The 48,784-nt window shown below is 34.9% G+C and carries 38 protein-coding genes; 18 read left to right on the top strand and 20 right to left on the bottom strand.

Features of this window, described 5'->3' with window-relative positions; genetic code table 11:
• Positions 1–219: 219 nt before the first annotated feature.
• The 5 genes from VKJ25_RS02355 to speE all read right to left on the bottom strand — a co-directional run bounded on the left by VKJ25_RS02355 (position 220) and on the right by speE (position 8,067).
• On the bottom strand, positions 220–1,569 hold the full coding sequence (locus VKJ25_RS02355; RefSeq protein WP_324235019.1) for a BAR domain-containing protein: 1,350 nt from the start codon (positions 1,567–1,569) through the stop codon (positions 220–222).
• 656 nt (positions 1,570–2,225) lie between these two features.
• Positions 2,226–3,434, bottom strand: coding sequence for a pre-peptidase C-terminal domain-containing protein (locus VKJ25_RS02360; protein WP_324235020.1), 1,209 nt, complete (start codon positions 3,432–3,434; stop codon positions 2,226–2,228).
• Between the two features lie 1,301 nt (positions 3,435–4,735).
• The gene (locus VKJ25_RS02365) at positions 4,736–5,803 is read right to left on the bottom strand and encodes a branched-chain amino acid aminotransferase (protein ID WP_324235021.1); all 1,068 of its coding nucleotides are present in this window, start codon (positions 5,801–5,803) and stop codon (positions 4,736–4,738) included.
• Between the two features lie 906 nt (positions 5,804–6,709).
• The gene (locus tag VKJ25_RS02370; RefSeq protein WP_324235022.1) at positions 6,710–6,874 is read right to left on the bottom strand and encodes a YqaE/Pmp3 family membrane protein; all 165 of its coding nucleotides are present in this window, start codon (positions 6,872–6,874) and stop codon (positions 6,710–6,712) included.
• A gap of 248 nt (positions 6,875–7,122) precedes the next feature.
• The gene (speE, locus tag VKJ25_RS02375; protein WP_324235023.1) at positions 7,123–8,067 is read right to left on the bottom strand and encodes a polyamine aminopropyltransferase; all 945 of its coding nucleotides are present in this window, start codon (positions 8,065–8,067) and stop codon (positions 7,123–7,125) included.
• Positions 8,068–9,318: 1,251 nt separating this feature from the next.
• Between speE and VKJ25_RS02380 the strand changes: the two genes are divergently transcribed.
• Complete coding sequence (locus VKJ25_RS02380; RefSeq protein ID WP_324235024.1) at positions 9,319–10,122, top strand: class I SAM-dependent methyltransferase; 804 nt, start codon at positions 9,319–9,321, stop codon at positions 10,120–10,122.
• A gap of 195 nt (positions 10,123–10,317) precedes the next feature.
• Here the strand turns inward: VKJ25_RS02380 and VKJ25_RS02385 are convergent, their stop codons facing one another.
• Positions 10,318–11,232: a glycosyltransferase family 2 protein gene (locus VKJ25_RS02385; protein ID WP_324235025.1), complete on the bottom strand. Its 915-nt coding sequence runs from the start codon at positions 11,230–11,232 to the stop codon at positions 10,318–10,320.
• 578 nt (positions 11,233–11,810) lie between these two features.
• On the opposite strand from VKJ25_RS02385, the gene VKJ25_RS02390 reads away from it, so the two are divergent.
• Positions 11,811–13,013 carry an argininosuccinate synthase gene (locus tag VKJ25_RS02390; protein WP_324235026.1) on the top strand — a complete coding sequence of 401 codons (1,203 nt, stop codon included), beginning with the start codon at positions 11,811–11,813 and terminating at the stop codon, positions 13,011–13,013.
• A 294-nt stretch (positions 13,014–13,307) separates the two neighbouring features.
• Here the strand turns inward: VKJ25_RS02390 and VKJ25_RS02395 are convergent, their stop codons facing one another.
• From VKJ25_RS02395 to VKJ25_RS02410, 4 genes are all read right to left on the bottom strand, one after another.
• Positions 13,308–13,526, bottom strand: coding sequence for a hypothetical protein (locus VKJ25_RS02395; protein ID WP_324235027.1), 219 nt, complete (start codon positions 13,524–13,526; stop codon positions 13,308–13,310).
• A gap of 230 nt (positions 13,527–13,756) precedes the next feature.
• Positions 13,757–14,611: a M15 family metallopeptidase gene (locus VKJ25_RS02400; protein WP_324235028.1), complete on the bottom strand. Its 855-nt coding sequence runs from the start codon at positions 14,609–14,611 to the stop codon at positions 13,757–13,759.
• Between the two features lie 181 nt (positions 14,612–14,792).
• The gene (locus tag VKJ25_RS02405) at positions 14,793–15,122 is read right to left on the bottom strand and encodes a helix-turn-helix domain-containing protein (RefSeq protein ID WP_324235029.1); all 330 of its coding nucleotides are present in this window, start codon (positions 15,120–15,122) and stop codon (positions 14,793–14,795) included.
• A 556-nt stretch (positions 15,123–15,678) separates the two neighbouring features.
• Positions 15,679–16,092 carry a SufE family protein gene (locus VKJ25_RS02410; RefSeq protein WP_324235030.1) on the bottom strand — a complete coding sequence of 138 codons (414 nt, stop codon included), beginning with the start codon at positions 16,090–16,092 and terminating at the stop codon, positions 15,679–15,681.
• A gap of 574 nt (positions 16,093–16,666) precedes the next feature.
• Between VKJ25_RS02410 and typA the strand changes: the two genes are divergently transcribed.
• The 5 genes from typA (at position 16,667) to VKJ25_RS02435 (ending at position 22,971) form a co-directional block, all read left to right on the top strand.
• The gene (gene typA, locus VKJ25_RS02415; protein ID WP_324235031.1) at positions 16,667–18,457 is read left to right on the top strand and encodes a translational GTPase TypA; all 1,791 of its coding nucleotides are present in this window, start codon (positions 16,667–16,669) and stop codon (positions 18,455–18,457) included.
• A gap of 1,064 nt (positions 18,458–19,521) precedes the next feature.
• A complete protein-coding gene (locus tag VKJ25_RS02420; protein WP_324235032.1) occupies positions 19,522–19,728 on the top strand; it encodes a hypothetical protein in 207 nt (68 codons plus the stop codon).
• A 111-nt stretch (positions 19,729–19,839) separates the two neighbouring features.
• A complete protein-coding gene (locus VKJ25_RS02425) occupies positions 19,840–20,160 on the top strand; it encodes a hypothetical protein (RefSeq protein ID WP_324235033.1) in 321 nt (106 codons plus the stop codon).
• 495 nt (positions 20,161–20,655) lie between these two features.
• On the top strand, positions 20,656–21,831 hold the full coding sequence (locus tag VKJ25_RS02430; RefSeq protein ID WP_324235034.1) for a tetratricopeptide repeat protein: 1,176 nt from the start codon (positions 20,656–20,658) through the stop codon (positions 21,829–21,831).
• Between the two features lie 192 nt (positions 21,832–22,023).
• Positions 22,024–22,971, top strand: coding sequence for an RpnC/YadD family protein (locus tag VKJ25_RS02435; protein ID WP_324235035.1), 948 nt, complete (start codon positions 22,024–22,026; stop codon positions 22,969–22,971).
• A gap of 143 nt (positions 22,972–23,114) precedes the next feature.
• Here the strand turns inward: VKJ25_RS02435 and cobM are convergent, their stop codons facing one another.
• A complete protein-coding gene (gene cobM / locus VKJ25_RS02440; RefSeq protein WP_324235036.1) occupies positions 23,115–23,912 on the bottom strand; it encodes a precorrin-4 C(11)-methyltransferase in 798 nt (265 codons plus the stop codon).
• Between the two features lie 431 nt (positions 23,913–24,343).
• Complete coding sequence (gene lgt / locus VKJ25_RS02445; protein ID WP_324235037.1) at positions 24,344–25,210, bottom strand: prolipoprotein diacylglyceryl transferase; 867 nt, start codon at positions 25,208–25,210, stop codon at positions 24,344–24,346.
• A gap of 650 nt (positions 25,211–25,860) precedes the next feature.
• Between lgt and VKJ25_RS02450 the strand changes: the two genes are divergently transcribed.
• The gene (locus VKJ25_RS02450) at positions 25,861–26,247 is read left to right on the top strand and encodes a hypothetical protein (RefSeq protein ID WP_324235038.1); all 387 of its coding nucleotides are present in this window, start codon (positions 25,861–25,863) and stop codon (positions 26,245–26,247) included.
• A 266-nt stretch (positions 26,248–26,513) separates the two neighbouring features.
• Here the strand turns inward: VKJ25_RS02450 and cobT are convergent, their stop codons facing one another.
• Together cobT and VKJ25_RS02460 are read right to left on the bottom strand one after the other, a co-directional pair.
• Complete coding sequence (cobT, locus tag VKJ25_RS02455; protein WP_324235039.1) at positions 26,514–27,629, bottom strand: nicotinate mononucleotide-dependent phosphoribosyltransferase CobT; 1,116 nt, start codon at positions 27,627–27,629, stop codon at positions 26,514–26,516.
• Positions 27,630–27,942: 313 nt separating this feature from the next.
• A complete protein-coding gene (locus tag VKJ25_RS02460; RefSeq protein WP_324235040.1) occupies positions 27,943–29,448 on the bottom strand; it encodes a phytoene desaturase family protein in 1,506 nt (501 codons plus the stop codon).
• Positions 29,449–30,119: 671 nt separating this feature from the next.
• On the opposite strand from VKJ25_RS02460, the gene VKJ25_RS02465 reads away from it, so the two are divergent.
• The 3 genes from VKJ25_RS02465 (at position 30,120) to arsB (ending at position 34,557) form a co-directional block, all read left to right on the top strand.
• Positions 30,120–31,964, top strand: a complete 1,845-nt coding sequence (locus VKJ25_RS02465) for a hypothetical protein (protein ID WP_324235041.1) — start codon at positions 30,120–30,122, stop codon at positions 31,962–31,964.
• A gap of 189 nt (positions 31,965–32,153) precedes the next feature.
• Positions 32,154–33,149 (top strand): pentapeptide repeat-containing protein, encoded by a 996-nt coding sequence (locus VKJ25_RS02470; protein ID WP_324235042.1) that lies wholly within the window; start codon positions 32,154–32,156, stop codon positions 33,147–33,149.
• Between the two features lie 247 nt (positions 33,150–33,396).
• A complete protein-coding gene (gene arsB, locus VKJ25_RS02475) occupies positions 33,397–34,557 on the top strand; it encodes an ACR3 family arsenite efflux transporter (RefSeq protein WP_324235043.1) in 1,161 nt (386 codons plus the stop codon).
• 29 nt (positions 34,558–34,586) lie between these two features.
• On the opposite strand, the gene VKJ25_RS02480 is transcribed toward arsB, so the two are convergent.
• Entirely contained in the window at positions 34,587–34,901 is a 315-nt protein-coding gene (locus VKJ25_RS02480; protein ID WP_324235044.1) for a hypothetical protein, read from the bottom strand.
• A 359-nt stretch (positions 34,902–35,260) separates the two neighbouring features.
• On the opposite strand from VKJ25_RS02480, the gene VKJ25_RS02485 reads away from it, so the two are divergent.
• From VKJ25_RS02485 to VKJ25_RS02510, 6 genes are all read left to right on the top strand, one after another.
• A complete protein-coding gene (locus tag VKJ25_RS02485) occupies positions 35,261–35,722 on the top strand; it encodes a protein-tyrosine phosphatase family protein (protein WP_324235045.1) in 462 nt (153 codons plus the stop codon).
• 622 nt (positions 35,723–36,344) lie between these two features.
• Positions 36,345–37,358, top strand: a complete 1,014-nt coding sequence (locus tag VKJ25_RS02490) for an ArsJ-associated glyceraldehyde-3-phosphate dehydrogenase (protein ID WP_324235046.1) — start codon at positions 36,345–36,347, stop codon at positions 37,356–37,358.
• A 275-nt stretch (positions 37,359–37,633) separates the two neighbouring features.
• Positions 37,634–37,942: a hypothetical protein gene (locus VKJ25_RS02495; RefSeq protein WP_324235047.1), complete on the top strand. Its 309-nt coding sequence runs from the start codon at positions 37,634–37,636 to the stop codon at positions 37,940–37,942.
• On the top strand, positions 37,942–38,352 hold the full coding sequence (locus tag VKJ25_RS02500; RefSeq protein WP_324235048.1) for a PIN domain-containing protein: 411 nt from the start codon (positions 37,942–37,944) through the stop codon (positions 38,350–38,352). Before VKJ25_RS02495 ends, VKJ25_RS02500 begins: the two co-directional genes overlap by 1 nt.
• 129 nt (positions 38,353–38,481) lie before the next feature.
• Positions 38,482–39,738, top strand: coding sequence for an organoarsenical effux MFS transporter ArsJ (gene arsJ / locus VKJ25_RS02505; RefSeq protein ID WP_324235049.1), 1,257 nt, complete (start codon positions 38,482–38,484; stop codon positions 39,736–39,738).
• 457 nt (positions 39,739–40,195) lie between these two features.
• Entirely contained in the window at positions 40,196–40,777 is a 582-nt protein-coding gene (locus VKJ25_RS02510) for an REP-associated tyrosine transposase (RefSeq protein WP_324235050.1), read from the top strand.
• A gap of 221 nt (positions 40,778–40,998) precedes the next feature.
• On the opposite strand, the gene cydB is transcribed toward VKJ25_RS02510, so the two are convergent.
• The 5 genes from cydB to VKJ25_RS02535 all read right to left on the bottom strand — a co-directional run bounded on the left by cydB (position 40,999) and on the right by VKJ25_RS02535 (position 47,046).
• The gene (gene cydB / locus VKJ25_RS02515; protein WP_324235051.1) at positions 40,999–42,009 is read right to left on the bottom strand and encodes a cytochrome d ubiquinol oxidase subunit II; all 1,011 of its coding nucleotides are present in this window, start codon (positions 42,007–42,009) and stop codon (positions 40,999–41,001) included.
• A 260-nt stretch (positions 42,010–42,269) separates the two neighbouring features.
• On the bottom strand, positions 42,270–43,712 hold the full coding sequence (locus VKJ25_RS02520; RefSeq protein ID WP_324235052.1) for a cytochrome ubiquinol oxidase subunit I: 1,443 nt from the start codon (positions 43,710–43,712) through the stop codon (positions 42,270–42,272).
• A 353-nt stretch (positions 43,713–44,065) separates the two neighbouring features.
• Positions 44,066–45,262: a bifunctional phosphopantothenoylcysteine decarboxylase/phosphopantothenate--cysteine ligase CoaBC gene (gene coaBC, locus VKJ25_RS02525; RefSeq protein ID WP_324235053.1), complete on the bottom strand. Its 1,197-nt coding sequence runs from the start codon at positions 45,260–45,262 to the stop codon at positions 44,066–44,068.
• Between the two features lie 794 nt (positions 45,263–46,056).
• Positions 46,057–46,269, bottom strand: a complete 213-nt coding sequence (isiD, locus tag VKJ25_RS02530) for a protein IsiD (protein WP_324235054.1) — start codon at positions 46,267–46,269, stop codon at positions 46,057–46,059.
• A gap of 159 nt (positions 46,270–46,428) precedes the next feature.
• Positions 46,429–47,046, bottom strand: a complete 618-nt coding sequence (locus tag VKJ25_RS02535; RefSeq protein WP_324235055.1) for an alpha/beta hydrolase — start codon at positions 47,044–47,046, stop codon at positions 46,429–46,431.
• Positions 47,047–47,261: 215 nt separating this feature from the next.
• Here VKJ25_RS02535 and VKJ25_RS02540 point away from each other — a divergent pair, with 215 nt between their 5' ends.
• The gene (locus VKJ25_RS02540; RefSeq protein WP_324235056.1) at positions 47,262–48,218 is read left to right on the top strand and encodes a glutathione S-transferase family protein; all 957 of its coding nucleotides are present in this window, start codon (positions 47,262–47,264) and stop codon (positions 48,216–48,218) included.
• Positions 48,219–48,784 lie beyond the last annotated feature (566 nt).

A 48,784-nucleotide genomic window follows, 5' to 3' on the forward strand; every position in this document is an offset into this window, starting at 1 on the left:
TGGGTTGATTTCTAAATGGTTCAATTAAACAATCACTCAATAATATTCTATCTAACACTTGGAAATTTAAGTCATAAATAGGAAGTTTTGAAGCTGGAGAAAAATAAATATCTACTTGTCTAACTTCCCCAGTTACTTCTCAACTAATTTCGACTTTACCAAAAGGTGAAAGTAATTCTTTGAGGTATTGCTTAGAAAATTGATCGTGGGGTTGTCTTGTCATTCTTTCTGTTCCATAAAAGTTTTAATTGAATTAGCAATATACTTGTCTAAGATTGTCTGACCAATCATATTATAATGGCAGCAATCATCTCGGTAAACTATTTCTTTTTCCTTATCAAAAATCTTCACAGCATTAAATATATTAACATTGGCTTTTTCTAAGCTATTAATTTGAGAAAGTAACACTGGATAACCTTTTCTAACTCCTATGGCATAAGGATGATTTTCAATAATAAATATTTTTTCTTCTGGGCTAAATACTCTTGCTGTCTGATAATATTGATTAGGCTGAATAAAATGCAAATACAATATATTTCTTTCGGCTAAAATTTGACTCATTATTAATGATGATTCATACCAGTTTTCAGCAATTTTCTCAAAAGCAACTTCATCTTCTAATACTTCTGACATTTTCTTCAAAGATATGAGACTATTGCTACTATCAATTTTGCTAGAATTTCTGGCGACTTGTTTATCGTATTTAATAATTTCTTCTTGATAGCTATCTAATAATCCTTTAACCTGCAAACTTCTCCAACTATGACATAATACTAATTTACAATTTTCCAATTTATTAATAGCAATTGATAAATGATTTTTCAGTTCGCTAATTTTGACTATTGCCTTCATTACAGACATATCATTATTAGCTAACTGTGTTAAAGGTAGGATATGTTGTGCGCTCGGCAAAGATAATTCTACTTTTTGCTGATTATTTTGGTAAGATAGTGCCACTTCATTGAACCCATCAATATTAATAACTAAATCAAATTCTTGCCCAATAGAAAGAAAATAGTTAAGCATTAACAACTGCTGTGGTTGTTTATAACCCCCATTAGCAAAACATAAAATGATAATTTCTTGATCTTTTAATTGGGGAATTTCTTTTAAATATTGAATAAACCCTGACTCCTCCCGAACTTCATTTAAAATCGTATGTAAAGCAAAATTATTAGCAACTGAACCACCAAATACACCTATAACAAACTGATTTTTATTGCTTTTAATAAAAGGATAATCATATTTAGATACAAAGCCATAATTATTAATCCTTATTCCTGCAATTTCGTCGGTAAAAATTCCTGGTTTTACTACATAGCCGAAAAAAGGATGTAGTCGCTCCACTATTGATTCATTATTTAAGTTTTCATCCAGTCTAGTACCTGTTTTTTCCAATTCTTCTCTAACTTGAGAAATAGTATTTTTTCTAGTATAAAATAGTTCTTTTTTCTGAGAAAAATAAAATCCCAGTGAAACAGCCTCTAAACCAACAAGTGCTAAAACTAAGTTAATACTAACTAAACTTAATCCTGTTTTTATTCCTTCAATTAATTTCAAATTTTTCATAGCATTACCAAATTTTGGTGGTGGTACATAGTAATGGTATAAGAAGTGTAGAAAATTTAGGAAACGTGAAAAGTATCGAGGAAATTTTTACTCCATTTTTTGGATAAATGGTACACTTTTGTTAATATTTTATACTGACAGAACTTATACAAAGAAACCCGATTTCTTTGTTCGTCTATGTAGGGTTTGCTGATTAAATCTAAAAGTCTTTACAGATAAAACTTTTAGCATTTTTAGGTATGAAAAAATTACCTGCTTTTAGGTCTCTCCTATCATATAGAATCCGGTTAAAAGTGTATATGTTCATAATTTTCTCTACACTTCAATCTCCCCATTTCCCTATCTCCCCATCTCCCACAACTATATAACGAGTATTCAACCAGATTTTATATCAAGCACGGTTCCGGAAAAATCATTCATTCTAGGATTTTAGGTAGACCAAGGGTAGAAAAATCAAGGAAAAATTATTCCTCCTACTGTCTCTCTCTGTCTTCCCACCCTCCCCACACTCTGCTTTTTTCAGAAAGTCATGTAAAATCACCTCATCACTCCATCACGAGTCCTGTAAACATAAAAAAATTATAGGGACTTTCCGCAGAAAATCCCTATAATTTTTAGATCGAAGGTTGACAGCCTTAAATTTTGTTTCTCCCGTCCTAAACTAAACCATCTGTAGACGAAGGAAGTGCCCAAAAACCAATAAACTCATCTCGATAGTTGAGTGTGTCCAGCACTAACTCTCTATTACTTGGATCGGAGGTATAAAAGTGAGTAATATTCAGAGGATTTGCTTGTTCAGCATCCAAGTTGGTCAGTCGGTAAACAGGTATTGCCTCAGCAGGTGCATCTGCTGGTCTAGTTTCCGTTGTACCCACTGGTTTATAAGCATTAAACGCTACCCCTGTATTGACGAACTGTGGAAGAGAGAGGTCTATACCAGTCTGAAATGATAAAAAGATACTACCTGTAGCAGTATTAATGTAGCGAAAAACTGGATCGCCCTCATTGACCGGAACATCAAACTCATTACCTTCCCCCTGATAAAGGTTAGGTTGACCTGTTAAATCATCTATTTCAGTTTGATTAGATGTGAATATATGTGATTGTGATGTAAAGTTCCAGAAGCGCAATACATCTTGAGATTCACCACTAAAATTAATACCTCCAGGATTACCACTAAATTGTCCGACGGTCAATGTATACTCTGTAGAAGATTCTTGTCCATCAGGAATACTCACGCTATTATCAACAGGTGTGACTCTGAGCAAATAATTCCCTGTCGTAAGATTTTCAGTGATTAACCCGTTATTGGTTACTTCTGCTGGTACCGAGTTTACCAAATTTAAGGTGGCGTCATATAACTCTAGTTGAGCATTGTCCTGGATGGCATCTAGTATAACTGTAATCTGACTATCACTAGGGACTTCAAAGTTATACCAATCATCGGCGTCACTACTACCAACAAAACCATTAACTAATGGATTATTAAACGCATTACCAATAGAAACCGCAGTATCAGAAAAGTCGTTATTGGGATCTTCTGAGTTAACTTCTAACAAGTAAAATCCAGTAGTGCCATTAACACTTCCGACTGTAGCTGTATAGTTTATATTTGATACTATCGGATTGTAAATAATTTGTTCAGCTTCCCCGACGCCACCAGAATCACCAAAAAGTGGTAAATCTGAGGCATTTCCATCTAATATTAATTCAGTGTCAAGAGTAATTTCTCCATTTGGACTAGGACTAATTGGAAATACTGTCACAGTTAAAGGTTGATTAAAGTCAATTTCTGATGATGGTATTAATATTTGTTCTGCTCCATTAGGGGCTAAGATATCGCCAACTTGTCTAAAACCACTCATTAGTTTATACCTTTTAATTTTCTAAGTTAAAATATCAAGTAAAGCTTGAGATATATTTTCAGGAAATTAGGTTTTGGAGCAGCATATAGCTGTTCTTAATTTAAAACCTTGTTAATAGACTCTACTTGATTAATATTAGAACCAGCATACCAAGTTTATAGCTAACTTAACTAATTTAGCTAATTTCATTAACTTCGCTAATTAGGGTTTGCTGAATAAATCTAAAAGCTTTTTCTTTTAGAGGTAAAAGTTTGAGAATTTTTAGGGTGTAAAAAAGTGCCCTTGTTCCAGCCGAAAATATTCAAAATTTTAGCACTTTTTGCTTAGTATGGCAGAAAAATTAAGGAACAATTATTCCTCCAAATTTCTCTATCTTCTGACACTTCCCACTCTCCCACATTCTCGTTTTTCAGGAAATTCTAATTAGGGTTTGCACATGGAAAGTCTGATGGTTAAAGTAGGGAGGGAGTAGTAGGGACGTTGCACAGTCCGCACAGAGTGAGGAGGAATAGGAGTTATAGAGGAATTAGTTGGAATAATTGTCTCTTAATTTTTCTGTTCTAGTTAGTATCAGAAGGCTAACTTTTTTAACCTTTCTGACCTAAAAGCTGGTACTTTTTTTAGACAAACAAGTTCCTAAAAGCTTTATCTGTCAATACTTTTATACTTTTTCAGCCAGCCCTAATTAGGGTTTGCGCATGAAAAGTCTTTTTGTCAAGGTAGGGACGTTGCAGGAACACCCCTAAAGAATTAAGATTAATAAGGAGTTGTTGTATAGGAGGTACACGGTTCCCGATAAATCGGAAAAATTATCCCTTGCCCAACTCTTGCACAAATACCAAATTTTTGAGGTTTATAAGCCAAAAATCTGGTACTTTTTTTGATATAAAAAGGCTACAATATTTATCTGTGAATCGCAAGCATTCAGCTATTAGCACCTCAGCTATCAGCAATAAAAAACTCAGTTTTAAGCAAGATATTTAAACGAATCAAGAAAGTGAAAACTGAATTTTGTAGTCAGAAAAATTTCTGATTTATCACCGAGTCGTATCATAAATCTTTTTTCTCAAAATCAAATCAATAGCTGAGTCCTGAATGCTGAGTGCTGAATGCTTACTGTGAATCTTTTTAGATTTAATCAGTAAACTCTAATTATTTCAAACGAGTATAAGCAATATAGGGTTTTCCAGAGTAATAAGATACATCTATTTTTTATTTTTATCATATTTTCTGTTTTCAGTTAAGTTTTCCCTCTATTAATTCAGGAATTTATTTGGCACGACTACTTAACTTATTAAAGTTTACAACTCACAAACCCAACCATAAGATTCAGTAACTTTATCAGTTTTAATATCTTCTAATTTTTGCAAAACTTGAGAAGCATATTTACGTTCAGAAACAGGGGGTAAAATCATATCTTTACCTTGATAATTAATCATAGAAATATGAGCAATAGTAGCAGCAGTTCCCATACCAAATGCTTCCGAAAGATTCCCCTCTTCATAAGCTTTTGCTACTTCATCAATAGAAATTAATCTTTCCTCAACTCTAACATTCATATCTCTAAATAAAGTTAATACACTATCTCTAGTAATTCCGGGCAAAATAGTTCCTGTTAACTGAGGAGTAACAACCACATTATTAATAACAAAAGCCACATTCATTGTGCCACATTCTTCAATATATTTTTTCTCTTTCCCATCCAACCATAAAACATTATCATAACCCTGTTCTTTAGCTTCTTTATCTGCCAATAAACTACCACCATAATTACCAGCACATTTAGCTGCACCAGTTCCTCCTTCAGCAGCTCGAATATATTTATCAGTTACAATTAATTTTACTGGTTCAGAATAATAAGCACCTACCGGACAAGTAATAATAATAAATTTATAACTCTTTGCTGGTTTTAGACCAACCGATTCATCAGTGGCAAAATAAACAGGTCGAATATACAATACACTACCAGATTGAGTAGGAATCCAATCAGCATCCAGCTTAATTAATTCTTTTAAACCATCAATAAAAATTTCTTCAGGAATGGATGGCATACATAATCGAAAAGCTGATTCATTAATCCGTTTATAATTAGCTTGCGGGCGAAATAATAAAGGATTTCCTGTCGCACTTCTATAAGCTTTTAAACCTTCAAAAACTGCCTGACCATAATGCAGTGCAGATATAGAAGGAGCCATAGAAATATTGCCATAAGGAACAATTTTTACCTCTTGCCAAGTACCATCTAAGTATGTAGCAACTAACATATGGTCGCTAAATACTTTACCAAAAGGACTATTATTAATATCTTGTTCTTTAATTCGAGAGTGGCTAGTTTTTTCTATAGATATTTGAGAATTAACTATTTGCATTATCGTCTGGCTCCAGAATAGTAACTACAGTTTTTCTAGAATACCATTAATAATTTGATAGTTACAGCAGTTAAAGGAAAAATTAGGAATTTTGGTCAACTTTATTGTCAGCATTCTACATCGTCAGCATTTAGCGGTCAGCTATTTATTTTTGTTTGAGATAAAAGCTTTATTAGTTGAGGTAAATTGAATCTTACTATCAAAACCGACTTGAAAGCTTATATTCATTAGATATCTCCAGAAAAGAGAGAAAAATTAACGCTTAACAGGGAATAATAATTGATAATTTATGGATAATAATTGATTTTACTTTTTATTTTTGAAGATGTCTATTATAAAGCTATTTTAGTTTAGATAAGATTTGCTGTTTGCGCAGCATAACCCAGGAAATACTTACACTTTATTTATGGAATATTTCCGTTTGAACTATTCCCCAAAAAATTCAGTATCTTAATCCCGATACTTTATAGCAACCGCCTTGGCAGTTAGGACATGAACTGATGATGAATCAAAGACCAGGGAAACACTTTTTCAACTGTTTCCTGTTCCCACTTAAGTGTTCCCTGCTATAGATTTGAGGTACTTATAACTGATAACTGAATGGGGATGGATTAATTTTAATTGATGATTAACTATCATCCAAATAAAATCAAATACCCATCCCCATTTTAACTGTCTAATACAAGCATTTATCCCTCAGCTATAAGCCAGCTTCCTGGGTCGTAAATCCCCAGTTCAACTATTACTTTTAGTTTTTGATAAAAGCTTTATTATACGGTTCCCGATAAATCAGCAACTTTATTTGAAGTTTTCAAGTCTATATTTGTTGAAACCTCTTCCTTAAAATTGAGTTTTTTATTGTTGATAATTGAGAGCTGACAGCTAATATCTAAATACTTATATTGATTAATCATCATGTTTGGCAATCACCCAAATAGCATGAATAATTCCAGGAATAAAACCTAGAATTGTTAGCAGAATATTAATCCAAAAAGCACCACCTAAACCAACAGTTAAGAAAACACCTAAAGGAGGTAAAAATATAGCAGCTAGAATTCGTAGTATAGTCATTTTAGTTACTCTTGTAATTGTTCAACTATCATTTTTTTCATTGTATGGCATTAGCCACAAATTTCAGGAATTATAGAATATTTGAAACTAGAGAATATTAATAATTAACTTTCTAGTTTCTTTACCAATAGATAATTGATAAGAAAAGAGTTTTTTTAAGTCTCTAATTTTCTAGAGAACTTTACTAATACTCTAATTATCCATCATTCATTATCAATTAATAAAAATCTTCCTTCCTAAATATAACTTCAACTCTTCCTAGAGCCTTTACCGAAAAACTTAGGAGGTTCGGCTATTGTATAAACTTCCGTCTCAGTGGCGATCGCCTCCCGGAGATGTTTAGGAACTTGTAAAATTCCCAATAAAGTAACCCCATCCAGCATTCTCAACCCACCAATAGTTTTTTCTGCCAAAAGTTGATCAATTTCTTCTGTATTAGGAAAACTATTAATCATTGCTCTTGAACCCAAAACAAAGCCCCAGGGTCGGCCATAAGTAGGGACATGACTGCTATAGGACTGAACATAAGGAAATACAGCCTTCATTGTATTAACAATTCGAGCATGAAGTTTCATTTCTCCTGGAGAAACCGGACCAGCTTGGACAACAAAAAATCCTCCTGGAGTAAGTACCTGTAGAATTTTTTCAAAATAATCCTTAGTAAATAATTGAAATGATGGTCCTTCCTCAATAGGATCGGAAAGGTCAGAAATAACTACATCCCAACTCTCACTAGAATTATCTAAAAATTCTAAAGCATCACCAATAACTAATTGGAGGCGAGGGTCATTAAAAGCATTCTGGTGCATTTCTGGCAAATACTCCCTACAAGCTTCTACCACTTCTCCATCAATATCAATCATGGCCACTTTTTCGACAGTTTGCCAACGTAAGACCTCTCGAATAGTTGCTCCCTCACCACCACCAAGAACCAGGACTTTACGAGGAGAACCATGATATATCATCGGAGGATGTACTAGAGGTTCATGGTATAAAAATTCATCTCCTGTACAAGATTGCCATTTACCATCAAGAACCAGTGCTTTACCGTAAATACCTGTTTCTACAATGTACATTTCTTGATAAGTAGTTTTCTTGTAAGCAAGAACTTTAGTAAGACCATGAACATAAATATCCCAAGGTGTGATATACTCACTTACCCATAAATCTGCACCAACTTCACTATCTGCCATAAGACATACTCCTAAATGAAATATTTATCTCAGATATTGAGATAGAATGTAATTTTTAGCACAAAATGGTTTTTGATTCCAAGCAAATTAGTATACAAAGCAGATTTAACGAAGTCAGAAGTTGTTTGGAAACTGAGATGTGGAGATAGGGGACGCGGGAATTAAAGGCTTTCTTGGATCAACAGAGTGAGTAGATTGAATGGTCTATTGTTCGAGCTGTGAAGCCATTTTTACTAATTTAGACCATAATAAAGATTGAAACCTTTATCTATGAATACTTTTAGATTTAATCAGCCAGTCCTAATTACACATTTTCTTGACTTTCTATTTCTCTCTCCCTCTCTCAACTAGAAAATTGATTTGGCACGACTGCTTAAGGCTGGCTGATTAAATATAGAGGCATTGAGAGATAAAGGTTTTCAGGTTTTTAGGTATCAAAAAGTGGGAAGTTTTAGGCTAGTGAGGTACGGTTCCGGAAAAATCAAAAATTGAGCATTTTTGGCTGACTATGATAGAAGAATCACTCTTACTCTTTCTCCGGCCAACTTCTCTCTCTGTAACTCCTATCTCTCTTAATTCTGTACAGACATTCCTATGTCTCTAGGACTTCCTACTCCCTACTCCCTACTTCCTATTCCCACCATCAGACTTTTTCAGCAAGTCCTAGTTAAATATTAATTGTTATAAAAATTATCATAACCAATTTAGGATTGCTATATTATTAACTAAATCACCTAAATTTTATCCATGATGATATAGAGTAATTTTACTCAATATCTCAAGAACAAAAACGATTTTTCCTAATTAAAATTATTTAAACTTATTAGTCAAATCTTATTTTTGACTTAACCAGTTATAGCTTGTCTTCAATAGTAATTCTAAATAGTTTGTAACATTTTATTTGATTTAAACATTCAGCTATTAACCGTTAGCTATTAGCAATAATATCTAAACCTCAAGGTGAAGCTTTAAATGAATTAACCTATCAAGTCAGCTTTGATAGTAAAATTAAATTTATCTCCATTCATAAAGCTTTTATCTAAAACTAAAATAAATAGCTAATAGCTGAATGCTGAATGCTGTTTCCCCAGCATTCCGTAGGAAATGCTTACCCTTTTATCATAGGAATTTCCTCTCCAAATCCCTCCCATTTTTGCTTAGATTTGGAAACCAAATTCCTACAACTTTTTTCACGAATCATTTCGGATTGCTAAAGTATAATTTATTCAATAAGTTAGTCTTCATAGCGCTATGCAAAATAATACAACTAACAACTTTCCAGATATTTCTTACCAGGAGTGGAATACAGAACTTTACGACAGCAAACATTCCTTTGTTTCTAACTTAGCATTAGATTTATTAGAATTACTTCACCCTCAAATAGGTGAAAAAATTCTTGACCTTGGTTGTGGTACAGGTCATTTGACCTATAAAATTACTACCAGAGGAGCAAAAGTTATAGGAATTGATAATGCTCCAATTATGATTGAAGAAGCTCATCGTTATTATCCAGATATTAAGTTTTTAGTAGGAGATGGAATTAATTTTGAATTGAAAGAAACATTTGATGCAGTGTTTTCTAATGCAGCCCTTCATTGGATTAAAGAACCAAAAAAGGTTATTCATAATATTTGGCGTGTACTTAAACCAGGAGGTCGTTTTGTTACAGAATTTGGTGGAAAAGGTAATATTAAAACAATTATTAATGGTATTTATGAAGCTTTAGATGCTGCTGGTTATGGTAGAAATAAACAACTTAATCCTTGGTATTTTCCCTCTGTAGGAGAATATGCTAATCTTTTAGAATCGGAGGGGTTTTTATTGACTTTTGCTAGTTTGGTAGATAGACCAACTAAACTTGAAGATGGAGAATATGGTCTGGGAAATTGGATTAGGATGTTCGCGAGTTGTTTCTTTGTAGGAATCCCAGAAAAAAAGCAAAATATTATTATTGATGATATTAAAGATAGATTGCGTCCTCATTTATATAAGAAGGGTAAATGGATAGCTGATTATAAGAGAATTAGGATTGTCGCTTATAAAATTAATGAATAATCAAGTAAGCATTCAGCTATTAGCTCTCAGCTCTCAGCAATCTTGCTTAATAAAACTTTTATCGCCTAAATAATAGCTAATCGCTGACTGCTAAATACTTACATAATAAATAATTCATATATGGATAATTGATAATTCAGCAAACCCTAATAATTAATTAATAATTATTAATTATTAATTATTAATTATTAATTATTAATTACTAATTGCTTTATAAACAGCTTTGACATTATACCAATTTAAAAATATTCGAGAAATTTCTAATGCTAACTGCGATTTTCCTCGGTCAATTAACCATTGCAAAAAAACAGCCATTGTCTTTTCATTTAATCTTCCTCCTAATGATAAAAATCCCCATAATAATCTATGTATCCATGTCATTTGAATCATCATTTTAACTTCCCAAGTCGGATGTTTTTGATAAAACAAAACTCCCATTTCCCCCCTTTGCATTTCTCTATCAATCATTCTTGGTAATTGCTCTAAAGAAAAGGGTGGATGCCAATGATAACCTACAGCTTCTGGGCATTTAATTAATTTTAAACCTAATTTTTTTAACCTAACTCCTAATTCTAAATCTTCCCAACCATACTGTTGAAAATCTAGATCAAATAATCCGGCTTCAATTAACCAATGACGAGCGATCGCTACATTTCCTGTAGCAAAAAAGGCTGCAGAAAAATCTGTTAATTTATAAGGTTCTGAAGTTGGAAAGTCAAAATTACAAGTATTAATTACTCTGCCATAAGTAAATATACGATTTGAATTTTTTCCATATTTACTTAAAGCATTTGCGTGTGCCTGAAGAAAATTATCTGTTACTACTAAGTCACTGTCTATAAATATGATAAAATTTCCTTTGGCTGCTTCAATTCCTAAATTTCTAGCTGCTGCTGGGCCTTGGTGAGATTGACAAAAAAGTTGGAGATGGGGAAATTCTTTGGCATTTGTTTTTAGCCAAGGGATGGTATTATCTGTTGAGCCATCATCGACTACTATTACTTCATATTGGGTTATGGGTTGTTCATAAATTTGACTTTCTAAGGCGCGGAGGCATTTTTCTAAAATTGGTAGGCGATTATAGGTGGGAATAATTATGCTGAAAAACATATATCTATTTCAGTTATCAGTTATCAGTTATTAGTTATTAGTACCTCTGGTTGAATGAAGTATTGGGGTTGAAACACTGAAGTTTATTTTCTCTTGGTAGATTATTGATGCTAAAATCTTGTTATATAGCTATTTTGCTTCTGAGACTCGTAAGTTATTGAGATGAAATCTGCTTTAATATCTGCATTTTCTACCTCAAAACTATAACGTTATAGGTTGAGCTAAGATTCTCAAACAAATTTAGCTAGAAATTTCTTTTCAATTTTCCAAATCAGAAAAATTTTGAGTTTCTCCTAACTATGGAATTTTGGAAATTAAGGCAAGAAAGATAATATCTCAATCTTCTACTTCCCAAACTATAACGTTATAGTTTTCCCTAAGATTCTCAATCAAACTTAGCTAGAAATTTCTTTCCAATTTTAAAAATCAGAAAAAATTTCCGAAAAATTTTGTTTTTTTCCTCTAGTTGAATTTCTTCAGATTCTTGAGTATAACAAAAATCTTTACCTAAAATGACAATAAAACGACGCATTTAATCTGATAATAAGAGATTCAGTCCTTAATTTTTCAAGAAAAACATGAGTCGTGCCAATAAAGTTGTACTAGCATATTCCGGAGGAGTAGATACCTCCGTTTGTATCCCCTACCTAAAAAATGAGTGGGGAGTAAAAGAAGTAATTACCCTAGCAGCAGATTTAGGACAAGGAGACGAACTAGAAGCAGTTCAGAAAAAAGCCTTAAATTCTGGGGCAGTCGAATCTCTGGTCATAGATGTTGTCGAACCTCTAATCAAAGAATATGCTTTTCCTGCAATTCAAGCAAATGCCCTATATGAAAATCGTTACCCTCTCTCAACAGCATTAGCTAGACCTTTAATTGCCAAAATATTAGTAGAGGCAGCAGAAAAATATGGTGCTGATGCTATTGCCCACGGTTGTACGGGAAAAGGTAACGACCAAGTAAGATTTGACGTTGCTATTGCCGGCCTAAATCCGAAAATTAAGATTCTCGCTCCAGCACGGGAGTGGGGAATGAGTCGGGAAGAAACTATCGCTTATGGTGAAAAATATGGCATTCCTGCTCCTGTGAAAAAATCTTCCCCTTACAGTATAGATAAAAATTTATTGGGGATGGCCATCGAAGCAGGTGAGTTGGAAGATCCTTGGGTGGAACCTCCAGAGGCAGTTTATGGAATGACCAAGGCGATCGCTAATACTCCCAACGAACCAGAATATGTTGAGATTGGTTTTGAGGGGGGTATTCCTGTTAGTCTCAACGGTCAAAGAATGGATGGTATTGAGTTAATAAGTAAACTTAATCAGATAGGGGGAAATCATGGTGTTGGGAGAATAGACATGATTGAAAATCGTTTAGTGGGGATTAAGTCAAGAGAAATTTATGAGTGTCCAGCGATGTGGATTTTAATTCAAGCACACCGAGACTTAGAAAGTTTGACTTTAACTGCTGATGTGACTCGTTATAAGCGGGGTATTGAGGAAACTTACAGTCAGTTAGTTTATAACGGTTTGTGGTTTAGCCCGTTGAAGGGTGCGTTGGATGCTTTTATTCAGGAGACTCAGGAAAGGGTGACTGGTGTTGTACGAGTGAAGTTGTTTAAGGGTAATATGATGGTTGTCGGTCGTAAGTCGGATAATTCTTTGTATAGTTTTGATTTAGCGACTTATGGTGCAGAGGATGAGTTTGACCATAAAGCTGCGGAAGGATTTATTTATGTTTGGGGTTTGCCGACTCGTGTTTGGTCTGAGAAAATGAGAGGTTAGTAGAACGTCGATTTTTTGAGTTTGATTATTTCTGTAGGGATGAAATTTTGTCTCTACAGAAATAGTTTTTGTGATATAGTTAATAACCGAATAATTTATAAAAAATATTACCTAATATTGCAAGGATATCGTCTGTTGATTATATTCGTTATTTGACCCGAAAGGAGAATGGATAAAAGAGAAATTACAAGGGTATCGTTTAGACGAAAAAACGAAAGTTTATGAATTAATTACAGATGGTAGAGGTGAACCTTTAAAATTAAGGTTAAAAGTAGAGGGTAAATTAATAGGATTTTATCGAGAAGATACAGGAGAAAAATTGTTAATTTCTGAAGAATTACAAGAAGCTTTAAACCGGGAGATTTTAGTAAGACAAGAAGCAGAAAAATTAGAATCTTGATTATCTCTTGATCGCGATCGCTTTGGAGAATTAGAAAATAATGAATAATAAATAATTAGGGTTGGCTGATTTATCGGGAACCGTAAAAGTCTGATGGTGAAGGTAGGGAACACTTAACTGGGAAAAGTTTAGAGTATCTGCTACGGACAAATTTTCTGATTGTAAGTAACAAAACTCTACCATTTTGAAACGACAAAAACCAAAGACTAGGTACTTTTTTAGGACTTAAAAAAGCTCAAACTTTTAGTTTTCAATGATTTTATATTTATTCAGCAAGTCCTAATTAATAATTAATAATTCAGGTTAGAAGCCTTCTCTCACTTCTCACTCTCCCCAAACTCTCCTACTCATCAAGTGACCTTGCCTGCTCAAAAATCTTTGAACTATGACTATCTCCTACAAAACGCCAATGCCAAGGTTCATAACTAATACCTTGAGGGTTATCTCTGGGGAAAGATAACTCAAAACCATAATTACCAGCATTTTTTTCTAACCATTGAAACGCCCTAGTATTTTCAAAACTAACACTGAGATTACTCTCTGGTGATATAGCATCCCCAATATCAATAGCATAACCTGTATGATGTTCGCTATAACCAGGAGGGGCACTAACTTCAGCTCTTTGAGATGTTTCTTGTCCCCGCTCTGCTTTAACCTCAAAAAATAAATACTCTTGATCTGCCACAGTTCTGAACCCCGAAATAGGAACTAACTCAATATTTGCAGACCAAGCTGCATTTGCCATAACCTTAAACTTTTTTGCTGCATTTGAATGTAGTTTAATATTTTGTTTGCCAAATACAGGAGTTAGTTCTTGCCAAGATACTTCTTTGTAGGGCAAATGTCCTAATATATTTTCTTTCTGCTGAATGGAAGGACTAAAAGATGGGGAGGGTGAAAGCGTTTCTGTAGAAGTTGGAGATGGTTCGACTACTTTTTTGCCAATATTTTGTTTCATTTGGGCAATTGAAAAATTGTCTGGAATTTTCTGAAATTGGAAGTGCAAACCAATACTAATTATCAGAGCGATCGCTCCTATCATTAGTAGTTGCCAAACCTGCCATGTTTTCTGAGATTGAAAAGGTTGATTTTTTGTACCTTCGTATTCATCTCTTACTGCTTCAGGAATGTCATCTACTGGCAATTTTTCCTCGTCTGGTCTTTTTTTTAATAAACCTAGCTTATTCAAAATTTTCACCTAAAACTCCTCAAAAGAAAGTCAAAAGTCAAAAGTCAAAAGTCAGAATTTAAGGTGGAATAGACATCTCCAACAACTAAAAATCAAATTAATTCCCTAGATCAACTAAGAGAAAATCAACTTTAGTATTTCCAGTCTTTTACTTCAGCCAGAGGTACTGATAACTGAAATGACTGTTTCTTTAATGTCCAATTGCCGAATCTGTGGTTTCTACCTCATTTAATCCATTATTGTTGTCCATAATTTTTCTTGGTCTACCTGGTTTACGCTTGTGACGTTGACTAATAGATTTATCACTGGCTACAGCTAATTCTTCTGGAGTGCATTTTAAAATATCCAGAATTTCTAGGTACTTTTGGGGAGTCATGGTTGGTTCTGTACGCCCTGTCTCCCAGTTACGCACACTGGTTTCGCTAATGCTAAGTCGCTCTGCTACCTCAGCACGGGTAAGCCCCGCACGTTCTCTCAGGGCTTCCATGTCCATACTTTTAATGTTCTCTCCGCCAATCATTTATATTATATATAAAATTTTTTTGAAAACTAATTATATAATTCAATTAAACTATCTTATTGTAAACTTCTTCAAAGAGAATTGTCTAGTTTTTTTTAAAAAAAGACTGAATTATTTTTTTAGAAAGTAGGGAGTCGGGATTAGGGAGTAGGGAGTAGGGGAGTGAAGAGTCTTGAGAAGGAATAAAAAATATATAGACGAGGTGGCCGTCATTTCAGTTATCAGTTATCAGTAAAAATTGTCCCTTAAAATTTTTTCCCTTATTTGGCCAAAAGAACTTTTCAATCTCAACAGCCATCATTTTTTTCAAAATCAAAAAATCACTTTTGATTATACAGAATATTGCGGGAAAATGAGGTGAAAATCATGTAGTGCGGGAATCTTCCCCGTATGGATGTGTACCTAATAACAACGGAGAGTGCTGTATGTCAATATTTTTAAGAATGAATTAGCTAAAATTTTTTATCATAAATTAAAACAAAAGTCAATATTAGTGTAAATTTGTTTTTGTTTTTTTCTACTCCCTACTCCCCTACTCTCCTACTCCCCACTCCCTTCAGTTTAAGTATGAATTAGCTTGAGTTTTCATCATTTGAAAAATATTGTAAAACCCATTAGCACGGGAAGGAGTTAAGCTGGCTTTTAAACCTGTTTCTTGAATAAAATCTGGAGTTATTTCTATAATTTCTTGAGGAGTTAATCCATTCAAACCCTCAATTAAAAAAGCTACTAATCCCTTAACTAACTGAGCATCAGAATCCCCTTGATAAGAAACTTTTCCATCATCTAAATTAGCAGTAATATAAACCTGAGATTGACAACCATAAACTTTATTTTCTGGTATTTTTTCAGCTTCTGGAAAATCAGGTAACTTTTTAGCATACCAAAGTAATTGTTCATAGCGCAACTTATTAGAAGATGCCCGTTGAAATTTTTTAACAATACGTTCTAATGCAGATGGTAAAGACATATTCAATAATTAACAATTAATAATTAATAATTAATAATTACCTCTTTTTATCTTCTTAAAAAAAGAGGATTGATTTAGAGGAACTTGTTTTATTTGTAAGCATTCAGTAGTCAGCATTCAGCCATCAGATTTTGAAACAAATCTATAATTTTCAACCATAAATATACATCGTTTAACAATGTCAGATATATGGTTAAAAAGTAGAAGTTAAAACAATGCTTGCCATTCATTTCTATTACGTTTGAGCTGACTGCTGACAACTAATAGCTGAATGCTTACTTTTATTTTTTACCCCTATCCCTAAAAGTAGAGGATTTAAACCTTTATTTTTCGGTAATACAAAATTAGGAATTGGGAGCAAGATATAAAATTAACATATATTTTAAGAATTAAGCAATCGGTAAGAGTTTCAGAGCTTATTTCTTATTTCTAGTCTTTTAATTCTTATAACCTATACACGGATTGCTACTTTTGACTTTTTATTTTTGACTTTTGACTTTTTATTTTTGACTTCAAACTATCGGTTACAATTGTTTAATAAACTTAACAGTAGTATCTGTAACATAAAAATATTATGTCTCTTCCTATTCGCAACGTAGCCATCATTGCCCACGTTGACCACGGCAAAACCACTCTAGTTGACTCACTTCTCAAACAATCAGGAATCTTCCGAGAAGGGGAAGAGGTTCCTGATTGTGTTATGGACTCCAACGACCTAGAACGGGAACGTGGGATTACAATTCTCTCCAAAAATACCGCCGTTAAATATAAAGATATTCTGATAAATATCGTTGATACCCCTGGTCACGCGGACTTTGGTGGAGAAGTAGAACGAGTCCTGGGTATGGTGGACGGTTGTTTATTAATTGTCGATGCCAACGAAGGCCCAATGCCCCAAACTCGCTTTGTCCTCAAAAAAGCTCTAGAAAAAGGTTTACGGCCCATTGTGATTGTGAACAAAATTGACCGTCCCAGAGCTAATCCCCACACTGCTGTTGATAAAGTTCTGGACTTATTTATCGAACTAGGTGCAGATGATGACCAATGTGATTTTCCTTATCTATTCGCCTCTGGTTTAGCAGGTTACGCGAAAAAAGACCTAGAAACAGAGTCAGAAGATATGCAGTGTTTGTTTGATGCTATTGTAGAGCATGTTCCCCCTCCAGTCGGAGACCCAAAAAAACCTCTACAGTTACAGGTAACAACTCTCGACTATTCAGAATATTTAGGCAGAATAGTTGTAGGCCGTATCCACAATGGCGTGATTAGAGCTGGGCAACCAGCAGCTATTGTGAAAGAAGATGGTACAATAGTCAAGTCAAAAATCTCAAAGTTAATGGGATTTGAAGGTCTGGCACGAATTGAGATTCAAGAAGCTGCTGCTGGTAATCTAGTAGCAGTTGCTGGTTTTAGTGATGCTAATATTGGGGAAACTATTACTTGTCCTAATGAACCTCAAGCTCTACCTCTGATTAAAGTAGATGAACCTACTCTGCAAATGACTTTTTCTGTAAATGATTCTCCTTTTGCAGGTCAGGAAGGAAAATTTGTAACTTCTCGACAAGTACGCGATCGCCTAATGCGAGAGTTAGAAACTAATGTAGCATTACGAGTAGAAGATACTGACTCTCCAGAGAAGTTTTCTGTTTCTGGTCGTGGGGAACTGCACTTGGGTATTTTGATTGAAACTATGCGTCGAGAAGGTTATGAGTTTCAGGTGGCACAACCTCAAGTTATTTACCGAGAAGTTAACGGTCAACCCTGTGAACCATTTGAACTTTTAGTTTTGGATGTTCCGGAAGATGCGGTCGGTGGTTGCATCGAAAGAATAGGTCAGCGGAAGGGGGAAATGCAGAATATGCAGGTGGGTACGAATGGTCGGACTCAGTTAGAGTTTTCTATTCCTGCTCGTGGTTTGATTGGTTTCCGGGGTGAGTTTATGCGTCTTACTCGTGGGGAAGGTATTATGAACCATAGTTTTTTAGATTATCGTCCGTTGGTTGGCGAGATTGAAGCTCGACGCAATGGGGTGATTATTGTTTTTGAGGAAGGTGTGGCGACTTTTTATGCTTTGAAAAATGCTGAAGACCGGGGGGTGTTTTTTATTACTCCTGGTACAAAGGTTTATAAGGGTATGATCGTGGGAGAGCATAACCGTCCTCAAGATTTGGATTTGAATGTTTGTAAAAGTAAGCAGTTGACTAACCATCGTTCTGCGACTGGGGATGAGTTGGTACAGTTGCAAACGCCTGTAGATATGAGTTTGGAGCGTGCTTTGGAATATATCGGACCAGATGAGTTGGTGGAAATAACGCCGGAGTCTGTGCGGTTGCGGAAGTTGAGTAAGAAGTTGGTGAAACGGTAAATACAGTTATCAGTTATCAGTTGCCTATTAATACAAGAAGTGGAATCCGTAGGGGTTTGGTCTCCAAACCCTCTACAGTTATTAGACATCTCTAGAAAAGAGGGAACGCTTAACTGGGAACAGGGAACAGGAAGAAAGAATTGATTTGATTTTTCATTTTTGGAGATGTCTATTAGTTAACTGAACAAAAGTGTGGATTTTATTGATTATTTATTTGTCAATTTAACCCGCACTATTTAAAATTTGAATAGCCATAATAAAATGAGTCAAGAAGAGATAGAAGTATTAGAAAAAATTGCTCTGGTTATTGAAAGTTTGCCTAGTGAAAGTTTATTGGCAAAATGTTGGGCTGAAGAACAGAAGGAGGAATGGTAAAAATCAAGAAATATTCAAGTTTATTTAGTTGAATGTTGGAGAGCTAAGTTTATATATTATCAGCAAGGATATTCAATTGCAGAAGTTTTAGATAAAAAAAAGAAATTACTCAACATAAGTATGATTTAATCTGGTTGAGTGTTAACTAATACAAAGCTCAATGGGAACTTATTTAAGTTGCAGAAAAGTATGTTAGACAACTACACACTACATTTACTAACCTTTTATCTAGTAAAAAGATAAGTTCTCAAGTTGATAAGTTTTTCCCAAATAGAATTTTTCTAGAGCCATATCCATTTAATTCTGCTTATGATTTATTTATAGCTACTTTAAAAGAAGAGATAGAAGGTGATTTTTAAATTTGCCTAGAAAAACATTATTATATTAATCTTAAAACCATAAAAAAAGGTGTTAAACAATTAGTTGAAATGATTGAGCAAGAGCATGAGAATGCAGGAATTTATTCTGAACTTCATCGGAAAAAACAGCAAGAGCTGAAAAAAATATGGGTTGGCATAGATTCAGTTTTTCTTGGTTAGGAATCATATCAAATCCACTTAATTGCACATAAAATATGATATATGTTTGTTATTTAAGAAATTACTTCAATCCCCCCATCTCCCCATCTCTTCATCTCCCCATCTCCCCATCCCCTCCAACTATATAATAAGTATTTAACCGGATTTGATATGACTCTTTTAATTTGTCAATTTTTAGCAATTTGGAACTTTTCTGTGAGAACAAAATTGACTGCATTTAATAAATCATCAATAGAGGCTTTGAGCTTATGTATTAAAGCTAGTCATAAATTTAAACTTCAAGCATTCACCTGGATAAATAGACAAAAAGTTCCCTTTGATAAATTTGGTGAAGTACCTCTTAAAAATGGAAAATAGTCAAGATATTTTCATAAAACTTGAAAAGAGAAACAGTTTTCCTCTACTCCATAGATAAACACATTAAGTTGGAATAGTCAAAATGCACATTCAATAAAACTGGAGAGAAAAATGTTAACTTCTGATATTCCAAAAGCTGAACTATTCCAACCTGAAAACTTATCTGAAATGACAATGGAAAAAATGTTAGACAAAATGGAAGAAAACTATAAATTAGCGCTAAGTCTAATATTTGACAAAATTGATGAAATTCAAAATATGTGTCAGTTATGTAGAGATACTCAAAATAAAAATCAGGAACTTCAAGAGGAAGTAAATTATTTCAAATTAGATAACCGCAATAAAGATGAAAGAATTAAAGAATTAGAATGTCTAGCACATCCTGAATCTTTAAATGGAGATGCTATTGGTAACTATAACTGGTTAGATTAAGCTTAATAATCAGGAACTTGCTGAAAAATAAAGTACCAATTATTAGAAGACTGACTTCTAAAAATTACTTGATATATTAATAATTTTCAAGTCCCTAAATAAATAAACAAAATTAAATATTTATCCGACGCGATCGCTCCCTAGTTTTAGCGTTATGTTTCTCAAAAATTCATATACGCAGTCTCGGTTAATCCTTGTAATTATACATCTTGTTCATATATTTCTGCATATAATTGTGCTGACTCTTCTAAATCTTGAGTTTCTAATTCTAACTGTAACTTTTGCAAAGGAATATTAATCATTTCTGCTTCATCTTTCAAGCCATAATTTTGATGAAGAAGAAGAAAATGGAGTAGAGCTTCTTCAATATTTAATATTAGTTTTTGGTTGATATTTTTAGCTATATTGCTATTTTGAGTTAAAGGTTATTTTAATATTAGTGCTAAACTTTTAAATAGCTTTCCTAGGTTATCCTTAATTTATACTAAGAAAAAAATGTTTCGCAAAATTTGGCAATGGTTGAAAAGTTTATGGGAAAAATTTTTGGGATTATTCTCTCAACCTCAAACTAACCCTTCAAAAACTCAATCAGTCTCTCAGTCTCTTCCACCTTTAACAGATACAGATTATGATTTTCTCTTCGGTCAACTTTTAGAAGGTATTGCCCAAGGTTGGTCTCCTGAAAGAGTAAAGCAATTTTTTGATGACTTAGGAGAGCGAGGCAAACCTGGACTTTGGCAAGAATGGTTACAAAGGTTTGGAGAAAGATTATTGGTATCTCCAAAACCTAATGATGAGTTAGCTCAAAGAATGGTTATGTTTGCTTCCTTGACTCCATCGCTTCCTTCTCTAAAATCTCTGGGAACTCTCGCTAATAATATTGGTACTGAACTTTTGAGTCGGGAGGATAGTGGAGCGATTTGGGAATATGATGGACCTGATGCTGGTGTTTCTCCTCCTCCTCAACCATCCTCAGAAGAAAATCAATCAAATGAAACTTTAGAAAATTTAGTAGTTAAGTTTCAAGAAAATCCTAATTTATTAGCTACTGTTGCTCAACAGTTGGGGATACAAACCAGCGATCCCAGGGTGGTTATTCAAGCAATGGTTAGTCAACTTGGGGTAGGAGTAGAAAATCAACAACAGTCTACCGAACAAGGTTCCGAAATATTTGCTCAGTTAGGTTTGGAGCAAGCCAAAGCTGGAGATTTAGTTGGAGCTGTTGATAGTTGGGAAAATGCTTTGGTTTTGAAGCCTAATTATCATCAAGTTTGGTACAATCGGGGTAAAGCATTAGTACAGTTAGAAAGATGGGAAGAGGCGATCGCTAGCCATGACAAAGCTTTAGAGATTAAGTCTGATGATTATTTGGCTTGGAATAACCGTGCTGAAGCTTTGGGAAAATTAGAAAGATGGGAAGAAGCGATCGCTAGTTGTGATCGAGCTTTAGAAATTAAGGTAAATTATTATTTAGCTTGGTATAATAAGGCTAATTTTTTAGTTAGTTTAGGAAATTTGGAAGCAGCGGTTAATTGTTATGAGAAAGCTTTAGAAATTAAACCTAATTTTTATGATGGTTGGTATGAACGAGGAAATGTTTTAAAAGATTTAGGTTTAATGAAAGAAGCTTATGATAGTTGGGAAAAGGCAGAGGAAATTAAACTTCAGTAAGTTATCCTAATTTAAAAATGTCTAATTCGGGAGTAGGGAGTAGGAAGTAGTTAAGAGTCAATTAGAGTAAATTATGTGGCATAATTTGAGGAGGCAATTCTCCATAATTCCTCTGATAAAAATTAGTAAATCAGCTTTTTAAACTTCTAATTAATGACATAAATAACAGCTAATTATGACGAACCGTGGAAAGTGGCAATATCTGAATATTTGCCTGATTTTATCAACTTTTTCTATCCCGAAATTTACAACTCCATCAATTGGAAAAAAACACCAATTTCTCTAGACAAAGAACTAGAACAAATTACGGCTTCAGCGACTACAGAAAAACGTTATGTTGATAAGTTATTCCAAGTTTGGCTATTAGACGACCAAGAAATATGGATATTAATTCATATAGAAGTTCAAAGTCAATACGACCAAGAATTTCCGAAACGAATGTTTATCTATAACTATCGAGCATTCGACTTGTGCAACAAATCTGTAGTTAGTTTAGCTATACTAGGAGATGATAATCCATCTTGGCGACCTAATTATTATGAATATGGATTAGAAAAAAGTCAGATGAGTTTAGACTTTTCTATCGTGAAACTTTTAGATTATGAATGGGAGAAATTATCAGCAAATAATAATGTATTTGCCCTGATGGTAATGGCACATTTAAAAACAAAGAGTACCACCAGTAATTTGACAGAAAGAGAAGAATGGAAATGGCAAATAGTCAGAAGTTTATATGAAAGAGGATTCAGCAAGTTTGATATTATTAACTTGTTTAAATTCATAGATAAAATGATGACATTGCCTCCAAAGTTACAACAAAAGTTAGAAAGCAAAATCAATCAATATGAGGAGTCACAAAAAATGGAATTTTTAAGTACGATGGAAGAAAATGCTATAGAAAGAGGTCAAAAAATAGGTCAACAAATAGGTCAACAAATAGGAGCCAAAGAAACTTGCCGACAAAATATTATTGACCTACTGAAAATGCGATTTTCATCAGTGCCAGAAACTCTGGTAGAGACTCTTAATAATATTCAAGATTTAGCTTTCCTCAAACAACTGCTATTAGAAACAATCAGGGTTAATTCTGTAGTAGAATTTGAGGAGTTAATTCAAAACAATTATTCTGAGAATAATTAGTAAAATTAGGCTTTTAACTTCTAACTGAGAAGTCAGGAGTCAACCCACCCCTAACTCTTCCCAGGAGGGAAAATTGAGATAATAGTTCTATATTCACCATCTTTCCATCCTCCCATCTAAATTTTATAGAACCCAAATGGGTTCTATAAAGCGGATTTAGTATAACTTCTGAATAAATGGCTATGTTCAGGATTATAAAGACCAGAACGCCCTACTTTTTCCAACTTTTCCAAAGCAGGACTAATCACATAAAGGGTTGTTCTAATTAACTTTTTCTCCTCTGTCACCACAGCCATTTTCTCTAAAGGTACAACCCAAATTTTTTCATCAGGCCATCCTAAACGATAACATATTCCTACAGGTATCTGAGCCGAATAATGTTCCATCAACTTTTCCTGTGCTTCCCAGACATGACGAGCGCTCAAATATAAACATAAACTTGCCCCATGAGCTGCTAAACTACCTAACTCTTCTCGTGCTGGAACTCCCGTTGCTTTTCCACTAATTCTTGTTAAAATAATTGTTTGTACTAACCCAGGTACTGTTAATTCTACTTTTAATTTAGCTGCTGCATCCTGAAAGGCACTAATTCCTGGTACAATTTCAAAATCAATTTCCGCTTCAGTTAAAAGTTGTATTTGTTCATAAACTGCTCCATACAAACTAGGGTCTCCAGAATGGAGGCGCACCACAGAAAGACCTTTTCTCACTCGGTCAATCATTATCGGCAAAATTTCTTCTAAAGTTTGATTAGCAGTTCCAATAATCTCAGCATCAGAACGCACATTCCGTAACATTTGCTTGGGTACTAGGGAATCTGCATATAGAATTACATCTGCTATAGCTAAGATTTTTTCAGCCTTCACCGTCAATAGTTCTGGGTCTCCTGGACCTGCCCCTACAATGTAAACTGCTGGTGTAAGACTTTCAGTTTTGTTCATTAATTTTTCCGGATATAAGTATGTATCTTCAGGTAAATGGAATGGTAGATGCACCCTGGTTTATCCCCTAGGCTTTAATGCCTGGGGTTTTTTTATTCTTGCGCTACGCGCTAGGGAACAGGGAACAGGGAGCAGGGAACAGGGAACAGTAGAATATTAAAGAGTTTCAGGATATAGAAACTTCCGTGCCCTTTGCTTCGACTGCTATATAGGTGAGAAAGAGTTGGTTAGAAAATAGACTGATAAATCTTAGAGCGTCCACTTTGGTGAGGTACATCTGTCGCGGGCTTTCCAGCCCTCACTAGAGACATTTAATTCCGAATATTTATACTTCATGTAATCGGAATCTGGTGTAAAACTAGAAAATGTTGTTCCAACTATTCTCTGTTCCCTGCTCCCTCCATACCTATTCCCTGCTATTGTTATATAATTCAGTTTGTTTCTTTAATTTCTGAGGGAAAAACGTCTGGCAAGGGTCGCTTCAATAAATATAGCCATGCTAAACCTGCTAACCCTAACAGAATACCAGCTAAACTGACGAACTGAGCAATTCGTAATGGCCCTAACATTAAACTATCAGTCCGCAGTCCCTCAATCCAAATTCGCCCACTACTATAAATAGCCATATAAACTAGAGATATAGTGCCAACTTTAAGTTGAGGTTTACCCTGCAAACCCCGAAAAAATAGAAATATTAATAATCCAAATAACATTAAATTCCATAATGATTCATATAAAAAAGTCGGATGGAAATAATCAAAATTTACTAATTCTGGGGGACGATTTTGTGGAGGAATATACAACTTCCAAGGTAAATTAGTAGGACTGCCAAAAGCTTCAGAATTGAAAAAATTGCCCCACCGGCCAATGGCTTGTCCTAAAATTAAGGAAGGAGCTACTAAATCTGCTAACTGCCAAAAAGATATTTTACTTACTCTGGCAAAAATCAAGCCAGCGATCGCTCCACCAATAATTGCTCCATGAATGGCTATTCCTCCTTTCCAGATAGCAATCATATCTATGGGATTTTGTTGATATTGTTCCCACTCAAATAAGACGTAATATATACGGGCTCCAGGAATGGCCGCTATTACTAACCAAACCACTAGATCGCCTAATAATTCGGGGTTAATATGACGAAGTTTAGCTAAGTATTGGGAAAGGGTGACCCCTATTAATACTGCACTTGCAATTAAAAGTCCATACCAACGAATGGCTAATGGCCCTAACTGGAAAATAATTGGGCCAGGAGAAGTAAATTGAAAGCCTAAAGGCAATAAGGGAATTTCTAATATCATTTCAGTTATAGCGCTACGCGCTAGGGAATAGAGAACAGGGAAGGGTTACTATTAAAGGGTTTCAGGATATAGAAATGTCCGCGCCCTTTGCTTCGACTGGTATATTAATTATTAGTTTCTCAGATCAAGACTTACGCAAAAAATGAAATTATGCGCTATCTTTAGGGGTGAATGGCCATTCGCCTCTACAAGATGTGGTGATTCTCTGTAAGTTCTGAGATTTTTTTCAGGTAACGAAGCATAGCAGTGGGAGTATCTTGCTCCCGTACCAAGCATTCTTTTTTTCTGCATGATAATGGTATGCAGAAATATCTTTTTTCAATATGAATCAAGTTTTTGAAGTAGCTTTTACAGCACTAAATTCCCTGTAAAATTTTAGAGAATGTCTTTTATTTTTCAGTTTGACATAATAAAGTAATTATTAATAGGTCGTAACATTTTACTGTAGGGGTTTAGAAAACAAATTCCTACAGTTTTTTTCTTCACAAATTATTTAGGATTGGAATATTTTAGTAATCTTAATATTTAAGATTTGTTTAAGAAATTAATTCTGATTATAAACTTAAGAAATTCAGAATTATAACCAATAAATATAGATGTTGATTAAGATTGAAGAATGTAAATTTAGTTTTCAAGTAGTGAAGATATATATGGAACTATTACAAGAACAAATTTTTGCTTTGACTAAAAAAGTTGAAGCAATATATATGATTATTGAGGAACTTAATGACAAGGTATCAAATTATATGATTGCGGAGAAAGCAAATAAATATCAATCTATAGACACTGAATCTAATCTGGAACAGGCAAATGAAATCAAAGAAAAATATCAATATTTTAACCCGGAGTTAGAACATCAGGATGTGCTGGTAGATGATAATTATTTGAATAAAAATAGTCGAGATATTGATGATGAATTAACATCAAATATTCAAATTCAAAGGTTAACCGCTCAGTTAACCGCAGCTTATAATCGCATTGCTGCTTTAGAAGAACAATTACTCTCAAAAAGAATTAAATCGTCAAATAGAGAGTAGGGATTCAATAATTAATAATTAACAATTAATAATTAATAATTAATTATTACCTCTTCTGATAAAGAAGAGGATTGACTAAAAAGAATTTTTTTCTTTTTTCTCCATAAATGAAGATGCTTTATACCTTAAATTTTCAGTAGGAAGTAGGAGTAAATAATTGATTTGATTATTGATAAAGTTCCTGACCTATTTGCGTAATAATTGGTAACACAACCTTCGGTGGTTTTTACAGCAAACGAAGGCTGAACTGCAGTAGACTCAAATTACTATTCTCTTTTTATTCTAGAAATATTAAAAGTTGCAAATAAATCTTCAATAGCTTTCAATAATTGACTTTGATGCCAATTTCTATATAAATTAGCAGCGATCGCACAACCTCCACAACCCACCCCTTCTTTGACAAACCCCCTTTCATAAGCTTGTAGTTGAGGATAACCAGATTCAGCAAAACTAAGTTGTGTTGCCATCAAAGGTACAGAACCAATTTCTGCTGCTAACCCAACAGTATCTCCAGTTGGGTCTTCTGCTACCCAACGAGTTGTTCCCACCACAATATTCTCAGGTTGCCAACCTAAAGATAAATTTTTTGCCAATGCTTGCATTAAAGCATAAACAGCTAACATTTGGGTTCCCCCAGCTAACATTACTCCCACCTCAAGACTTGCTGTCATTGCCATTCCTGCTACTACTATTTGCATGGGATCTCCTACTGCAGCAATTAATTTTAGAGGTTGAGCAACTGGAAGCGTAGAATTAAAAGCAACCTGTAAACCTTGACGCACCACAGCTAATTTTTGACTATGATTACATTGAGGATGACTACTATTTACTTTACCAGTAGCAGCAATACCCAAACCTAATAAAACTGCTAAAGCGGTAGTTGTTCCTCCAACTACACATTCTCCTAAAATTATATAGCTATCTTTGGTTTCATCAGCTAATTTTCGACCCCAATAATTACCTATTTTTAATAAGTGTTGAACGGTGGCAATATCTAAAGCATGACCAGAAGTTAAACAACGAGCAGGAGTACCTCCTAAATCAATTGTTGGTACGGTTGGTTGATGGGTTAAACCTGCATTGAATAGATAATAAGGAATATTCAAGCTATCAATAACTGCTTTTGTAATTAAAACTGGAGAAGCGCCAGCATTTAGAGGTGGTAGTGGATATTTAGGTTGTGGTTGTAGACCATTATATAGAAATTCTACATCTGCTAAACAAGTATATTGACGGTCTTTTGGAGTTGCTCCTGCTGCGGAAATTCCAGGAATTAGACCTGTATCTGTAAATCCTAAAATACAACTAAAAATTGGTTGACTACCTCGATATTTTTGCAGCCAATTTTTTCCTTGTTGTACTTGGGTATAAACACGAATCATTAATTCAGTTATTAGTTTATCAGTTTCTAGTTAATAGTAACGTTTTTTTACTCTGTTAAGATGTTCAATAATTAATAGACATCTGCTGAAAAGAGGCAATAGGCAATAGGAAGAAAGAACAGAATTTTATTTCGTAATGAGTGGTAACACAAGCATCTTGCTTGTTACAACCACAGAAGGCTGTGTCACCAACATTTGTAACACAAGCATCTTGCTTGTTACAACCACAGAAGGCTGTGTTACAAGTGTACCTGACCATCCTCAGGCATTGCCGTAACAAAAAATAGAAAACTGTTTTCGATCAACAGGAGGTTTATAGCAGCAAAGTCAAAGACTTATCAATAGAAACTAAAGTATTCGCACAAATAACTCCAGAAGCAGCAACCGCTGGTACACCAATACCAGGCATTGTACTATCTCCTACTCGATATAAACCAGAAATAGGTGTTTGATATCCAGGAAAATTACCTTTTCCAGCAACAATAGCAGGTCCGTAAGTACCCTGATAACGACGCAAAAAGCGAGCATGAGTCAGAGGTGTACCAATTAATTCTAAAGTTATACGTTGCCGAATATCAGGAATTACTTTTTCTAATGCTAAAAACAAAGATTCTGCTTTTTCCTGTTTCCGTTGCGGATAAAATTCATCTTTTTCCCAACCAGAAAAAGATTCCAATGTATAAGCATGAACGACATGATGACCGGGAGGTGCTAAAGTAGAATCCCAAACTGAAGGAATAGAAATCATACAAGTATTGCCGGGAAGAGAAATATCTACCTCTCCGTCCAAAACTACTACATGATGTCCTGTTAAATCTTCTAAACCATCAGCGCGAATACCTAAGTGTAAGTGCATAAAACTTTCCACCACAGGGGTTGCTAAAGCAGATTCTCGGAAAGAAGTGGGTAAGTCTTCAGGTTTCAACAGTTGAGTATAGGTATCCCAAATCGTAGCATTGGAAATAACAATCGGAGCTTCAATAATTTTATTTCCTCTCAAACGCACTCCTACTGCTTTGCCAGATTCTATTAATATTTGTTCGACATGAGCATTTAAAAGTAATTCACCACCATAACGTTCCAAACCTCTAACTAGAGCATGAACTATTGCACCACTACCACCGATAGGATATTCAATCACAGAATTAGAACGTTCGCCAAACATAAACGCCACTTCTGGAGCAACAGTACCATGAGCTTTTAACCCAGACAGGAGAAAACATTCCAAGTCAATTAAACGGCGTACCCAAGGGTCTGTTACCCATTTATCCATGATTTGCCCAACGGAACCTCCTATATCGCCGAGGGAAGGCAACATCTTTAGTAAGGATAGTCCATATTTTCCTAATAAAATTGGGATTAACCAAAAATCAGCTCTTAAAGCTATGGGTGAAATTTCTTTCAGACCAGCATACAATTGTAAAAGATGATGTTGAAAAAGTTGTAATTCTTGAGCGCCTTGAGTAGTAAACTTAGAGACTGCTTCTAAATAAGCTGACCCATTACCATAAACTGGCAAAACACCTTCAGGAAAATGATAATGTCCCAGAGGATCGTAGACAACTGTCTCCAGAGATTCGCCCAAAATATTGAGGACTTTTTGTAAAGGATTGAGACTGTGAGGGTCAGCTAATCCACAATAAAAAGATGGACCAGAGTCAAAATGGAAACCTTGACGGGAGAAAGAGTGAGCTGCGCCCCCAGGAATATTATGGCTTTCACAAATTATTACTTTTTTGCCGTAGTAGGCAAGCATTGCTCCAGCAACTAAGCCCCCAATACCACTACCGATTACAATTATATTTTTTTCCGTTACCATATAAAATAGTTTTTAACAATAGTATTTGTATTTAGGGTTTACTGAATAGCTCTTTTGGCTGGGGCAGAGAGTAAGGAGTAGTTAGGGACATTGTATTTAATGTCCGTACCAGGTTAAAGGTTAGGAGAAATAGGAAATTATAGAGAGGGTTGTGGGAAGGATTGTACCTTAATTTTTCTGCTCTTGTCTGTCCAAAATTTTGACTTTTTGGTTACTTGAATTGTCAAAATTTGCACTTTTATTATAACTCAGTTCTAGTTTATAATTATAAGCTGACTAAATACAGCAATTTAAAGTAATGTTTTTTGTTGGCACTGACAACTATTAGTAGATTACATTAAACTTTCAATGATTAAATAATTCGTAAGCATTCAGTCATCAGCGATCAGCTAGCTTCCTGGGTCGGAACTTTGCAATTCAGTTATTGCATTTAGTTTTGTCGATAAAAGCTTTATTATTCATAATTAAATTTTACTACAAAAACCAGTTTTCAAGTTCATATTCATTTAAACTTCAAGTTTAAGGAGGAGGTTTTATTGCTGAAAGCTGACTGCTAATAGCTGAATACTTACAATAAAAGGAGGAGGTTTTATTACTGAAAGCTGACTGCTAATAGCTGAATACTTACAATAATTAGAAAAATATTATCTAGGTTATCCAGGGGAAAAAATATGGAATCATTTTCAATGATAGATATAGTAGTTAAAGAATTAGAAAAAGATGCTAATCTCACTAGAATTAAGAAAGTAATTTATTGTGCTTGTGAAGGTAGATGGGAGAATGATGAATCTAAATTATCAGAAATTAACCTCCGGGAATTGATAGAAGAATTGTATAATAAAGTAGGTAATATAGAAACCTTAGACCGTAAATTATCTCGGATAGTTTCTAAAGTAAATAAAAGAATAGAATACAGTATATTAGCACAGAAAATTCTGGGCATTGTGGGAAAGCTATATCCTGAGGAAGAAGATGAAGAAGATATGACAATTATGGAAACTGGTCCGAACTGGAGTATTGATGGTTCAGAAGATCAAACTAATTCAAAAGATAAATTTTTAGTAGAAGAATCTTATTCAAGAGACCCTGGAGAATTATTTAATGTCCGGGAAAAAATCATCCAAAATACTAATCCATTAAAAGCAAAAATTCTGATTTTTTCTACTGTAGAACATCAATTTAGTTTTAGTGAAAGAGATTGGTTGCTATTAAAAACAAAAAGCTTAGATAGTTTACTTAGACAAATATTTAATCTATGTTCATCTACAACAGATTTAGAAGTTTATTTGTATAGCAATGCTAATAATTTTGAAAACCCAGATGAGTATATGCAAGTTGCTAATGTAATTATTAGTGCTTTAACTTCTTGCTATGCAGAAGATATTACTGTTACCCAAGTTAGAGTCAAAGCTGAAAATTATCAAATATCACCATCAGATACAAATGATATCAATAGTAATGATTATTTTCAGAAAATTGGTATCGATCAAAAATTTCCCAAAGAGCCAGAAATTATGAATCATCATAATGAAGAGGAAGAAGAATCTACTACTTCATTTGAAAGTTCTAAAGAAGACATAGATAATGAGAGTACAGATCAAGAAGAATCAACAAATATTGTTCAGCCAATTGATTACTACAAAGCAGTAAATTCGATTCCTACTAAAGCAAAAGTAGTAACTCAAGGTCATTATAAAAAAGCTGCTCTACGAGAAAGAAATATTCTAGATTCAATTAAGCAAAAATTAGAGATAGAAAATGAAATTTCAGCTTTAGTTAACCAAAGAGTTGATATTATCATAGATGCTATAGAAGCACAATTTATTTCCTTAGAAGAAAGCTTAAATAATCTTTTAGAATATGAGCCAGAAGAAAGACGTTTATCATTCAAATATACAGCCTTAGCAAGTTTAATTAGTAATGTACAAGATAAGTCTACAAAATTTAGAGAAATTCTCATGCAGTTAGAAACAGACGAAAGGAAAATAGTAAATTTCGAGCATTATAACAATGGGATTAATCAAGAAGTAAATTTACCAAAAGAAAGTTATTCTGGTAATTCTAATAACGGAATTAATCAAGAAACAAATTTACCAAAAGAAAGTTATTCTGGTAATTCTAATAACGGAATGAATCAAGAAACAAATTTACCAAAAGAAAGTTATTCTGGTAATTCTAATAACGGAATGAATCAAGAAACAAATTTACCAAAAGAAACTGACAATGAAAACCAACAAAAAATTATTGAATTAGCAACTCAAGGAAATCCTAAAGCTATTGCGATGATAATTAATAAATCATTTGAACAACAAGGTATTACAGTTATAGCTGGAAAGAAAAATGATTGTCTCCATATAGTTCTAGAATCGGAACAAGTTCCAAATAAAGAAATTGTCACTCCAGTAGTGCAGCAAAAAATTACTAACTTACAATCAGAAGAACTTAAAAATGTCAAAATTCATGGCAGACAATCAGGCAATAAATCAATTATTTGGACACAAACAATTTCTGTTTAAGCAGCAGGGACTTATACCGTTTCACGGAAATTATAAAGTCAAAAGTTAAAAGTTAAAAGTAAGGTTTGATCAGCCTCAAAAGTTGAAATGTCAAATAATTGCCTAAAATTACTGTGGCGTTAAAGTTTTGGATATATAAAGTATTACTTTATAAGTATTATTTATTTCTTTAAAAAGAGGAAAATTATAATGAGCCATCGTGAAATTCTCAGGAAATATGCAGCAGGAGAAACTGATTTTCAAGCCATTAATCTCAAAGGTATCCAATTAAATGGAGCAGACTTAATAGGTGCAAATTTTGCCGAGTCCGATCTTCAGGGAGCAGAACTGATGCTAGCATTTCTGAATCGAGTCAATTTACAACGTGCTAATTTAATTACAGCTAGACTTAGTGGTGCATACCTAACCCAAGCTAATTTGCAAGGTGCTAATATGGCCGATGTGGATCTGCATGGGGCAAACTTACAAAATGCAGACTTGAAAAAGGCCAATCTAGAGTTAGCCACCCTGATTGATGCTAATTTGAAGAAGGCAGATATGCGAGGAGTTAATCTTCAGAGTGCTGATTTGCGTGGTGTTTATATGCGTGAGGCTAATCTCCGCTATGAACCACGAATTTATGAAATAGCTAATCTTCGGGGAGTAAATATGCGCAAAGCTGATCTGCGTAATGTCGATTTGACTGGAGCTGATTTGACTAAAGCTGATTTGAGGGGGGCTAATTTAAGTGAAGCATCTCTTAAGGGTGTGACATTAACTAAAGCTAATTTAGCTGAAGCAATTTTAGATGGTGCATCTTTAACAGAAGCTAATTTGATAGGAGCTAACTTATCTGAGGCGAGTTTAATTAATGCTAAGTTTGAAAGAGCTGAATTAATGGATACATATCTAAATGGTGCTAACTTAAGTGGGGCAAGGATGGTAGATGCAAAATTGGGTAAAGCTATGTTAATCGATACTAATCTAACTCAAGCTAATTTAGTGAGAGCTGATCTGAGTCGAGCTAATTTAAGTGATGCTAATCTTACTAAGGCTGACTTAACTGATGCTTATCTGGCAAAAGCAAATTTGCGTAACTCTAACTTAATTGATTCTATCTTAACCAGGGTTGAATTAAGCACAAGTAATTTAAGTGGCGCTCAAATGCAAGGTGCTACTATGCCTGATGGAGAGATTTACGATTAATAGATAATTGATAATTAGGGCTTGGGTATGGAAATCTAAAAGTCTTTACATAGTAATAGTTTTAGGCTTTTTAAATACCTAAAAAGTTAGAATTTTAGGGAGACCAAAGGTAGAAAAATAAAGGAAAAATTATTGCTCCTACTTTCCCACCCTTCCCACACTTTGCTTTTTTCAAGGTGGCCTATTGTCTTTAAGAAAAATTGAATATACAGTTTAAATGCTAAATAGCTGATTAACTGTATCAACGATGACTAAAAATTCACCTCAAGTTAATACATCTGCTGTACAAGCAGGTGGTAAACTGAGTTTTTTTGAAAAATATTTGACTGTGTGGGTAGCATTGTGCATTTTTGCAGGTATTACTTTAGGGAAAATATTTCCTGGTGTTGCCAAAACATTAGATGCTATGAGTGTTTATCAGGTATCTATTCCTATTGCTATCTGTCTATTTTTTATGATGTATCCCATCATGGTGAAAATAGACTTTACCCAAGCCAAAAATGCTGCTCGCGCCCCTAAACCTGTAATTTTAACTTTAGTCGTAAATTGGGTAATCAAACCTTTCACAATGGTAGCATTTGCTCAATTTTTTTTGGGTTGGTTATTTCGCCCACTGCTAACAGGTACAGAAATGCTACGGGGTATAGAAGTAACTTTGGCAGACTCTTATATTGCTGGTACGATATTACTTGGTATTGCACCTTGTACAGCAATGGTATTAATGTGGGGTTATCTTTCTTATAGTAACCAAGGTCATACATTAGTAATGGTGGCGATTAATTCCTTGACAATGTTGTTTTTATATGCTCCTCTGGGGCGATGGTTACTATCAGCAAATAATTTAACAGTACCTTGGCAAACTATTGTTTTATCAGTATTAATTTATGTGGGTTTACCCCTAGCAGCGGGAATGTATAGCCGTTACTGGATTTTTAAACATAAAGGAAAAGATTGGTTTGAACGTAAGTTTATTAAGTATTTAAGTCCGGTTTCTACTGCTGCTTTATTAATAACTTTAGTTTTATTATTTGCTTTTAAAGGTGAATTAATAGTAGAAAATCCTTTTCATATATTATTAATAGCAGTACCACTTTTTATCCAAACTAATTTTATTTTTTTAATTAGTTATGTAGCAGCTTTGAAAATGAAATTACATTATGAAGATGCTGCACCTGCTGCTTTAATAGGAGCAAGTAATCATTTTGAAGTAGCGATCGCCACTGCGGTTACTCTATTTGGCTTAAATTCTGGAGCAGCATTAGCAACAGTTGTAGGAGTATTAATAGAAGTACCAGTCATGTTAATGTTAGTTTATTTTTGCCAACGTACAGCTTTTTGGTTTCCTCGCCAACCAGAAAAAGCTACTTTATTAGATCCCCGTTGTTGTACAACTTCCTTTACTGAATAATATAAATATGGAAAATTTCGATCATCCCCCTAGAATTTTATTTTTATACGGTTCTTTACGCGAACGTTCATACACTTCTTATCTGGAAAACCAGAATTATTAAAGCGAATACAAAGCCAAGCCAAATTACCTTTAAAAGATGCAGCAGCAGTCAATTCGACGCGGTGGAAATTGTTCAATAAATTAAAAACTACAGGTCTGGAAGTAACTACAAGTAGCGGGGGACAAACAAAATTTAACCGGAGAAAACATAAACTGCCAAAAGCACACTGCATAGACGCTGCTTGTATAGGTGAAGTTCGGGAGTTAAATTTCCAAACCACCCAAGCTTTAGTTGCTAGCATGCAAAGGGCAAGGGAGTAGACAGAAAGCAGCAGTAAATAAATATGGATACCCCATAAGGTACAACCCACTAAAACCGATAAAAGGTTGGAATAGTGGAGACTTAGCGTTGAATATGGAAACTGGAGTTGTGGGTAGAGTTAATCCTCGCTCTTTCATCAAATAGTTTTAATTTCACAGTGCCTGGACAAAAAGCCAAAAGTGTTCATGTAAGTAAATTAAAAGTTGTACATAAGAAAGACGGTTATACCTATACATGGATTCCACATTTGTCCATAAATGTCGAGGAAAATGCTGTCTAAAACTTAACAGATCGTTATAGCGAACGTAAAAATTCTGAGAAAAACAGGAAAAATTAATCATGGAACAACCAACAAATCAACCGATAGCAGAAAATTTGTGGTGGGTAATACCAGGTAAATTAGCAGGCGTTCGGAAACCGACAGCAGAAGAGTTGCCAGAATTACAGAAATTAGGCATTGGCGCAATAGTCTCTCTAATGGATGATCCCTCTAATTTAGAACTTTATGAACAAGCTAATTTACCTCATCTGTGGTTGCCAACAAAAGGAGGAACAGCACCAAGTCGAGAACAATTTCAAAATTTACAGAATTTTATTGATAGTCAAAATCATGGAGTTGCAATTCATTGTACTAATGGTAGAAGGCGAACAGCTACTGCTCTTGGCGGGTATTTGATTAATTCTGGAGCTTCTTATGAAGAGGCAATGGAAATGATTTCAACGGCAAATCCAGAAATTGAGTTACGGGAAGCTCAAAGTATCTTTTTACAAGATTTGGCAAAAAAATCATGGTGTAAGTAGTCGTGCAAAATTAATTTCCTAGTTGAGACAGGGAACACTTAATCTGAGAACAGACAACAGAAAAAAAGAATTGATAATTTCTTGATAATATCAAATCCGTTGACAATGGTCTTAATAAGAAACCGGGTTTGTGTTCTACAATAGATATCTCCAGAAAAGAGGGAACAGGGAACAGGGAACAGGGAACAGGGAACAGGGGATAATAATTGATGATGTATAGATAAGAATTGATTTTATTTTTTATTTCTGGAGATGTTTGATGGCGATAGAATTGAAAACAAACCCGATTTCTGCGCTTTTTCATATTGATACTACTGTATTTTATATTGTATAGCGCTGCGTGCAGGGAATAGGGAATACGGAACAGGGAAGAGGAAGAATAAATTGCTGATCATATAAGGCTTTGAGCTGCTTGGACACTTCCTAAAATTTGTAAATATTAAGTGCGCACATTGCTATACCGCATTTGTAGGGGTTAACAGTTGTTAACCCCTACAATCGTATTTATGGTGGTTTTGGTTAATTTTTAGTTAATATTTGGTTAATGTTTGGTTAAGCAATTGAATTGTGACTCTAATGCTTTGATACAATTCAAAGCTAATAAATAAAGTAGGAGAAGAACATGGCAATACGCATAGGAATTAATGGATTTGGTCGCATCGGTAGGTTGGTACTCCGTGCATCTTGGGAATGGCCAGAACTAGAATTTGTTCACATCAATGAAGTTAAAGGAGGTACGGAAGCAGCAGCACATTTACTCAAGTTTGATTCTGTACATGGGAGATGGTTGCCGGAAGTAGAAGCAAGAGACAAGCAAGTCATAATTGATGGCAAAGCTCTGAGTTTCAGTGAATATTCCCAACCTGGTGAAGTACCTTGGGAAAAATTTGGTGTTGATATTGTATTAGAATGTTCTGGCAAGTTTAGAACTAAAAGTACCCTCGATCCTTACTTTGAGCATGGTATCAAAAAAGTGATTGTGGCAGCACCAGTTAAAGAAGAAGCGTTAAATGTAGTTATGGGTGTTAACGATCATCTCTACGATCCTAACAAACATCACCTACTGACAGCAGCTTCTTGTACTACTAACTGTCTAGCTCCAGTGGTAAAGGTGATTCAGGAAGGATTAGGAATTAAACATGGAGTGATTACGACTATCCATGACAATACTAATACTCAAGTTATTGTTGATGCACCTCATAAAGATTTACGTCGTGCTAGATCTACAAGTTTGTCACTGATTCCGACTACAACGGGTTCGGCAACAGCGATCGGATTAATTTATCCAGAGCTGAATGGTAAGTTGAATGGTTTAGCGGTACGAGTTCCTTTATTAAATGCTTCTTTGACAGACTGTGTATTTGAAGTAGCTCGCCCTACCACGGTAGCAGAAATTAATAGTTTATTGAAAACTGCATCGGAACAAGCACCGCTCAAAGGAATTTTAGGTTATGAAGAACGTCCTTTAGTTTCTATTGACTATAAAGATGACCCCCGTTCTTCTATTATTGATGCTCTCTCAACCATGGTAGTCGATGAAACTCAAGTGAAAATTTTAGCTTGGTATGATAATGAATGGGGTTATGCTAACCGGATGGCAGAGTTAGCTCGAAAAGTTGCTCTGAGTTTGCAATAGGGATTTCAGTTATCAGTTATAGCCATACAGCGCTTTTCAAATGGATGAACCACATTGCCATAACCAAAATTTTGTAGGGACGTTCGCATTTTTGTTATGCAACGTCCCTACAGAGTCAGAAGAAGGAGTAGAGGGTTTGGAGTAGAGGGTTTGGAGAGCAAACCCCTACAACCTTGAACTTTACCAATGCTACCGGATTTGATATAATTCATAAGTTATGACTGATAACTGATGGCTGTTTGTTTACAATAAATAAAATAAATAAGGAGAAAAATATGACTGAAGTTTCTATCACAATGAAAGATATTTTTCAGCAGCGAGCAGTTCCAATTATAGAGAATTTTCTCGCTACTGATAATTTATTTGAAAGTTTAAAAAGAGATGAAATGATTGAATCTATCTTCGATACTTTTCTGAGAAATTGTTCTCTAGAAGAATTACAAGAAATGGCTGAAGAAATACTTAGCGATAGAATCAGACGTATATTGGGAGGACGAGTATTATATGGATTAATAAGTGATTTCACACCTGAAGAAATGGAAGAATTTGATGCAGCAGTTCGAGATATGAGGAAAATGTGGTAATGGATTATTTATTAGATACAAATATTCTGACTGCTCTTATTAAACAAGATTCTCGACTACTTTATCGGTTGAATAATGTTAACTATAGACGAGAGAATCTCTTTATTAGTTGTGTTAACTATTTTGAAAGTAAGGGAGGTTTATTAGCCGTTAATTCCCAGAAAAAGTTAGCTATTTTAGAGGATTTGTGTAAAAATAATATCAATATTTTGTTTTTAGACAAGATAGAAATAATTAATATCGCCTCTGAGATTTATGCAAATTTAAGGAAAAAAGGAACACCCATACAAGTTCCCGATCTTCTAATTGCAGCTACAGCAATTTATCATAATTTGGTTTTAGTTTCTAACGATTCTGATATGTTAAGAGTTGAAGGTTTAATTGTAGAAAATTGGTTACAACAATCCTAAATAGTTTGTAAGATTCAATCGTAGGGGTTTGGTCTCCAAACCCAAGCGTAAAGTGATTTAAACACCAAACTTCTACAGTTTTTTACGGCTAATGATTTCATATTACAATAGTTTATATTAATAAAAATAATGACTTCTACTACAAGTTCTAGTATAAAAAATTATGCCCTAGTTACCCTTGCCTACTGGGGTTTCACCATTACTGATGGTGCTTTGCGAATGTTGGTGTTACTCTATTTTAATAAAATTGGTTATACACCACTAGAGATAGCCTTTTTATTCCTATTTTATGAAGTTTTTGGCATCTTTACTAATTTTTTTGGTGGCTGGATCGGTTCTCAATTTGGATTAAGAGTTACTCTATACAGTGGTTTGGGGTTACAGGTTTTCGCCCTGATTATGCTTTCATGGGTAAATCCAAGTTGGGCGCAATGGTTAGCAGTATCTTATGTAATGGTAGCACAAGCATTTTCGGGAATTGCTAAAGATTTAACCAAAATGAGTGCTAAAAGTGCTATTAAGTTAGTCATCCCTGAAGATACTGAATCATCTCTATTTAAGTGGGTGGCAATATTAACAGGTTCCAAGAATGCTCTGAAAGGACTTGGTTTTTTTGTAGGTAGTGCGCTACTGACATTATTTGGATTTGTTAATGCTCTGTGGATAATGGCAGGTGGATTATTTTTAATTCTGTTCACGAGCATAATGTTACCAGAGGGGATGGGCAAAATTAAGCAGAAGGTGAAATTTAAAGAACTTTTTTCTAAAAGTCAGGAAATTAATATTCTTTCTGCTGCCCGTTTCTTTTTATTCGGTTCCCGAGATGTCTGGTTTGTGGTAGGATTACCTGTTTTCCTAGAAGGTGTTTTGGGTTGGTCATTTTATGAAGTTGGTGGATTTATGGCTTGTTGGGTGATTGGATATGGTATCATTCAATCTTTAGCACCGACACTTATAAAGAAATTTGGTTCTGGTGAACCTCCAAAATCAAAAACTATCCAATTTTGGACCTTAACATTAACTGGTATTCCTGGAGCGATCGCTATTGCATTACAATTCGGTTTACCTGCTAATTGGGTTATTGTTGGTGGTTTAATGTTATTTGGTGTAGTATTTGCTTTTAATTCTGCAGTTCATTCTTACCTGGTATTAGCATTTACTGATGATGACAAAGTAGCTTTAAATGTTGGTTTCTATTATATGGCTAATTCTGGAGGTCGTCTTGCAGGTACAGTTTTATCTGGATTAATTTATCAAATATTTGGTTTAGTTGGTTGTCTGTGGGTATCAATGGTGTTTGTGTTAGGAGCAGCTTTAGTTTCTCTGAAATTACCCGATCCTCAACCAAGTAAAGATATAGTTTGGAATGCAGGTGGAGGAGATTAATCAGTAAGTAGGTTGGGTTGAGGCACGAAACCCAACATTATTATAGCTGTTTGGTTTCGCACTTTCTCAACTTAACCTACAATATAAGTGAGTAGGTTGGGTTGAGGCACGAAACCCAACATTATTGTAGCTGTTGGGTTTCGCACTTTCTCAACTTAACCTACAATATAAGTGAGTAGGTTGGGTTGAGGCACGAAACCCAACATTATTATAGCTGTTGGGTTTCGCACTTTCTCAACTTAACCTACAATATAAGTGAGTAGGTTGGGTTGAGGCACGAAACCCAACATTATTATAGCTGTTGGGTTTCGCACTTTCTCAACCCAACCTACAATATAAGTAACAACATCAACAGCTTAATCCAACACAATCTTCGTTTGTGTTGGGTTTCGTTCCTCAACCCAACCTACAATATAAGTAACAACATCAACAGCTTAACCCAACAAAATCTTCGTTTGTGTTGGGTTTCGTTCCTCAACCCAACCTACAAAACTTTATGGAATATCGTCGGGCAAAAACACCAGGGGCAACTTATTTTTTCACAGTAGTTACATACAACCGCCAAAAAATTTTGTGCCAACCTGAAAATATAAATTTACTCAGAAAAGCTTTTCGATATGTTATACAAAAACATCCATTTAAAATAGATGGTATTGTCATCTTGCCAAACCATCTCCATTCTGTTTGGACATTACCTGAAAATGATGCAGACTTTTCGACTCGTTGGCGATTAATTAAAAGTTATTTTAGTCGTCAATGCTATTCTCAATATAAGAAAAAAATTTCAACATCTCGACAAAATAAAAAGGAAAAAACTGTTTGGCAAAGGAGGTTTTGGGAACATCAAGTTCGAGGCGATCGCGATTTTGTTAATCATCTGGAATATATTCATTATAACCCGGTACATCATGGATTAGTAGCTGCTCCGAAAGATTGGCAATATTCTAGTTTTCATCGTTATGTAAAAGCAGGAATTTATGATCGAATGTGGGGTTCTTCAGAAAGACTTATTTTTGATAGTAGTATTGGCAAAGAATAAAATGTAGGTTGGGTTGAACGATAGTGAAACCCAACACCAAGCACAAAGTAATATCGTGTTGGGTTTCGTGCCTTAACCCAACCTACAATATCATTCTTGTTGGGCTTCGTGCCTCAACCCAACCTACAATATCATTCTTGTTGGGTTTCGTGCCTCAACTCAACCTACAAAACTATTCTGGTTGGGTTTCGTTCCTCAACCCAACCTACAAAACTACAAAACTATTCTTCACCGTGGCTGACAACTTTGCCCCGAAATACCACATAATTATAGATGTTATAAAACAACATTATGGGAATCAGAAAACCAATAAAAATTAGCATAAATACTAAAGCACTAGGAGCTGCTGCTGCCTGATAAATTGTGATTTGTGTGGGAATAATGTAAGGAAAAACAATTAAACCTAAACCAAGAAATGTTAACAAAAATATCAGGATTGTCCAGATAAAAGGGGTCACTTCTTCTCTTTGATTGATACTTTTTAAGAGTAACCAAACTAATAATATTCCTAAGACTGGAATGATAGAAAAAATATATACTAAAGGAGGACTAAATAATCTATTCCTGACAGTTTCATAAAAAATTGGGGTGGAAATAGTAATAAAAATTGCCCCTATTAATGTGGTTATTGCTGCTAGTTTTGCGGTGCGAAAATGAGTGTTTTGGAGTTCTCCTTCTGTTTTTAAAATTAAGTAAGTTGAACCTATTAATACATAACCTTGAATTAAAGTTAAAGACACCAATAAAGTTCGCCAGTTTAACCAATCCAAAGTTGAACCAATAAAATGCCCCATTTCATCTACTTGAATCCCTTCAATGACGCTACCGAGAGCAAATCCTTGTCCTAATGCTGCAATGAAACTGCCAGCACCAAAAGCAAAATTCCAAAATAATTTGCGTTCAGCGTGTTCCCGAAATTCAAAAGCAACTGCCCTAAAAATCAAACCAAAAATCATAATAAAAATGGGAATATATAGGGCAGTGAGAATGGTTCCATAAGCCAAAGGAAAAGCACCAAATAAAGCTCCTCCCATCAATACTAACCATGTTTCGTTAGCATCCCAGATATTTCCTAAACTCGTCATTAACAGACTTCTGCGTTCTTCATTGGAACTGGTTAAAGAAAGAATACCAACCCCTAAATCAAACCCATCTAAAATTACATAGAGAAACAAAAACAAGGCTAAAATTACAAACCAAACTTGGGGCAAAAAATGTAATAACGCTTCCATATCAACTCCTTTTCTGTAGTTTTGGTAACACAAGCATCTTGCTTGTTACTAGGTTATACAAACGGACTTACATAGGTGAACCCAGAAACCCGGTTTCTTGGAGAAACCGGGTTTCTTTGCGTAAGTCCTTAAAAAAGCAGAGAAACCGGGTTTCTTTGCGTAAGTCCTTAAAAAAAGCACAGAAACCGGGTTTCTTTGAAATCCTCACTATAGTCATATCTATCTCCCATAAACCCGGTTTCTTATAACACACCGATATTTTACTGCTGCGCTTCCAAAGGCCGTCGATCTCTGGCAAAATCTCCTGGTTGCGTATCTATTCCCAGTTCATTATCCATTCCAGGTACTGGTAACTCTAAATCTGGTCCCTGACGAATAATACGACTGCCAAAATACAAAGCTGCTATCAACAGAATCGAATAAATTACAGCAAAACTCGTCAAAGAAGTCAAGACACTAGCTGCTGGAATCTGAGAAACTGCATCAGCAGTACGAATCTCTCCATATAAAGTCCAAGGTTGTCGTCCGACACAACGCACTATCCAACCTGATTCTACCGCGATGTAACCCAAGGGTGCAGCGAATATCCAGGTGCGGAGCAGCCATTTTTGCTGTGTAATTTTGTCAGCAGAGAGATTACCCAGTAGCCATTGTAGAAGACTCCAAAACATTAACCCCGCTAATAAAAAGCCGATCCCACTCATAATTCGGAAACAGTAATAAATTAGTCCTATCATCTTCGGACGCTCATTGACTGCCCATTCTTTTAATCCAAAAACGGGTTTCGAGAGATTGGCTTTATATTCTAAAATGTATCCCAGTCCCTGGGGAATCGCCAGTTCCCAACGATTGCTTTCTGCTTGCTCATCAGGAAACGCCAGTAACGTCCAATCAGCAGGTTCCCCCGCTGGTGAGGTTTCCCATTTGGCTTCTATGGCAGCTAACTTAGTGGGTTGATACTCATAAACTTGTTCCGCACTTAAATGTCCCACATAAATTTGTAGAGGAGTAACAGCGATCGCTACGGCTAAAACAATTTTCAGGGAACGGACAAAAAAGGCTTGATGTCGCTGATTAATAATGTACCAAGCACTGATTCCACCAATCACAAACAGGGAAGTTTCTAAAGTTGCTAAAAACATGTGGGAGACACTTTTAACCATAAAAGGATTAAGAATGGCTTCAAAGTAATCACTAACCACAAATTTGCCATCTACCATTTCCCCACCGGAGGGAGTTTGCAACCATGAGTTAGCTACTAAAATCCAGAAAGTAGAAAGATTAGCTCCAAAAGCAACCATTATTGTTGCTAAATAGTGAATAACTGGATGCACTCGTTTCCAACCGAACAACATAATGCCTAAAAATCCAGCTTCGAGCATAAAAGCCATCGCTCCTTCAAAACCAAGGATGCTGCCAAAAAAGTCTCCCACTGCCTCAGATAATGGTGCCCAGTTAGTGCCAAATTGGAACTCCATTGGTAAACCTGATGCTACACCAATGCCGAAATTGAGAACATAAAGTTTTGTCCAAAAACGAGCATGGTGGTAATAATCAGGATTACGGGTTCTCAGCCATAATCCCTCTACCACCACCAAATAAATGGCCATACCTGTAGTTAAAACTGGCCACAACATATGAAAGATAGCAGTCAGAGCAAACTGCATTCGAGAAAGTGTTATTGTGTCTGAAAAAACATTCATTGTTTGCTATTGCTATCGAACTTTTTGTTAGCTTAACAGATGGCTTTCTGGGATAGAGAAAACTTTTATTTTGGTTTAAACTTTTTCACTTCAAATTCCATCTTTTTTTGACCATTATCTCTTTCTGTAACTGTGGCATCACTGAATCCATTGAAATAGTAGGGGCGGGTTTCCACGTTAAGTTAGGGAATGTTCATAAAGTGAAAAAAACCCGCCCCCACATAATTTTTCATCAACCTGTACCCCAGGTTTAATCCCTGTTCCATATTGATGTTGTAGAAAAGAGGGCGGGTTTAGCTAAATCTTCAGATGGAACCGGGAAATTTCTGATTAAACCCGCCCCTACGTAATTATTAATTATCCATTATCCATTCCCACAAACGATGCGCCATTTCTAATTTACTACAAGAGGGAATATCCAACTGACGACCTTCTGCATCCAGAAAAATTCCCTGATTTGTATTACTGCCAAAACCTGCACCTCCGCGATCAATAGGATTAGCCACAATAGCATCCAAATTTTTCACCAGCAACTTCTCTAATGCAGGCTCCACAATATCTCCAGTCTGTGCAGCAAAACCAATTAAATATTGGTGAGACTGCTTTAATTTTCCCAACTCTGCTACAATATCCGGTACTGGTGTCAAAGGTAATAAACTTGGTAGCGATCGCTTGGACAATTTCTGATTACTATATTCCGCAGGTTTGACATCTGCTACGGCAGCAGTCATTACAATTATATCTGCTTCGGCAAAATGATCTAACATTGCTTTCTGCATCTGAGCAGCACTGACTACTTCTATAATTTTTAGCCCCGACAACTGCAACTCTCCCGAAATACTATGCACCAAAGTTACATTTGCTCCCCGATGCAATGCTGCTTGAGCTAAAGCTATTCCCATTTTACCTGTAGAAGGATTTCCAATAAATCTCACGGGGTCTAGATGTTCCCGGGTTCCCCCTGCACTGATTAAGATTTTCTTTCCTGCTAAATCTTTTTTGCCTGTGGTGTACAATAAAGATTCTATATTTGTGACTATTTCCTTGGGTTCGGCCATTCTACCTTGACCAATGCGATCGCAAGCTAAAATTCCTGCGCCAGGATTGATACCATGAAATCGTTTTTCTGTCAATATTTGTTGCCAATTTCGTTGTACTGGTGTTTGTTCCCACATATCAGTATTCATGGCGGGAGCTAATAAAATGGGGCAAGTAGAAGCTAAAATGGTATTAGTCAGCAAATTATCTGCGAAACCATAGACTAATTTTGCTAAAGTATTTGCGGTGAGGGGAGCAATAAGGATTATTTCTGCCCATTCTCCCAACTGAATATGCAAGGGACGTCCGTGATCAGGTTGCCAAAAATCTTGGTCAGTATAAGCAGGATAACGACAGAGAGTAGATAAAGTCAGAGGTGTAATAAATTGTTGAGCAGCAGCGGTCAAAATTACTCTAACTTCGACTCCAGATTTGACTAAAGTGGAAACTACTTCACAAACTTTATAAGCTGCAATACCACCAGAGATAGCAATTAAAACTTTTCTACTCATAATATTCTTCTCCACCCTTCCTTAACTATACTTTTTTAGGATTAATACTAGAGTTGTTGGGAATTAAGCTAAAAAAATGGCTAAAACCCTTATCAGTCAAATCTTATATCTTTCTCTGCCCCTAAAATTATTATATAGTAAGCTTTTGAGCATTGTTCAATTTTTATTTCCCAACAACTTTATTTATGGCTTCCGTTGTAATGATACCTTCTTTAGTCATTTTAGGGAGAAGATCGTTTTGAATCAAATACTCAGCATAAATCTTAGCTTTTGACATATCTGGAAGAGAAAAAACAGAAGAATCATAGTGAGTACACTCTCAAACAAACTTCCTATTTTCTAGGGAACGTGTAAGAGAATACAAAGAAAAAACAACATCATCATCAGTCCATTTATGAACTATTTGCTTATTCATAAAACTTTTTAATTTAGTACATAAATTATTATACTTAAAAAAAATATATAGCAATTCCCAAAAAGCGTAAGGTACAAAATTCCTGATTTTAGGGAACGGAAATAGGGAATAGGATAAAAATAAAAATTTATAGATGTACCTTACGGCTATGGGAAACGCTATATAACCGCAAAGTAGCACTAAATTTCAGTACCTCTAGCTTCTTCAACTTGAAGGGTATGTTTCTCAAATTTTGGTTGTGACAAGATAAGAAAGAAAAAAGGGAAGATACAGGGGATTCAACCTTTATGAAGTATATTCACGCGGGTAAGATCCCTGCACTGATAATATTTAATTATTAATAATCTGTACTTCCTTACCTTCTTCCTTCTTCCTTCTTTTAAGCTTCATCACAAGGCTCAAAATCCAATAAATGGACATAAGGTTCTATCAACTCTGGACGTTGAAAAGCGATCGCCCGTAATAAGCGCCAATCATTTAATCCGTCAAAAGGATTTTTATAGTCATCTTCTTCTAGACGAAAAGCTAATTTAGCTACATCATCTGTAGTGAAATTAGAAACATTCTCCAAGGAAAGGGTTACAGTTTCCATCACAGCTAACCTCCTATTGATAATTAATAATTAATAATGAATAATTGATAATGAAAGAGTTTTTTTAATCTCTAATTTTTTATCTAATATTCATTTTTCTATAAAATATATTACTGGGTAAGTCCTATAAATATAGGCTCTAATTTAATAATGTTCTGTTTAGTCTTTCGCTATAGTTTTGATTACAAAGCTTTCCATTAACTGCAAAACTTCCGGGATTATTTCATGCCCCATATCAAATTCTTTATATTGTATATTTGCCCCTAAGTTTGTAAAAGTATCACGGGATTTTCTTCCCTTTTCAATAGGTACAACTGGGTCTTTTATACCATGTACAATCAAAATGGGTGGTAATTTTTCTACAGATGGTTGAGGTGGAGAATGTAAATAGCCACTTATAACAATTAAACCTGCAAATGGTAAAGTTACTCCCACATCCATAGTCATAGCTCCACCTTGAGAAAAACCACATAGAATAGTTTTAGACAGAGGTATTCCGGTTTGACTTTCGAGAGAAACTAACCAATCAATTAATATTGGGCGACTTTCTACTAAACCGGGAAACTTTGGGTTAGAGAAGTCATACCACATTTTGCCTCCAGGAACTTCAGGGTGAAATAGCGGAGCATCTGGGAACTCAAACCGATAGTCCGGGAGATTCAACTGTGGTACAAAAGGTATTAAATCATTACAGTTTGCTCCCCAACCATGCAAAGCAACAAACAGGGAATTAGATTTGGGATTAGGTGAAACGGAAATTGATTTTAATTGTGTCATTTTTAGGGAATGGGAAGTAGGGAGTAGGGAGTAGGGAGTAGGGAAGACAAGAAAGAAAAAAGCTATTGTTATTACATAGATTAAATAAATATGCTTTTATATCTACCTTTTCCTCAAGTTTTCCTAGCCTTACTCTATAATTATTTGTGCTTCTTCGTCTACTTTCCTTAAAATTTACTTTGTTTTAAATTTTCTCATTTAGGGACTCTAAAATAATGGTTAACAAACGTAAATCACTGCCACCGTCTCTCACAATTAAATTAGGAAAATGGGTTTGGACAACGCTCTGGCAAATAATGATGTCAAGACTTGCTCCTCGAAATAATTCTGGAGAATACATTCGTCCAACTAGCTTATTTAGAGAGACAGTCAGTACCGAAACAGAAAATAAATATCAACCAGCTACCAAACGCTACCGTCTATTTGTGGGAATGGGTTGCCCTTGGGCACATCGAACTTTGGTAGTTAGAGCTTTGAAAGGTTTGGAAGATGTTATCTCAATTACTATTGCTTCTCCAGCAGGGGATAAGGGTATTTGGATATTTGAAGATGAACAGGAAGGATGTCGTAGTTTACCAGAGTTATATAATTTAGCACAGTCTGGTTACCAGGGGCGTGCGACTGTACCTGTATTGTGGGATGAGCAAACTAAAACTATTGTTAATAATGAAAGTGCTGATATTATTGTTATTCTTAATTCGGAGTTTAATCAGTTTGCTAAAAATCCAGATATTGACCTTTATCCAAAAGAATTAAAAGCTAAAATAGATGAGTGGAATGAAAAGATTTATCACACTGTAAATAATGGAGTTTATCGTTGTGGGTTTGCCCAAAGTCAGGATGCTTATGAAAAGGCTTGTCGGGAATTATTTACTACTTTAGATGAAGTTGATAATACTCTTTCTAAAAGTCGATATCTTTGTGGTGAGTTAATAACATTAGCTGATGTACGTTTTTTTACTACTTTATTTCGTTTTGATGTTGTTTATTATGGATTATTTAAGTGCAATTTACGCAGAATTAAAGATTATAAGTATTTGAGTGTTTATTTAAGAGATTTTTGTCAACTTCCAGGAATAGCAAATACTTGTAATTTGGAGGCGGTAAAACAAGATTATTATGGTAATCTTTTTCCTCTTAATCCTGGTGGAATTATTCCTTTGGGTCCCTAGTCAGTTATCAGTTATCAGTTATCAGTTATCAGCTTTTTCGGTTATTAGCTATTGGCTAAAGCTTAAAGTCCTTGGGGGTCATTATCCGGAAGTCATCCCCCAAGTCCGCCAACTAATCTATATCAGTTATAGCCATAAGAAATTATTGGCGCTCAAAAACTTTAGGGGTTTTGTCTCTAAACTCTACCATAATTCGGATTTGTAGATTAAACTCTGACGATAAAATCTTTTGCTTCAGCTAGGGAGTTATTATGAATATAGTTGAATAAAAAATCATGTATTTAGGAAAGTGTATCCATTGAATATCTACTATATCACAATTTGTTTGAGAATGCAACCTCTTTTTTATATGAATTTTTCCAGGAGCTTCAGAAAATGAAAATGTTGATAATTTCTTGTTAAGAGGGTATATCCCAATTCTAAATAGGTTGTGGCAAATCAAAAGTCTATCAAAAAAAACAAAACTCTTATACCTATTCCCTTCCTTCACTAACACACTTCCATCCGTAAATTCTAACCTTGATTGAATAAAAAGTCATGCATATAGGCGATAAACACCAGGTAAT

Origin of the sequence: Okeania sp., from assembly GCF_035285525.1 — a bacterium.
In the GTDB taxonomy this organism is placed as follows: Bacteria; Cyanobacteriota; Cyanobacteriia; order Cyanobacteriales; family Microcoleaceae; genus Trichodesmium.

What these genes read in the sequence shown, in the direction of transcription:
- typA (WP_324235031.1), top strand. Translation starts at nt 16,667, where the DNA reads ATGTCTCTTCCTATTCGCAACGTAGCCATCATTGCCCACGTTGACCAC.
- VKJ25_RS02495 (WP_324235047.1), top strand. Translation starts at nt 37,634, where the DNA reads ATGACTGAAGTTTCTATCACAATGAAAGATATTTTTCAGCAGCGAGCA.
- cobT (WP_324235039.1), bottom strand. Translation starts at nt 27,629, where the DNA reads ATGATTCGTGTTTATACCCAAGTACAACAAGGAAAAAATTGGCTGCAA.
- VKJ25_RS02480 (WP_324235044.1), bottom strand. Translation starts at nt 34,901, where the DNA reads ATGCTAGCAACTAAAGCTTGGGTGGTTTGGAAATTTAACTCCCGAACT.
- VKJ25_RS02405 (WP_324235029.1), bottom strand. Translation starts at nt 15,122, where the DNA reads ATGATTGGCGGAGAGAACATTAAAAGTATGGACATGGAAGCCCTGAGA.
- coaBC (WP_324235053.1), bottom strand. Translation starts at nt 45,262, where the DNA reads ATGAGTAGAAAAGTTTTAATTGCTATCTCTGGTGGTATTGCAGCTTAT.
- VKJ25_RS02450 (WP_324235038.1), top strand. Translation starts at nt 25,861, where the DNA reads ATGGAACTATTACAAGAACAAATTTTTGCTTTGACTAAAAAAGTTGAA.
- VKJ25_RS02360 (WP_324235020.1), bottom strand. Translation starts at nt 3,434, where the DNA reads ATGAGTGGTTTTAGACAAGTTGGCGATATCTTAGCCCCTAATGGAGCA.
- VKJ25_RS02490 (WP_324235046.1), top strand. Translation starts at nt 36,345, where the DNA reads ATGGCAATACGCATAGGAATTAATGGATTTGGTCGCATCGGTAGGTTG.
- VKJ25_RS02355 (WP_324235019.1), bottom strand. Translation starts at nt 1,569, where the DNA reads ATGAAAAATTTGAAATTAATTGAAGGAATAAAAACAGGATTAAGTTTA.
- cobM (WP_324235036.1), bottom strand. Translation starts at nt 23,912, where the DNA reads ATGAACAAAACTGAAAGTCTTACACCAGCAGTTTACATTGTAGGGGCA.
- VKJ25_RS02485 (WP_324235045.1), top strand. Translation starts at nt 35,261, where the DNA reads ATGGAACAACCAACAAATCAACCGATAGCAGAAAATTTGTGGTGGGTA.
- VKJ25_RS02365 (WP_324235021.1), bottom strand. Translation starts at nt 5,803, where the DNA reads ATGCAAATAGTTAATTCTCAAATATCTATAGAAAAAACTAGCCACTCT.
- arsB (WP_324235043.1), top strand. Translation starts at nt 33,397, where the DNA reads ATGACTAAAAATTCACCTCAAGTTAATACATCTGCTGTACAAGCAGGT.
- VKJ25_RS02370 (WP_324235022.1), bottom strand. Translation starts at nt 6,874, where the DNA reads ATGACTATACTACGAATTCTAGCTGCTATATTTTTACCTCCTTTAGGT.
- VKJ25_RS02535 (WP_324235055.1), bottom strand. Translation starts at nt 47,046, where the DNA reads ATGACACAATTAAAATCAATTTCCGTTTCACCTAATCCCAAATCTAAT.
- VKJ25_RS02425 (WP_324235033.1), top strand. Translation starts at nt 19,840, where the DNA reads ATGTTAACTTCTGATATTCCAAAAGCTGAACTATTCCAACCTGAAAAC.
- arsJ (WP_324235049.1), top strand. Translation starts at nt 38,482, where the DNA reads ATGACTTCTACTACAAGTTCTAGTATAAAAAATTATGCCCTAGTTACC.
- VKJ25_RS02430 (WP_324235034.1), top strand. Translation starts at nt 20,656, where the DNA reads ATGTTTCGCAAAATTTGGCAATGGTTGAAAAGTTTATGGGAAAAATTT.
- VKJ25_RS02390 (WP_324235026.1), top strand. Translation starts at nt 11,811, where the DNA reads ATGAGTCGTGCCAATAAAGTTGTACTAGCATATTCCGGAGGAGTAGAT.
- cydB (WP_324235051.1), bottom strand. Translation starts at nt 42,009, where the DNA reads ATGGAAGCGTTATTACATTTTTTGCCCCAAGTTTGGTTTGTAATTTTA.
- VKJ25_RS02420 (WP_324235032.1), top strand. Translation starts at nt 19,522, where the DNA reads ATGACTCTTTTAATTTGTCAATTTTTAGCAATTTGGAACTTTTCTGTG.
- VKJ25_RS02385 (WP_324235025.1), bottom strand. Translation starts at nt 11,232, where the DNA reads ATGTTTTTCAGCATAATTATTCCCACCTATAATCGCCTACCAATTTTA.
- VKJ25_RS02460 (WP_324235040.1), bottom strand. Translation starts at nt 29,448, where the DNA reads ATGGTAACGGAAAAAAATATAATTGTAATCGGTAGTGGTATTGGGGGC.
- VKJ25_RS02465 (WP_324235041.1), top strand. Translation starts at nt 30,120, where the DNA reads ATGGAATCATTTTCAATGATAGATATAGTAGTTAAAGAATTAGAAAAA.
- lgt (WP_324235037.1), bottom strand. Translation starts at nt 25,210, where the DNA reads ATGATATTAGAAATTCCCTTATTGCCTTTAGGCTTTCAATTTACTTCT.
- VKJ25_RS02500 (WP_324235048.1), top strand. Translation starts at nt 37,942, where the DNA reads ATGGATTATTTATTAGATACAAATATTCTGACTGCTCTTATTAAACAA.
- VKJ25_RS02540 (WP_324235056.1), top strand. Translation starts at nt 47,262, where the DNA reads ATGGTTAACAAACGTAAATCACTGCCACCGTCTCTCACAATTAAATTA.
- speE (WP_324235023.1), bottom strand. Translation starts at nt 8,067, where the DNA reads ATGGCAGATAGTGAAGTTGGTGCAGATTTATGGGTAAGTGAGTATATC.
- VKJ25_RS02380 (WP_324235024.1), top strand. Translation starts at nt 9,319, where the DNA reads ATGCAAAATAATACAACTAACAACTTTCCAGATATTTCTTACCAGGAG.
- VKJ25_RS02410 (WP_324235030.1), bottom strand. Translation starts at nt 16,092, where the DNA reads ATGTCTTTACCATCTGCATTAGAACGTATTGTTAAAAAATTTCAACGG.
- VKJ25_RS02470 (WP_324235042.1), top strand. Translation starts at nt 32,154, where the DNA reads ATGAGCCATCGTGAAATTCTCAGGAAATATGCAGCAGGAGAAACTGAT.
- VKJ25_RS02520 (WP_324235052.1), bottom strand. Translation starts at nt 43,712, where the DNA reads ATGAATGTTTTTTCAGACACAATAACACTTTCTCGAATGCAGTTTGCT.
- isiD (WP_324235054.1), bottom strand. Translation starts at nt 46,269, where the DNA reads ATGGAAACTGTAACCCTTTCCTTGGAGAATGTTTCTAATTTCACTACA.